Origin of the sequence: Nostoc sp. (assembly GCF_036917315.1) — a bacterium.
GTDB lineage: Bacteria > Cyanobacteriota > Cyanobacteriia > Cyanobacteriales > Nostocaceae > Nostoc.
Genome location: NZ_JBALDR010000071.1, coordinates 288357 through 333166 on the forward strand (window position 1 = coordinate 288357; position 44810 = coordinate 333166).

The following is a 44810-nucleotide window of genomic DNA, read 5'->3' on the forward strand; positions in this document are numbered from 1 at the left end:
CACTAAATCGCGAGTCCATTTTGGCTTTAAAGGATTATTGGCATAAAAATTCCAAGGTTTGGGGCGAATTTCACCAGGGAAAGAAGGAACTATTTTGTGAAAATCTGCTGAGTCAGCCGCCGAGCATCGTGTTAATATCACGTCGTAACTGCCATCTGCGATCGCACTCGTCCAGCTAATATCGATGGTATAGGGCAATTCCTGGTTCAAAGCCCACAGGTCTTCGGGATTTACTTGAGATCCAGTAACGACTCGTACAGCTTGCCGTATGTCTTCTACTGTCTCAGTTACAGAATCACTGGCGAGCAATTCTAAGGTTTTGATTTCTGGTGACAGACGTGCATTCGGTACACGCCGTAGTCCGAGCATATCGGGTTTAGTTGACTGTAGCAACTGGCGGACAGAGGTTAGTGTTAACTCTTGTTCCTGCCAATCCAGCCACGGAAACTCTTTCGGGGAAACTACTTCAGCTTGGACATGGAGAATCACATCATAGCGGAACTTAGTCAGCTCGTTGTGATGATGACCGCGCTTAGGAGAAATCCGAACGTGACTGATTTGTGGAAGGTGTTGCTTCAAAGCAATGAAAAATGCCGGATCGATTACTAGTTCTTGCTCTTTTTCCAGACTTTGTTTTACACGCTGGCGCAACTGGGTTTTGGAGAGTAAGGCAGGAGCCTGATACAGCTGAACCGAGGCATGGAAAGCCTCTAAAAGTGGCAAACTACGTACATCTCCAACAAAAATAAATCCTCCAGGTTCCACGGAAGCGACAGCGCCTTCCAATACCCGAAGCAGGTAGTTGATGCTAGGAAAGTACTGTATTACAGAGTTGAGGATAACTGCGTTGAACGCTTTTGCCTCCAACCCCTGAAAGTTGTCTGCCTCTCTCTGGCAAAGAGTAACTTGTGTAAGCGGCTGTGCCTGTAACCTTAATTGCTGCTGAATATAGTCTATAACTGACTGTGAGAAGTCTGTGCCCCAGTATTGGGTACAGTGGGAAGCGATTCGGAACAGCAATAAACCAGTACCACATCCAATCTCCAGTACACGGGTGGGTTTAAAATTCAGGATGCGCTTTACTGTATGCTCCACCCACTCCTGCATTTGTTGAGTGGGAATGGGCTGACCTGTATAGCTACTATTCCAACCAAGCAAATTTAATGTTGGCTCTTCATGGGGAGAGCTTTGGCTGTAACTTTCATCCCAAACGCTTTTCCACTGGGAAATCTGCTCGTCATAACTCGGTGTTCCCGATCCCAACTCATCTAGATTCTGGGATTGTAAATTTGGAACGATATATGCAATCAAACGCTTGTTGTCTGGTTGACTTTCTTGCACCAAAACTACAGCTTGTTGCACTTCTGGGTTTTGGCTCAACAACGTTTCAATCTCTCCGAGTTCAATGCGGAAACCCCGAACCTTGACTTGATGATCGATCCGCCCTAAATATTCAATAGTCCCGTCTAGTCGATAGCGAACTAAGTCCCCAGTTTTGTATAACCGAGAAATTGAAGTGTTGTTAAAGGGGTTAGGGATAAATTTCTGTACTGTGAGTTCTGGTTGATTGAGATAACCAAGAGCCAGTCCTACACCACCGATGTGTAGTTCACCCGGAACTCCTACGGGAACTGGTTGCAGGTTTTCGTCTAAAATATAAAATTCTGTGTTAGCAATCGGACGACCAATGGAAATGATACCATCTCGACCCTCTACGTTATTTGTAGCCTCTACCTGATGGGCAGCTGACCAGATAGTAGTTTCTGTTGGCCCGTATAAATTCCAGAGTTCAGTACTTCGTTCGAGCAACTGATTGGCTAGTTCGCGATCGAGAGCTTCACCGCCACAGAGGATTTTTAGTGACCAACGACCCTGCCACCCAGCTGCTAGAAGCAGTCGCCAAGTAGCTGGCGTGGCTTGTATGACAGTAGTACCAGAAGATATCAGCCTTTCTAATAATTGAGTTCCGTCAACCGCAACTTCACGGCTGACCACTATCAAACGAGCGCCTACAATCAGTGGCAGGTAGATTTCTAGTGCTGCAATATCAAACGATAATGTTGTGACTGATAGGAGAATATCTTCCTGAGTCAGCCTGATGTTAAGGCGCATGGCACTTAAGAAGTTAACCAACGCTCGGTGTGGAATTTGCACTCCTTTGGGCTTACCAGTTGAGCCAGAGGTGTAAATCACATAGGCTAAATCTTTAGTAGTTACCTGGCTAATGGGATGACAATTGTGTTGGCTAATCTTCTGCCAGTCTGTATCAAGGTATACGAATTTTCCTTGATATTTCGGTAAAGTCGCCATCAATTTCTGTTGAGTGAGCAGCACCGAGACTTGAGCATCTTCTAGCATGAATGCTAAACGTTCGTGCGGATAGGCTGGATCGAGAGGGACATAAGCACCACCTGCTTTCAGGATGCCTAACAATCCGACCACCATATCGAGCGATCGCTCCACGCAAATACCTACCAACATTTTTGGTATCACACCCAACTCTTGTAAATACTGTGCTAGCTGGTTGGCACGAATATTCAATTCCTCATAGGTAAGTTGTCGATCTTCAAAAACCACTGCGATGGAATTTGGTGTTTGTTCTACTTGAGCCTCAAATAACTCATGAATACAACTAGAGGGATAATCAGCCGATGTTTGATTCCAATCTCCTAGCAGTTGCTGTTGTTCTGTTGCAGTCAAGATTGGCAAGTCAGATAGATGGCGATCGGGATTAGCCACAATCCCTTCTAGTAATACCTGGAAATGTCCCTGCATCCGGCTAATTGTGGGAGCATCAAACAAATCGCTGTTGTACTCGAACACGCCCGTCAACCCTTGTTCAGTTTCCGTTAAAAACAGGGTTATATCAAACATGGCTGTTTCGGTTTCTACTTCCATCGGACTCAGGATCGCTCCTGGAAGCTTCAAAACCTCCATTGGGGCATTTTGCAAAATTAACATCACCTGAAATAGTGGTGTGTGGCTTAAATTCCGCTCTGGCTGTAGCTCTTCTACAAGCTGCTCGAAAGGTAAATCTTGATGAGCATAAGCATCTAATGTCACCTCCCGAACCCGCCGCAGTAATTCTTTGAAGCTTGGATTTGCCGACAGATCGGTACGCAGTACAAGAGTATTGACAAAAAAGCCGATTAATGGTTCTATTTCACTGCGATTGCGGTTAGCAATGGGAGAGCCAATCAAAATATCTGCTTGATTTGTGTAGCGATACAGCAATGTTTTGAACGCCGCTAGCAGAGTCATAAACAGAGTAACTGCTTCCCGCCGTGAAAGAGACTTGAGTGCCTCAGTCATAACTTTGGAAATTTGCCACGATTGTTTTCTGCCCTTAAAGGTTTGAATGGCTGGTCGGGGTCGGTCGGTAGGAAGTTGCAGCACGGGCAATTTTCCGCCTAACTGCTGTTTCCAGTAAGCCATTTGAGATAACTGTACTTCTGTTTGTAGCCACTGCCGTTGCCAAATAGCAAAGTCTGCATATTGAATAGTCAAATCGGGGAGTGACGAGGGCTTGCCGCTAGAGAATGATTCGTAAAGTGCAGCTACTTCCCGAACAATCACACCTGCCGACCAACCATCGGCGACAATATGATGTATTGTGAACACCAACACATATTCTTCCTCGTCCAACCGTAATAGAGAAGTTCGTAGCAATGCATCTTCAGTCAAGTTAAAAGCCTGTCGTGCTTGTGAGCTAGCCAGTTGCCGAACTTCAACTTCTTGTTCTTCTGGTGATAATTTTCCTAAATCTATAATCGGCAGTTTTATATTTAGCGCCGAAGCAATCTGTTGGACGGCTCGCCCATCTACATCTGTAAAGCTCGTCCGCAAGACCTCATGGCGTCGCACAATTTCATTGATGCTTTGCTCCAGTGCTGCTACGTTGAGCAAACCTTTTAATAGTACAGCTCGGGAAATGTTGTAAAAAGGGTTATCTGGTTCCATCTGATTGAGGAACCACAGCCGCTGTTGAGCAAACGACAGTGGCAACTCACCTTCCCGCTTCACCTGATTGATAAGCATAGTTGCTGAGTTCTGTCCGCTCCTCATTGCCGTTTCAATCAGTTCTGCAAGCCCAGCTATTGTAGGTGTTTCAAACAAACTACGTAACCGCAACTCTACTTGGAAGGCTTCGCGTACTTGGGAAACAACTTGCGTGGCTAGCAAAGAGTGTCCTCCCAAATCAAAAAAGTTATCGTGAATACCTACCTGCTTAATACCTAGAATCTCGCTCCAAATTCCTGCTAGTACTTCCTCAACTGGTGTGCGAGGAGCCACAAAACTTTTTGCTGTCTCTGGTCGTACTTGGTCAGGTGCTGGCAGAGCTTGACGGTCTATCTTCCCACTAGGAGTTAGCGGTAGTGCCGTTAGCATAACAAAGGTGGAAGGCACCATATAATCAGGCAAGTTTGCTTGCAGATAACTACGCAGTTCATCAACTTGGTAGGAGGATTCTTGGGATGGTACTACATAGGCTGCCAAATACTTCTGACCTAGCTCTAAATCTGGTGCTACGATTACAGCCTCTTTTACACTTGGATGCTGGCTCAACACAGCTTCAATTTCTGTCAGTTCAATGCGAAAACCTCGAATCTTTACTTGGTAATCGCTACGTCCAATAAACTCGATTGTGCCATCTGGTAAATAACGTGCTAAATCACCTGTTTTATACAGTCTTGCTCCTGGTTGGCGGCTAAAATAATTAGGAATGAATTTATCAGCAGTTAGTTCAGGATGCTGCATATAGCATCGGGCTAACCCTGCGCCACCAATATATATTTCACCTTTGATTCCAATAGGAGTCAAGTGTAAGTTATTGTCCAGAATATAAACTTGTGTATTAGCAATTGATTTGCCAAGAGGAACTGTTTTAGTTGTTAAATTGACTTCTGTAATTAAATGAGTGAGTACGCCAACAGTGCTTTCTGTGGGGCCATAATGGTTAAATATCTGGCAATTGGGTGCTAACTGGCGAATTTGCTCAACTAACTGCCAATTAGTAGCTTCACCACCTAAAATTAGTCGTTGACGAGGCAGGATAGATTGGGGTGTAGGAGATAGCAGCAGGGAACTAAGGTGAGAAGGAACAATTTTGAGACAATCTATAGGATGTTTGTGGCAATATTCTGTTAAGGCAACTGGATCGGTAGCGCGATCGTAGGAGATAATATGTAGACATCCTCCTGTGCAAAGTGCAGGGAAGAGAACGGTGTTACCTAAGTCTGCGGCTAGAGTGGAAACTAATGCAAAGTTGCAGGTGGAATTGGTAGGTAGTTTTAAACTATCAATGATGGCATAGACATAATTAAGAATTTGCTGATGTTCAATGGCAACTCCTTTGGGTTTGCCTGTGGAACCAGAGGTAAATAATATATAAGCTAGATGATTATTGTTTGCCTGACAGTGAGGATTAATATCAGTTTCATGAGAAAATTTCTGCCATTGTGCAGCCAAATTCATGACTTGCAGTTGTTCGATATTAGCTACTTCTGATAATCTCTTTGCTACGCAAGTATTAGTAATCAAAAAGGAGGCTTGGATATCTTTTAAACGTGATGCTAAACTCTTGGGTGGAATCCCTGGATCTAAGGCGATGTATGCTCCACCAGCCTTGAGAATGCCTAAAATACTCACAATCATATCAGTCGAACGTTCTAGGCAAATTCCCACTAATATCTCTGCTCCTACTCCTTGTTTTTGTAAGTAGTGAGCTAATTGATTTGCCTTTTGATTGAGTTGTTGATATGTGAGTTTTTCCTCTTCAAAAACTACAGCAATCTGATTAGGAGTTTTTTGTACTTGTGCCTCAAATATTTGGTGGATTAACAGATTTTTGGGATAATTTTTGTTGCGATCGTATAGTAGCTGTGTTCTTTCAATATCGCTGATAATTTCTAACTGACTGATTGGTAAATCTGGATGAGCGATCGCACTACCCACTATACTTTTAAATTGCCCAGCTAAAACTTCAATGTAGTCGGAATTAAATAAGTTTGAATTATAGTGAAGCTCTGCAATTAATTGGTGATTACCAATACATTTCAGCTTAATATTAAATTTTTCAATACACGAGTATTGCTGATAAATCGAAAAGACAGTATCAGCATTTGTGTACTTAGGCGATTGTTCTAAAAATTCAAAGCATAAAGGTGAAAAACGTGAATTGTTTGGCGCTAAATCTGCTATATTTCCCCAATTAAAATAAGGATGATATTTGAAGCTATCAGTCAGATTATTTTTATAGATAATCTCGACAAATGTACTTTCTTTGTCTAACTCAATATTAATAGGTAAATATTTAGCAAATAAACCTATAGCATCTTCCAGTTCTTGGTAATTACGCCCATCACAACCAATTCCAATAATTACATTTGATTGTTGGGTAATCCGCCAGATCAAAATCTGCCAGCAAGTTAATAAAAAATTAGAAACTGAAGTATTATATTGCCGAACTAATATTTCTATCTGTGCCGTTAATTCAGGAGTAATGTTGATAGATTGTATTTGCGGCTGAAATGTTGATTTTAAAGCGGTTTGTTGTTCCCAAGGTAACTTTAAGGTTGTCAACGCAGCAATATTTTGTTTACGCCAATACTCTCTCCCCGCTTCTGTATCTTCTCCCTCTAACAATTCATTTTGCCATTCAGCTAAATCTGCATATTGTAGCGGTTCATTATCTAACTCTTTTCCCTGAACGCAAGCTGCATAAGATTGACTGATTTCTCGCACCAAAATATTTAGTGATGCTGCGTCTGCACAAAGGGCAGGTAAGCAGATCAATAGAATATACTTTTCTAAAGATAAAGTAACTAAAGATAAGCGCAACAGAGAACCATGTTGTAGATCGAATACTTCTTGGTTAAATTGCTCAAATAAGCTTGATAATAATTCTTCTTGTTGTTGATGGCTGCAACTACTGAAGTCGTAGTTTTCACCCCAAGTAATATTTTTATTTGTAATTACTTGCAATGGGATAGACATCCCTGGCAAACAATGAAAGTTAGTGCGAAGTATTTCATGGCGATTGACAAGCTGTTCTAAGGCTTGCTTCAAGATGTTGATATCGATAACGCCTTCAATTAAAACAGCACATTGAGAACGATAGGGAAGGCTATTAACTTCTTGCAATTGCCACAAATGTTTTTGCTGAGGCGAGAGGCGAAAACCTTGCATTTCTTCTAACATTACTAATTCTCCGTACTTGGCACTAAATCTCTTGACTACTGAATACTTCTGACATCCCAACTACCACTTTTCTTTCCCCGACAAATGGCTGTCTTCCATGTGCTGTCAGCATATTATCCAGCATTAAAATATCTCCAGCCTGCCAGGGAAAAATCACAGTTTCTTGTTGATAGATGGTACGAATTGCATCCAAAACTTCTGCTTCAATTGGTGAACCATCACCGTAATAGGTATTATGTGGCAAATCCTCTTCTGAAAATTCTGCTAACAATGCAGTGCGAATCTTTGCATTCAAAGTGCTGACATGAAAAAAAGCGGCATGATTAAACCAAACAGTTTCACTTGTTTTAGGATGTGTAGCGATCGCTTGTCTATGAGTACGGGTTCGTAAGCGATTTCCTGGCTTCCACTCGAATTCAATATGATTGCTACGGCAAAATTCTTCTACTTCGGCTGGGTTTGTGGTTTGAAATACTGTTTGCCAAGGTAAGCCAAAACCATCACCGAAGTTACGCACATACATCACGCCTGTTTCGATGAAGCGATCGCGAATTTTTGGGTTAATCTGTTGTAATAATCTCCGCGTATCAGCGATAGGAGTTTCCCCACCTTGCTGTGCTGGTGTGACGCAGTGAAAGAAAATTTTTAAAGGCCAGCTAGCGGCATAAGAATTCTCGCTATGCGGAAAGATACTTTGGTCAGCAGGATAGTCAGTAGATGTGTAGATTTTACCTTGAATTGCGCTCCGAGGTGAAGAGCGATCGCGGTATTCTAATAAATCTCCCGAAACAGCCTGGATAAAATTTTCAAACTCGGCAATATCTTTTACTTGGAAATTACGAAATAGTATACCTCCATGCTTAAGTAAATTTGTAGTAATTAACTCTTGATTATTAACTGCCCATGTTAATAAATTGACCCCTTCTACAGTGGTTTGGCATAACACAGGTAAAGCACTATCAGTTAGAAGAGGCGTTAATTTGACCAATTCTGTTTGCAAGAGATTGATAGCTTGCTGTCTTTTAACCTTTAGAAAAGATTGACTTTTTTCTTTTGTATCTGTCCTTTCCATTAATTAAACCTTATTACTTGCACTAGTGGCTGTTGTAAAATCTATAGCTAGCTCTTCCAAAGAATTTACACCTAATTCTTGCAAAATGTGTGGTTGTAATGTGTTGTTCTCTATAATATTACTGCCTTCGTTATTTTCGCCTTTGTAGACAATTACTAAGTTATGGTAAAAATGTACTTCTACAATATGTTTATCAAAATAAGATGGTGAGTAACCAGGATTTAAAAACTCCTGATAATTTAAGCCATCAGCTAATCTTTTGTACATTGCCATTATGGTATGAGAAGCATTTAAATCAATGCTACCACCCACGTTTATACAGTTTGCCAAATACACACTTTTTTCACCCTTTTCCGACCAATTACTGCCTAAGCTTGGCCAATAAGAAATGTGGGTATTTTCTTCTGCATAAATACCTCCATCTTTCAAAAATGGAAAAAGAATATTAAAAGTCTTAATTCGATGTTCATTTATGGAACAACCGTCATCAATGATAATATCTAATTCTCCAGTTTCATTAATAACTTCTTTTAAAAAAGCTTCATCAGTTTGAGAACCCTTAAATATTTTGATCCGTTCTTCTTCTAAACCTTGTTTCTCTACAATATCGATTCCATAAATATTACTGTTGGGAAAATATGTTTTCCACATCCTTAAAGAATCACCTCCTGATGTCGAGTCGTCATAACCTCCTACACCAATCTCTAGGATATTGAGCTTTTTCCGACTTAAAGGAGCAAAGTGCTTTTGATAATGTTGAGCAAATCGATGAGTATCACCCCACTTAGCATGATTATAAAGAGGTGCTAATTTGATTAAGTTTTTACGATAAAGAGTTTTTTGGACATGATGAGATAAATTATCTACCAAATTTCTTGATGCTGTTAGCAAGCTCATTGATGTTTTCCTATATATAAAATAACAATTTTAGGCTTCACGAATTGCCTTACGTTTGGTCAGCTTGAGCTTTTCTAAGGATGTATATTCTAGTCTTTGCTCTCTAATTAGTCTCTGTTCTCTATCAACATTTTTTAGGATCTCGCCTAGTTCGTTCACTTTAGTATCAGGCTTTTCTATGACATGCCATAGCAGCATTTCAAAATGATTGTTTATGCTAGCAATCGTTACAGCATTAAACAAATCTATCTTATACTCCATTGAACCCTGAAACCCTTCTTCACTTTCCCAAATGCTAAATTTTAAATCAAATTTAGAAGTACCAATATCTACTTCTTGAGGATGCATATTCAAGTTGTTAATTTCGATAGCTGGTATCGGTGCATTTTGCAAAATAAACATTACCTGAAACAAAGGGTTATAACTCAGGTTACGTTCTGGTTGTAACTCCTCTACTAGCTTCTCAAAAGGTAAGTCTTGATGGGCGTAAGCATCTAATGCACAAGCACGTAAACGTTGTAGAACTTCTCGAAAACTGGGATTTCCACTAAAATCTGTGCGAAAAACTAAGGTATTGATAAAGAAGCCAATTAAGTTTTCCGTTTCTTGCCAGTTACGACCTAATACGGGTGAACCAACTAAAATATCATCTTGTTTATTATAACAGTAAAGCAATGTTTTAAACACTGCTAAAAGTGTCATAAATAAAGTTACACCTTCTTGTTTATTTAAGTTTTTTACTGCTTCCTTGATTTCTCCTGTAATCGTGAAAAACTCTTTTTTACCTTTAAATGTCTGAATTGCTGGTCTAGGTCTATTGGTGGGAAGTTGAAGTAAAGGTGCGCTGCCATTTAGCTGCTGTTTCCAATAATCTAATTGAGGTTGGAGAACATCTGTTTGTAACCATTGTCTTTGCCAATAAGCATAATCTGCATATTGGATACTTAGTTCAGGTAAAGGTGAAGGTTTACCAAGAGAGAACGCAGCATAAATTGTTGCTAGTTCTTGAATAAGCACACCAATTGACCAACCATCAGAGATAATATGATGGATAGTAATTAGCAACAGATGCTCATCTTCTTTGAGATGTAGAAGTGTTGCTCTTAATAGCGGTAATTGGGAAAGATTAAATGGTTTTTGGCTTTCTTGCAAAATTAAACTTTGAATATCAAAGTCGAAATTTTGCAGAATTGATAATTTGACTTCTAGATTCTCATGAATAACCTGAATAGGTCTTCCGTCTATAGGAGTAAAGGTTGTGCGTAAGCTCTCGTGACGCTTGATGATTTCATTCAGACTTTGTTCAAGGATCGCTGGATTAAGTTTACCAGTTAATCGAATAGCGATCGCAACATTATAAAAAGGATTTCCCGGCTCTAACTGGTCAAGAAACCATAAACGCTCTTGTGCTAAACACAGAGGTAATTCACCATTGCGGGGAACAGGTTGAAGTTTGTGATTCGTGGTGGTTGTTTCTGTAGCCAATACCAGTTTAACTACCTGAGCAATACTCGCTTCAAACAAATCAATAGCCGAAATAGATACTCCTACATCTTGCTGAATCCGATTTTTCAAATCAAACGCCTGTAAGGAATCTATACCCAAATTGCTCAAGGGTTGTTGAATATTTACCTGCTCTAAAGGTACTGATAATACTTGAGCTACCAACTGTTGTAAGTAAGTTTCTAGATTTGTCGGTTGCTCTTTGGGTAGACTCACATCAAAACTATCCAAAATACTACTTTGGACAACATTGAGAGTCCCTGCTAAAAACTCTGCTTTGGTAGCGCGACGTTGTATTTTCCCACTAGAGGTTTTAGGAATAGTACCAGGCTTAATTAACACCACTGTATAAACTTGCATCTCAAATTCTTGAGAAACCGCCTGACGAATAGCAGCAGTCACTTCCTCTAGATTTGGTTTAGCGCGGAATTCTAACTCCTGTACCACTACCAACTTCTCTTCGTTCTCTACCTCAACTGCAAATGCAGCACTACTACCCAAACGTAATGCTGGGTGAGAGCGTTCTGTGGTGAGTTCGATATCTTGTGGGTAAAGGTTGCGGCCGCGAATAATAATTAAATCCTTGGCTCTACCCGTAATAAAGACTTCTCCACTATCCAAAAAGCCTAAGTCACCTGTGCGGAGAAAAGGTCCTGACGCTTCGCTAACTCCTGTATCTTGCAAAAAGGCATGAAAAGTCTGTTCTGTCTCTGTTTGACGATTCCAATAGCCTTTCCCAACACTGGGGCCAGATACCCAGATTTCCCCTACTTCTCCATCCTGACAGCGAGTTAAAGTTTCTGGATTGGCAATTACAATCTGTTGTTGTGGCACACTGCGGCCACAGCTGACTAATGCTATTGAATTATCGTCCTCAGCAACCACATCAATTACATCATTGCGTTCTAAAGCGCTCTTATTTACGTTTTTGCATCTAACTAACGCAGACTTGACGCTACCAGATACCATTAAAGTGGCCTCTGCCATGCCGTAACAAGGGTAAAAAGCTTCTGGACGAAAACCGCAATCAGCAAAGGTAGCTGCAAAACGCTCTAAAGTTTCCTGGCGAATTGGTTCCGCGCCGTTAAAAGCTACATTCCAACTGCTTAAATCGAGGGTTGAGCGTTGTTCAGGAGTAATTTTTTCAATACAAAGTTCATAGGCAAAGTTGGGAGCGCCACTGGTGGTTCCTTTGTAACGGGAAATTGCTTGTAACCAACGGTACGGACGCTGGAGAAAAGCTGCTGGCGGCATCATGATACAAGGAAAAGCTGCATATAAAGGTTGTAGTACGCCGCCAATCAGTCCCATATCATGATAAACAGGCAGCCAAGTGACAAACTTACTACTGGCGGAATGTTCCATATACTGGCGCGTCACCACAGCATTGTGTAGTAGGTTGCCATGATTGAGCATCACACCTTTGGGTGTACCAGTAGAACCGGAAGTGTATTGCAAAAAGGCCAGAGTTTCTCTATCAATCAAAGGCTCTTGCCAAGCCTCTTCTATAACCGGTGCGAGGTTATCGGTAGTCAGCCAGCGAATACTATCTAGATCAAATTTATCGGCAAGCAAAGATTTCAATTGAGACAAGATGGCCGTTGTTGTCAGAATTACTGCCGTTTGTGCATCTTTTAAAATCGCCAAGATTCTGGGGGTGTTGCGCTGATTGCGTGGTGGATAAGCTGGGACTGCTACCACACCAGCATATAGACACCCAAAGAAGGCCGGTAAGTAATCTATGCCAGGTGGGTAAAGTAGTAACGCCCGCTCTCCAGCTAATTCTAAAATTTGAAGTTGAGATGCGATCGCTCTACTATATCGATCTAACTCTCCATAAGTTAGAGTCGCTCCTTGTGCTTCTCCATCGTGCAGAAAGGTAAAAGCCTCAGTGTTTCCTTGCTCTACCGACCTGTAACGCAGTAGCTCCACAACTGTAGAAAACTTACAGACCATTTCTTCTAAATCATTGAGACATTCAGTCATTGCTCTTTCAAAATCCTGATGCACAAAAAATTCTGGGATATCAAGCCGTTGCAGCCTTTGCCAAAAGAATGACAAATTTTAACCGCGTTCTATTTGCGTACAGCTTATTTTCCGGTGTTTCTGAATCGAGGTATGAATCTGGATGTAGAGACGTGTCTCTACAAGGATTTTGAAATTACGCAAAATTATTTTTCGTACCGCAATCAGCAACGCCATTTTTTAATCCAGCAATATTATTGCTACTTATTTGCAATTACTCTTAAAACTTTAAAGCAACTTAGGTAAGATAGCAAGCAAATTTTAATTAAAAACTATTATTATCTTTTGCTCACAAATAATTTCTAATAACTCTATCTAAAGATAGATGACAAAGCTTAAGTTAGGTAAATCTTACTTGACTACTGCTATAGCAATACCTTGAAAAGACTGATTTATAAGGATTTTTCGCACAACGCTAGTCAGATTTAGAAAATTCAGAAGTTTTGATAAATGCTTGCTCAGGCGTAACCTTTATGATAATGTCTCCTAATAGCACTAGAGTTAGCTGCAAATTAGTCGCAGATAGCTTTTGAGGATTTCTAGGGCTAGTGTCAAGCATTATTGATAATATATCGCGTCATTAATATCAGACGTGAAATTTTCATGGGCTGTGAGAATGAGTATCAATATGCAACTAGAGCCTTTATTTAAAAGCCTGTTAATTACAGGTTCAGTTCAAGGAGAAACCAGAATGAAGGGTGGGTTAATGAGTGAGATACGTTCGGTGGCATTAGCATTAGCGGTAATTAGCAGCTTAGTACAACCAGCCCATGCAGGAACACAGACAGCCGAACTATCTAGTCAGAAATCTCACTCTACCAGAGCGGCACAATTGCTTGTGCAAAGCAGCGATAACGTTAATAAAGTTACAGGCGTTAAAATAAATTCTACTGATAAAGGCATTGAAATTATTTTAGAAAGTGCTAACGCCGAAGCACTCAAACCAGTCAATAACAATCAAGGCAACAGTTATATAGCAGATATACCCAATGCAGTGCTAGCACTAGACAAAGGTGGAAACTTTACCCAAAATAATCCTGCACCAGGCATTGTATCTGTCAGCGTCACTCAAGCTAACACCAATACCTTGAGAGTAACGGTAATCGGTGAGGGAAGTTTACCTAATACAGAGTTATTTGATAGTGACCAAGGTTTGATATTTGCAGTTACACCAATTGCATCAGCTACTAAACCACAGCAGCCAACACAAGCCGTGGCAGAAGTCACTGGAGTCAAACTTAATCCCACCAATAACGGTTTGGAAATCATCTTGACAACTCCAGATGGTGAAAAATTACCAGTATTGCCTAAGACTGAAGGCAACACATATATTATCGAAATTAATTCGGCTCAACTGCGCTTACCCAGTGGTGGCACATTCCGCCAAGAAAAACCCATTGCCGGAGTTAGTGAAATCACCGTGACTAATTCTGATGCCAACACTATCAGAATGGCTGTAATTGGAGTAGATAGTATTCCGAAAGTAGAGTTATTTGATAGTGACCAAGGTTTGATTTTCGGTGTCGCCTCAGCTGCATCCTCTACTCAGGCACAAACGCAACCCCAAACACCAACAGAACCAACCCAGCCATCGGCCTCTGACGAACCAATTGAATTAACAGTCACAGGTGAGCAAGACGGGTATCGCGTACAAGATTCATCAACTGCAACAAAAATAGATGTTCCCCTACGCGACATCCCTGCATCTGTACAGGTAATACCCAAAGAAATCATTCAAGACCGACAAGTAGTCAGGCTCAACGAGCTCGCAGACAACGTTAGTGGTGTACGTCGTCAAGAGACTTATGGTGGACTTGCATCTCAAGGCTACTTTATTCGTGGTTTTGAGACAGGATTTGAGAATCTGCGTAATGGCTTCAAAGATTTTGGCTTCATTAGTCCGCGTGATGTTTCTAGTATCGAACGTGTAGAATTTCTCAAAGGGCCAGCATCAATTTTGTATGGTAGCATCAGCAGTCCTGGGGGTGTCGTCAACACAATTACTAAACAGCCCCTATCAGACCCGTTCTATCAAATCAATGGCACTATTGGCAGCGACGACTTTTACCGCACATCAATTGATTTAACTGGGCCGCTTGTAGAAAATCGTTCTGCTCTTTACCGCCTGAATTTAGCTTACGAAAATGCTGATAGCTTCCGGGACTTTGTTAATAATGAAAGTACTTATATTGGGCCAATCATTACCGTAAAAGCGGGAGAGAATACAGATATTACCTTTGGTTATGAATACCAAAAGTACGACTACACTTTTGACCGAGGTTTTCCGAATAATAACAGAGTAGTTTTTGACCTCCCCATCAACCGCTTTTTAGATGAACCTAGTCTTAATAGAGGTGAATTTACATCTAATAACTTTACTTATGTTCTAGAAAGCAAATTTGGCTACAACAATAATTGGAAATTCCGCCAAGGCTTCAACGTCATTAACGTTAATGGTAGTGCAGGAGGCACTCAAGCTAATTCTATAAACGAAGATGGTCTAACTGTAGCGCGGGAATATCGAGTTAGCAATGATAAATCAAACAACATTTCATTTCAAAATGAAATTAGCGGCAAATTTAATACTGGCTCAATTCGTCATAATATCCTTGTGGGGCTAGAGTTATCCAATTACAGTTTCCAGTACGACTTTTATCGTGGAACTATTGCAGATTTAAATATTTTTAATCCTGTTTATGGCGCACAGCCAGAATCCGTGGAACGGGCGTTTTTTGAGAAATATGGTGGAAGTAATATTGCACTATATTTACAAAATTTAGTTGAAATAACACCAAATCTTAAATTGCTAGCTGGTGGGCGTTTTGACTGGGTTGATTCCTTTTATAGAAACTTGGAAACTGGCGCAACTAACAACGAAACTTCAGATTCTAAATTTTCGCCACGAGTTGGCATAGTCTATCAACCTACTGATTCCACTTCAATTTATGGAAGTTGGACAAATTCCTTTAATCCGCAAATATTCGGGAGAAGTATTAATAACGAAGCATTTAAACCAGAAACAGCAAAACAATTTGAAGTTGGCATTAAACAAGAATTTCTTGACAATCGGCTCTCAGCAACTTTAGCTTATTTTAACATCACAAAGAAAAACGTTTTGACTACAGACCCAGATCCTGCGAATTCTGACTTCCAAATCCAAACAGGTGAACAAAAAAGTAGCGGTGTTGAACTCGATGTAGTTGGAGAAATTCTTCCTGGCTGGAAAATAATTGGCACATATACTTATACAGATGCTTTTGTCAGCGAAGACCCAATATTAGTTAATAATAGATTAGCTGGTGTACCTTACAATAGTGCTAGTTTGTGGACTACATATCAATTACAAAAAGGTAATTTACAAGGTTTGGGACTAGGATTTGGTCTAGTTTATGTAGGCCAACGGGAATCTGACATATCCAATAATAATGTCAAAATTCCTTCTTATTTGAGAACAGATGCCAGTATTTTCTATAAACGGGATCGTTGGCGAGTTGGTGTCAACATTAAAAACCTATTTGATACTAAATATTATGAGTCTCAAGGATTTTACATTGTTCCGGCTGCACCATTCACTGTTCTGGGAACCGTTTCTTTGGAGTTTTAATTTGGGAGTAGTTGTAAAATTTGATACATACTTTGATTGACGGAAAATTGACTAAACGGGCGGGGTTTACCTGCCCAAGATTTGCTTTATTGTTCATACATAATATTGGTGCATCAATAACTGAATTGTTTTGGTTACGCAAACAATATGATTGAGTTTCACAGATATCTACCCTAAAAAAATAGGGTGGCAGTGAAAAGTTTAATCCTTTATTACCTAGTTATTTTATTATGGCTAATTCTTTTTGTGCGCTAGAGTCTCTTGATGTTGGAGAAGATCCAATTGCCAATGCTTACAATTTTGACTTTTTTGTAATGATTGAATGTCCAACTCCTTGGACAAATGAGGCATTTAATTCTAAACTAGTTCCTGAGAACCTGCGAAATATAGTCAAAGAATTTGCAGAATCTGAGATAACTGTAGAGTTTTTATTAATTTCTAACAAGGAATTGAAGCAGCCAGATGCGACAAGGGTTTTGATATATCAGAAACCTACTGGTTTGGCTCAAGGATATAGCAAATATGAATTGTTATTATCTGATATTGCTGAGGTAGCGCCTATTATTAAAAAATGCTTATTTGAGAAAAATTTAGATAATTATATTAGCGAACCTCACACAAGAGATATTTTTATATGTACTCATGGTAGTCGTGATAAATGCTGTGCTAAATTTGGTAATCCTTTTTATCGTCAGGCAAAAAATATCGTTAAAGGTTTAGGGATGAATAATGTCAGAATCTGGCAATCTAGTCACTTTGGTGGTCATCGTTTTGCACCTACTGCTATCGATTTTCCAGAGGCTAGATACTATGCTAGGTTAGATTCTGAATCATTCTCTTCCATTTTGACCCGCACTGGAAATCTTGAATTTATTAAGCATATTTATCGTGGGTGGGCAATATTACCAGAAGCTGCACAGGTTTTAGAAAGAGAAATGATTCTTATCTCTGGTTGGCAATGGTTGACTTACAAAGTTGATTATCAGATTATCCAACAAAGTGAGAATGGGGAATTTAATCGCATAAAACTAAATTTTCTTAAGCCAGATGGGAGCTTGGGTAGCGTAAAAGCTGATGTGTTAGTTGATAAAGTTAAGACTCTATATCTAAGCGATTGCCAGCGTGAGATTGTCGAAACAGTTCCCCAGTTTTATGTACAAAATTTGTTGGCAGAGGTGCATGAATAAAAATTATATCATTAGGAAAAAAAGATACGTAGATTATTGTAAAATATGTATTTTGATGGTTATTTCGTTATTCTTTTTTGCCGCTTGTCACAGTGGTTTTGATCAAAATACAGGTGAATCTAAATCACAATTATCAATGCCAAAATGTCGCTTATTTAAGCATGATTTAGGTGAAACTTGTGTACCTCTAAACCCGCAGCGCATTGTTGTTGCAGAGCAAATTACATTAGAACCTTTGATAGCATTAGGATTGAAACCAATAGGTATACCTGAACATACTTTTGTAGCTAGTAAAACTAGTTTTCTCAAGAGGCAAATGGCTGGTATAAATTATATAGGCAAAGAGGGACAGTTGAATTTAGAAAAAATATTGAAATTGCATCCAGATTTAATTATTAGCTTATATGATATTAACTCAGAAACCTATCGATTGTTTTCACAAATAGCTCCTACAGTTAAATTTAAATATGTCCATACTCAATGGCAAGAATCTTTTCGGCGTATTGCTGAAGTATTAAACAAGACTGAACAAGCTGAAAAATTATTGAATCAATACGAACAGCGATTAACAAAATTGCGAGATGCTTTAAATAATCACCTAAATAAACTAGAAGTTTCTGTCGGCCGGTTTCATGGAGGAGTACAACTACCTGAGTTTCGTTCTCAATTTTCATTTCCTGTCAGTATTTTGCAAGAAGCCGGAATTGCTATGCCAGATGCTCAACGTCAGTTAGCTAAAAATCCTGACGAAAATTTGGTAATACTGAACTTAGAACGTATAGACTTACTTGATGCTGATGTTTTATTTGTAGCGGTAGATCCTGGGGCTAGAGAATTATTCCAAAAATATCAAAAGACTCGTCTTTGGCAAACCCTTAATGTAGTTCAAAATCAACGAGTTTATAGTGTTGATTCTAGTTACTGGATTTTTGGAAGTATTCTATCAGCAAATGCAATACTTGATGATTTATTTAAGTATTTGCTCAAGGCAGCGTGACAGTGAATTAATTAGTCAATTATAAGGAACGCTGCTCATGAAAACAGAAATGAAATTTAGTAGTTTTCGTAATTTTATTATTGTCTGGATTGGTCAGTTTGTTTCGGCTATGGGCAGTAGTATGACCAGCTTTGCCCTAAGTATTTGGGTCTGGGAATTTACAGATCAGGTAACAACACTAACGCTTGTAGGTTTCTATACGTTACTTCCCAGTATTCTGATTACTCCAATTAGTGGAGTGATTGTGGATCGGTGGAATCGCAAGTTACTGATGATTGTAGGAGATAGCGTAGCTGTAGGAGTAACAATAGCGATCGCACTCCTATATCTAACCAATCATTTGCAAGTTTGGCACTTATATATTACAGGCGCGATTACAGGAGTTTTTAATGAATTACAGTCTCTAGCCTATTCTGCATCTGTGGGATTAATGATACCTCCAAAGCATTATTCCCGCGCTAGTAGTATGGAATTTTTATCAGGTTATGGTGCAAAAATTATGGCACCAGCTTTTGCTGGCTATTTATACTATGTAATCGGCTTGGTAGGAATTTCGCTGATTGATATCTTAACTTTTACTTTTGCAATTATTAGTGTGCTTTTAATACACATTCCACAACCACCATCTAGAGAAGTTCACAGTCAATATCCAGAAAATATTTGGCATGAATTGGGATTTGGTTGGCGCTATATCCAAACACATAAGAGCCTGCTAGCTTTGTTAATGACCGGAATGCTGTTTTGGTTTTTTCACGATGTTGGTGGTGCTGTTTACACACCGATGATTTTGGCACGTTCGGGCAATAATACTCTTTTGTTGGGCAGTTTAGCCTCAGCAGCAGGTATAGGTGGTGTGATGGGAGCATTAATCATGAGTGCTTGGGGTGGATCTAAGCATCGAGTTAAGGGCTTTTTATGGGGAATGGTCGGTGCTGGGTTGAGTAAAACCATTTTTGGATTGGGAAATACAGCCTTCGTTTGGATTGGCGCTCAATTTTGTTCTTCGGTTAATTTCCCCTTAAATGGCAGTTCAGAGAATGCCATTTGGCTAGCAAAGGTTACTCCTGAAGTGCAAGGTCGAGTTTTTGCGGTGCGATCGCTACTTTTTCAGATATTCTCAGCTATAGCCTATTTAATTGCCGGACCTCTGGCGGATAAAGTTTTTGAACCAGCAATGAAACCAAATGGTCAGCTAGCATGGCTGTTTGGCAATATATTTGGCATCAACAAAGGTGCTGGGATGGCACTGTTATACGTTCTATGTTCTTTATGTATGTTGCTGGTGGGTGTGTTTGGATTTAATGTCCGTTTGCTACGGAATATAGACGAAAGGCACTAAATTTTTCCAGTCAAATTAATTTAATCAAACCATTATGTTGAATATTAGGGTGTATTTGTGGCTATTTGACCAGCCAATACTGAAAAGAAAATTATCTCGATTTTTAGCTTTTATCCTCAGTGCCATTTTAGTTGTCGTTTTGGCAAATAACAGTTTTGCGACTGCACCCAAAACTACAGAGATATTATGGGATACTTACGGCATACCGCATATATATGGTAAAGATGCTCCAAGCGCTTTCCAGGCATTTGGTTGGGCACAGATGCAAAGTCACGCTAACTTGCTGTTGCGCCTCTACGGTCAGGCTAGGGGAAAAGCAGCCGAATACTGGGGAGAAGAGTATTTAGAATCTGATAAATGGGTACTGACGATGGGAGTGCCCAATCGTGCTAGTTCTTGGTATCGGGCACAAAGTCCAGCTTTTCGTAGTTATATAAATGCCTTTGCCACTGGGATAAATACTTATGCCAAAGACCATCCCGATCTAATTGATGAGCAAGTAAAAATAGTATTACCTGTAAAACCAGAGGATGTATTGGCACATTTGCAAAGAGTGCTGTATTTTACTTTTATCGTCAATCAAGAACAAGTAGCAGATATTACCCATACTCAATCGAAAGCTGGTTCTAACGGTTGGGCGATCGCACCTAAACATTCTGCCAGTGGCAAGGCAATGTTGCTGGCAAACCCCCACTTGTTATGGTCGGATTTATTTCTCTGGTACGAAGCCCAAATTACTACGCCAGGGATGAATGCTTCTGGAGCAGCCTTAGTGGGAATTCCGGTTTTAGCGATCGCCTTTAACGATCGTTTGGGTTGGACTCATACCGTCAATACTCATGATGGTTGGGATGTATACAAATTGAAATTGGCTGATAATGGTTATCTTCTAGATGGCAAAGTCCGTCCTTTTACAACATCAAAGTTTTTATTAAAAGTCAAGCAAAAAAATGGCTCGTTAGTCGAACAACCATTATTAGTCAAAAGTTCCGTCCACGGTGCAGTCGTTCAAGAAAAAGATGGGTTTGCTGTGGCGCTGCGGGTTGTCGGTGCAGACCGTCCGGGTGTGTTGGAGCAGTGGTGGGATATGGCGCGTTCCCAAAACTTAACCCAATTTCAAAAGGTATTGAAACGCTTGCAACTACCGATGTTTACCGTCATGTATGCCGACAGAGAAGGGCACATCATGCACCTATTCAACGGTCTGGTGCCGATTCGTCAACAAGGAGACTTTCAATACTGGGAAGGTTTAATTCCTGGCGACACATCTAAAACTTTATGGACAAAAATGCACCCATACAAAGATTTACCGCGTGTAATTGACCCGCCTAGCGGTTGGTTGCAAAATGCTAATGATGCACCTTGGACAACTACTTTCCCCCCTGCGATCAAAGCAGATGATTACCCTGCTTATATGGCTCCACGAGGAGAGATGTCTTTCCGGGCCCAAAGTTCTGCAAAAATGCTGGCTGAAGATCCAAAAATCTCTTTTGAGAAAATGATTGAGTACAAACATTCCACCAAAATGGAACTTGCAGAACGCATCCTCGATGGCCTAATTCCTGCTGCTCAAAAATATGGCGATGAATTAGCCCGTCGTGCTGCTGATATTTTAGCTGCTTGGGATCGGAATGCTAATGCTGATAGTCGAGGCGCGGTGTTGTTTTCATTTTGGTGGGAAGAAATGGATGAAAAGCAAACCTTTAGTATTCCTTGGAGTGAGAACTCGCCGCGCACCACACCCGATGGTTTAAAAGACCCAGAAAGTGCGGCGAAAGCGCTACAAATAGCAGCAACAAAAGTCGAAAAAGCTTATGGAAAGCTAGATGTTGCTTGGGGTGAAGTCTTCCGAGTGCATAGCGGAAACTTGGATTTACCTGCCAACGGTGGCCCTGGGGATCTAGGAATATTCCGCGTCCTCCATTTTGCTCCAGCTAAAGATGAACGCTTTCAAGCTGTCGCTGGTGATAGTTATGTTGCAGCCGTTGAGTTTTCGCAACCCGTAAAGGCAATGGCTCTCATCAGCTACGGTAACGCGACTCAACCCGGTTCGCCCCACATTACCGACCAACTACCACTGTTTACTCGCAAGCAATTGCGTCCTGTTTGGCGAACTCGTGCAGAAGTATTAGCAAACTTGGAGGAACGCAAAACTTTTTGACAGTTATGAGTTATGAATCAATTGCCTGTCTGTACAGTTGGAAAATTATTCTGGCGATCGCACTTATTAGTCTACCTTTACCAGCGTTGTCAGAAAACAAACAGCTGAATAATTATCAACCACAAATTCTTCAGACAGAGATTAGCGATCGCTTGGCATTAGAAGAACTAGCAGCTTGTGTTGGCTTATCTTCACAAGCAACAATTACACTGCTTGAAGCCAGTAATTTGAACAATGAGTAGATCGATTCCCTCATCAGCCAGAGGATTTTTATCATCCCTAACATTTCCCGTTGCGGGTTTAATTGTGGGATTGCTAATTCTTTTGATTTGTCTAATTTTCAGCGTTTCATTTGGCGCAGCAGATATTCCTCTGCATCAAGTACTCACTGCCTTTATTCAGTTTGACGGTTCCAGAGAACATTTAATTATTCAAACTGTTCGCTTACCGCGATCGCTTTTGGCAATGTTGGTGGGTGCAGCAATGGCTACTGCTGGTGCAATTATGCAGGGTGTGACTCGTAACCCATTAGCCGATCCTGGTATTTTGGGCGTGAATGCAGGTGCAGCTTTTGCTGTAGTCATTAGTATTTTTCTATTTGGAACATCCGCACCAAGTGTTTATATTTGGTGTGCGTTTATTGGTGCAGGTGTCGCGGTTGTCAGTGTCTATATTTTTGCTTCTCTGGGACGTAACGGTATAACTCCCCTAAATCTGACAATTGCGGGTGCCGCTATTAGTAGCTTACTTTCTTCACTAACAACGGGAATTTTAATAGTCAGTCAGCGAACTTTGGAAGAAATTCGCTTTTGGTTGGCTGGTTCATTGGCAGGTATGGATGAAGGTATTATTTTTCAAGTCTTGCCTTACATTTGTATTGGCACGATCTTGGCATTTGGTTTAGCAAGACAAATTACAATTTTAAGCCTCGGAGAAGATATTGCTAAAGGTTTGGGTCAACAAACTTTATGGATAAAAATTGCCGCTGCGGTCAGTGTTTTACTTTTAGAAGGTAGTTCTGTTGCTGCTGCGGGTTCAATTGGATTTATTGGATTAGTTATACCCCATATCGTTAGGTTTGTAGTTGGGGTAGATTACCGTTGGATATTACCTTATAGTGCAATTTTTGGCGGAATATTGCTGTTGGTGTCCGATATATTGGCGCGGTTATTAATTCGACCACAAGAAGTACCTGTGGGAATTATGACAGCTTTAGTTGGTGCGCCATTCTTCGTTTACTTAGCCAAATATCAAGTAAAAAAATGAAGAAAAACTCACTGATTTTTCGTTCTACAAAACTAGGATTTTCCTTTCGGATTCAAAACAAAGTTCCCAGCATTTTATTTATCTTGATAATTATCACCTTAGTAGCAATGGTAATTAACACTTCAGTGGGAGAATACCCAACACCGCTGCTAGCTGTAATTCAAACCGTACTGGGAATAGATACAGGAAATCCCGATTATGCTTTTGTAATTAATACTCTACGTTTGCCCAGAATCTTAACCGCTTGTTTGGTCGGGATCGCTTTAGCAATTTCTGGCACAATCATGCAAAGTTTAACTCGAAATTCTTTAGCTGACCCCGGAATTATTGGCATTAATTCCGGTGCAAGCCTTGCAGCGGTAAGTGTAATTGTATTATTACCAAATTTTCCAGCAGGAATTTTACCTTTATCAGCTTTTGTGGGTGCGTTAGTTGCATCTTTATTAATTTACTTTTTAGCATGGGATCGGGGACTTCATCCCGTTCGCTTAATTTTAATTGGTGTGGGAATTTCGGCTGTAGCTAGTGCTTTTACTAGTTTAATTGTGACATTTGGTCAAATTTACGATGTAAGTCAGGCTTTAGTTTGGTTAGCTGGTAGCGTTTACGGTAGAACTTGGGAACAGGTTTTTGCTTTTTTACCTTGGATAGTTATATTTGTGCCTTTGGCTTTAATCAAAGCACCAGAATTAAATATTTTAAATTTAGGAGATGATATTGCTAAAGGTTTAGGTAATAAAGTTGAATGGCAGCGCAGTTTATTATTATTAATTAGTGCAGCACTTTCTGGTGCCGCAGTAGCAACTGCGGGAACAATTGGATTTGTGGGATTAATTGCTCCCCATATAGCCCGTCAATTAGTAGGTGGAAATCATCAAGGTTTGATTCCAGTAGCGGGAATGACAGGAGCAATGATTGTGGTTTTATCTGATTTTATCGGCAGAATGATTTTTGCTCCTATCGAAATTCCTTGTGGAATTGTTACTGCTGTTATTGGTGCCCCATATTTTATTTATTTATTAATTAATAATCGAAAAAGCAAGACTTAATTTAGTATAATTAATACTCGGTAAGTAGAGAAAAATTCTTTTTTAGGTGTAGCATTAATAAAAGCGAATAGTGTGATACTTCATGTCCAGGTAATTAGTTATGATTCTCATAGTAATTGCACCCTACGCGCCAGTTGCTCATGCCATGACCGCGCTGGCTCCCCTTAATCCCCTATCTACCTGCGGGGAGGAGAAACGTGCTGATTTCGTGGGGTGGGGTTCTTTGGGTTTTATTAAGTAATCAAGCAGATATGATATTACATACTTACAAAATCATCAAAGATTCTCTTAAATTTAATTATGTCAATGTCATTATTGAGCGATAATCCACATTACCAAATGTCAGCAAATAATTTGACTTTGGGTTATGATAATATAACTATTATTAAGCATTTACATTTAGATATACCACCAGGAAAAATAACTGCTTTAGTTGGTGCAAATGGCTCTGGAAAATCCACTTTATTACGGGGTTTAGCCAGATTATTAAAACCTCGTGTTGGCACAATTTATTTAGATACAACAGATATCTTTAAGCTATCAACAAAAGATGTTGCTAAAAAGTTAGGAATTCTTACCCAAGGTCCCGTTCCACCAGAAGGATTAACCGTTCGAGATTTGGTAGCTTGTGGAAGATTTCCTTATCAAAATTGGTTGCAGCAGTGGACAAAAGAAGATGAAAAATTAGTAGAACTAGCTTTAGAAATTACTGGGATTAAACACCTGTCAGAACGCGAGTTAGATACTCTTTCTGGTGGACAGAGGCAACGTGCTTGGATTGCAATGGCATTAGCTCAAGATACGGATATTTTATTGTTAGATGAACCAACTACTTTTTTAGATTTGGCGCACCAAATAGAAGTTTTAGATTTATTGTATGATTTGAACCAAAACCAGCAACGAACGATTGTCATGGTGTTACATGATTTGAATCATGCCTGTCGTTATGCTGATTATTTGGTAGCGCTGAAAGAAGGTGAAATTTTTGCAGTTGGCGAACCTGATTTGGCGATCACTGAAAAGATGGTAAGGGAGGTATTTGGATTAGAATGTCGGATTATCCCAGACCCGGTTTCAGGGACACCGATGTGTATACCAGTGGGAAGAAAGGGGAAAAAATAGAAGCAAATCAAAACCTTATACAGCAGAATACAGTTCAGTTAAGCATTTCTTCTTTCTTGTCTTGCAGAGTAGGGAATAAGTTTTCTGACTAGCAGCGATCGCAAAACATCTCGCAGATATGCAATGCTCTCTTCTGAAATTAAATTGCTGTATTTATTGCAGATATCTAATACAGTGGAGAGCGATCGCTCTTTTGTAGATTGTAAATCTCTCCAAGAGATTACAGCGGTTTTCAAGTAATTGAACTACACCACTCCCTACTCCCCGTCTCAGTTGTGGTCTAAAATCATTTTCTTGTAATCAACCCTCTAGATTGCTCCACTAGGCGAATAAACTCACCCCGATAGCCCTCTTGGTCTTCCCCCTTCCCTTGGCTTGCCAATTTCATCACCAAATCATAACTAGCATCTCCCTTATACTCAGAGTCACGCAACACCATCCCAAAGGTAGCTACCGCAGCAGCAAATCTCAGGTTTGTGGAGGGTATCTGGTCGGTTCTCAAATCATCATCTTGGATGGTTTGGGTAATTAGTTGACTGGTGCTGTCCTGGGGCGACTTATAGCGCAGTTTCACCTGCATCAACTCATTACCAGCAGCATCCGAGGCAGTTTCACCAGAACGCTGATACCGCAAAGGGTCTATCTTTGGGAGTTTCACATCGCTTTTTGTACCAGTAGGAATTATTTCATAAAGCGCTGTCACAGAATGACCAGCCCCAATATCCCCTGCATCTTTCTTATCGTCATTGAAATCCTGGTTTTGCAGCAGGCGGTTTTCGTAACCAATCAATCGATATGCCTGAACTTTCGCCGGATTAAATTCCACCTGAATTTTCACATCCTTGGCAATGGTAAACAGAGTTCCCCTGAGATCGTTAACTAAAACCTTTTTGGCTTCCAAGAGGGTATCGATGTAAGCGTAGTTGCCGTTACCCTTATCAGCCAGTTGCTCCATTTTTCCATCCTTATAATTGCCTGTGCCAAATCCCAACACCGTCAGGAAAATTCCCTGCTCTCGCTTTTGTTCAATTAATCGCGTCAGGTCGCCATCACTGGAAACCCCGACGTTAAAATCTCCATCGGTAGCTAAAATGACTCTGTTATTACCAGATTTGAGGAAGCTTTCTTTGGCTATTTTGTAAGCTAGTTCTATGCCCTGACCGCCAGCAGTCGAGCCTCCAGCCTTTAAGCGGTCAATCGCCGCCAGAATTGTTGATTTTTGACTACCAGGAGTAGCTGGTAACACCAATCCAGCATTCCCCGCATAAACTACTAAACTTACCCGGTCTTCAGGACGCAGTTGATTCACCAACAATTTGAGCGACTGTTGCACTAAGGGTAATTTATCCGGGTCATCCATAGAACCGGAGACATCAATCAGAAATACTAAGTTGCTCGGTGGTAAGGTTTTACTTTCAAGGCGTTTACCTTGCAAACCCACCTGTACCAGCTTGTGTTGAGGATTCCAAGGAGCAGCAGCAACTTCGGTGGTGACGGAAAAAGGGCGATCGCCTTTTGGTTGGGGATAATTGTAGGTAAAATAATTGATTAATTCCTCAATTCGCACTGCATCTTTGGGTGGTAATTCTCCTTGAGTAATAAACCGTCGCACGTTGCTGTAAGATGCTGTATCTACATCAATAGAAAAGGTGGAAAGGGGATCGTTACCAACGCGATGAAAGGGATTATCTTCAATCCGGTTGTAGTTTTCTGTATTGAATCCGCTACTTATTTGTGGTTCCGGGGCAACCCTTCCAATACTGCCACTTTGGAGTTTAGGCATATTCGCACGGTTAGCAACTCGATCCTGCACAGATGAGCCAGACGGAAGACTAAGGGGTGGGGCTGTGGGTACGGCTTGAGTCTTTCGGGTAGACTCAGTTTGAATACGTTCTCTGGTAGGCTGATTCGGAGTGATAGGATTACGAGCTTCCAATTCCTCTATCGGACTTTTTAGGGTTGCTAACTCCGGTGCAAATTCTGACTGCAAGCGTTGCAGAATTTTCATATCTGCTGGGGTAACGATCTTGGGATCGGTCGCTATTAGCTCGTTACTGCGATTCACACAGGCATTCAAGACTGTAGCAAACTCAGTTCGGGTTACAGGAAGAGTGCCAAAATTTTGGACGGGAACGACACAACTATACTGTTTTACCAATGCCTGGAGTGCTTGGTAGTCAGGGTGATTGGGTAGAATGGAAGTTTTTGGAGTAGAACTGGCAGGAGTCTGATTTGCTGGAACTGCAACCGTTATAGACTGGCGTAAAATCGCAATTCCGACTGACGGTATCAATAAAAACAATATTATAATACTGACTCGCTGCCACATTTTGGACGGAATCGGGTAAGACATAGCTAAATCCTCACACTAAATTTTTTCTGTCACATTTGGGTATTTACCCAGAATAGTCCTAAGCAGCTTGGGATTTGAGAACCGTTTCAGTTTTGGTAACTGTAACTTATACAACACGAACCATTCCCGTCTAGGATTAGGGAATATCACAGTGTTTGTTGGTATCGGCTCAATAATCTGAGTTAAGTAAATTACTCATTTATGACAAAGTTGGCATAAAGTTTGGTGAAGCTGTATTAGTTGTAGTTAGGAAACATCAGAAATCGGGAAACCTGGAAATAAAGTTTTACCCGATAAATAAAAACTAATGGATAAACAGCAAATTCTAAAACTACTAATTGGTGATTTGACTTGGCAACGGCTGGTTAAATCTTTAATCTTTATCTATCTATTTTTTGCCGCATTTGTATATTTTCGGGCAGATAGCATGATTTTTCTGTCTCAACCTTCTAGCTATCAGGACGATCCAACAATTCTGAAGTTAAGCAGCGGGAAAGATACAAATATCTCAGCTACATACTTATTGAACACTCAAGCTAAATATACTATTCTTTATTCTCATGGGAATTCTGAAGATTTAGGAGATATCAAACAGATTTTAGAAAAATTACACGCATGGGGTTTTAGTGTCTTTGCTTTTGATTATCGCGGTTATGGTACGAGTCAAGGAAAATCGACAGAAATTCATGCATACGAAGATATCAATAGCGCTTACAATTATTTGACCCAAAATTTAAAAATTCCGCCTGAAAGAATTATAGTTTTAGGGCGTTCGGTTGGCGGTGGTTCTGCGGTAAATTTAGCAATGCAGAAACCAGTAGCTGGTTTAATTATTGAAAGTTCGTTTATTTCGGCTTTTAAAGTAATAGTACCTTTTAGGATTTTACCTTTTGATAAATTTCCCAATCTGGACAAGATCAAAAAAGTAAAATGTCCGATATTGGTGATTCATGGAAAAGCAGATAACATAATTCCTTTTGCTCATGGAGAAAAGTTGTTTAAGGCTGCAATATCTCCAAAACTTTCTTTGTGGGTTGAAGAGGCAAATCATAACGATTTATTCTCGATAGCTGAAGAAAAGTATCATCGAACTTTGCAGGAGTTCACTAACCTTGTCAAAGCAAATCAGCAATTATCCCGTCCCAGTAATTCGTAATTGCTCTTTGTGAAGTCTTTATTGAAACCTAAATAAATTCCGATGAAGTTATGATGTGTGACAAAAGTAACATATCCTAGCATCAGAGATTTCTGACAGAAATCTGTAAAATCAAAAATTCTACAAAGGCGATCGCATGAACAACGGTGTAATAATGCAGTATTACCATTGGTACATCTCCAATGATGGTACATTATGGGACAAGCTGGATAAAACAGCCAATGACCTAGCTAATGCAGGCTTCACTGCCTTATGGCTGCCGCCAGCTTATAAGGGCAGTGGTGGAGCATCGGATGTTGGATACGCAGTCTACGATTTGTTTGATTTGGGTGAGTTCAATCAAAAAAATACTGTTCGGACAAAATATGGAACACGCGAGCAATACTTAAAGGCTATTAAAACGGCACAGGATGCAGGTATTCAAATCTATGCCGATGTAGTTTTCAACCACAAAGATGGTGGGGATGAAATAGAACGCATCTTTGCCCAAGAAATGGATTGGAATGACCGCAACCGTCCAGTCAGCGATTGGTACGAAATTGCAGCTTATACAAAGTTCAATTTTTCTGGTCGTGAAGATAAATACTCCAGTATGAAATGGTATTGGTGGTGCTTTGATTCATTATCATATAACGCAGATACCAAAAGGGCAGACAAGCTCTACCGCCTTAAAGATAAACATTTTGAGACGGAAGTTAGCCAGGAACACGGCAACTACGATTATTTAATGGCGAATGACCTGGATACAGGTAACGACCTCGTGCGCGGTGAGTTGATGTATTGGGGGCGTTGGTTTGTTGATACCACAGGTGTAAATGGCTTTCGCATTGATGCTGTTAAACATATCCGCTCTACTTTTTTCCGTGATTGGTTAAATCACCTGCGAGTTCATTTTGGTGGGCGGGAAATATTTAGTGTTGGGGAGTACTGGTCTCAAGATACCGATGCCTTACACGGTTATATTGCCTCTAGTGATGGGCGTTTGTCGTTATTTGATGTGCCCCTACATTTCAAGTTTCACCAAGCTAGTCGCCAGGGTAGTAGTTTCGATCTGCGATCGATTTTTGATAGAACCCTAGTTAAAGAACAACCTGCCCTAGCTGTTACCTTTGTCGAAAACCATGATACTCAACCTTGTCAATCCCTAGAGTCGCCTGTTGAGCCTTGGTTTAAGCCCTTAGCCTATGCGTTAATCTTACTGCGTCGCGAAGGCTATCCTTGCGTTTTCTATGCAGATTATTACGGGGCACAATATCAAGATAAAGGACGTGATAATACCCTTTACTCTCACAGTTTTTTGATTGACAAGTTCTTGAAGGCGCGTAGAGAATACGGTTTTGGCGACCAGCATGATTACTTTGACCATCCCAATACTATCGGTTGGACGCGCTTGGGTAATGGGGCACATCCGGGTGCAATGGCTGTAGTGCTTACCAATAGCGCACCAGGAAACAAGTGGATGAATGTGTTCCGACCCAATCAGGAATTTTATGATGCCACGGGACATATAAACAATATCATTCACACCAATAACGACGGATGGGGAAATTTCCCATGTCCTGGTGGTTCAATATCGGTCTGGCTGCAAAAATAGTTTGAATAGAAAACTAAGGTTAAAGAGGTAGATAGTAAGCCCGGATTTCTCACGCATAGTGTAGGCGGAGGGGGGAAGAGGAGTGTGGGGAGTGTGGGGAGTGTGGGGGGTAAGACTTCTTCCCCATCCTCTCACACCTCCCACACCTCCCACACCTCCCCACCCCTTGGATTTCTCACAAGTGAGAAATCCAGATAAGGAATTTTCTCCCCTATCTACCTCTTTGACAATAGTATTCAACGTAGAAGGAAGCAAAATTTTCAACAGGATTACGGAATGGCGATGACATCGCTTGAAGTCATAATCATCAAAACACAAACTGAGTGCGATCGCTGATTTTTTTACTTGACCAACTCCAAGCAAGAAATCTGAAAACAGCCAAATAATTAAAGCTATTAAGGAGATAAATTAAGATGAACGAGAATAATAACCCACAACCCAAAACAAAAAAACAACCTCCTAATACAATAGGAAAACCACCTAAGACTGAGTTCATTAACTCCGAACAACAGCCCAAAACAGTAAAATTATCAGATATTAATTGACTAGGATTAATCCAATACTACTCGGTTAATAAAATTTGTAGCTTGGGTTGAACGGAGTAAAACCCAACAAAGCCTTGAAAATATTGGGTTTGGTTCCTCAATCCAACCTACACCGAGATTTTTGTTATTTTCTTTTGATTGGGTAGCACTTAATCCCCAACCCTTACCTCCAAAAACCTCTTCTACCCCAATATTTTCTTTATAACTACAAAACGAATTCTAGTGTAAGAGCCAATAATAAACTAGAAGTCTGACGAAAATATTCATTTGCTGCTAGATTTTGGGAACCAATGGTTCCTATTTTTTTATCTCTAATCCCATTGCTTATTGATTCATTTATTAGATAAGGGCAAGCAAATGGTGAAACAAGTTCTGCCTGACTGCGACTCAAATGAAAGCGTACCGTGATGGCGATTTTCTACAATCCGGCGAACGGTTTCTAAACCAAGTCCTGAACCATGCCCTACTGATTTGGTGGTGAAGAAAGGTTCAAAAATGCGGGTTTTAATTTCAGGTGGAATTCCACTGCCAGAATCGATGATGTCAATATGGGCATAGCGATCGCAATGGTGTGTTGTAATTTCTAGCAGTCCTTTACTATCCATTGCATCAATGGCGTTGTCAATTAAGTTCGTCCACACCTGATTCAGTTCGCTGCCATAGGCAAGGATTTTTGGAAGACTTCGATCGTAATTGCGTTGCACTTGGACACCGCACTTGAGTTTATGAACAAACAATCGCAAGGTATCTTCCAAGCCTTGATGTATATCTACTTCTTGCTGAGTGCCTTGATCGAGGTAAGAATAAGATTTCATCGCTTGCACAAGTTCGGAAATCCTCTCAGATCCTCGCAAACCATGTTTAATCATCGACATAACTTCAAAGGAAAGCGCTAGCCAGTGCAATCCCATTTCTCGCAATTCCGTGTTGTCGTTGCGCCAACGTTCCATGAGTTGCTCTAGGGTTTCAACCTCAACACCACCTTCCGCTAAAGGTTCTGCTAATTTCCATGCTTGGTTTACACCATAATCTTCTAGCCATTCCAGCAATATCTCTTCGCGATCGCTTAGTGTCACCGGATCTAGGCGATTATTCAAAATCGCTTCATGGCCTAGATCGCGTACTCTGAACCAGTGTTGAGTATGGGCTTCGTCAACATTGCGTTGCCCATAAACTAAGTTCATCCGTTGTAACTCTAGGATGGCGGCTGGCATTTCTTTTAATGTCCGAACCAAGGCTGCGGCTGGGTTGTTGAGTTCATGAGCTAGACCGGCAGCAAGTGTCCCTAAAGCTGCCATCTTTTCCCGCCCACGAATGAAAGACTCTAGCCCCCGGACACGACTTTGCATAATGCGGAAGACCATCCGCTCAAAATCACGACATTCATGCAGCAGTTTGCGGAAGTCTTCTCCCTTCATTTCATAGATGTGGCAATTTGAAAATGCCCGCATTGTCACAGGTGCAGGTTCATCTGTGAGTACTGGAATTTCACCAAAAAAGGATGGGGCTTCGTGTTGCCCAATGGGAATGTCCACTCCTTCACTGCGGCGGGTGATGTTGATTTTACCTTTGACTAAGATAAATAAGCGACATACAGGGTCTCCCTCATGGGATAACACTTCTCCGGCAGAAAGCTCAACTGTTTGAGCGCGATCGCAAACCCACTGCAATCGCTCTTTGGGAAGTTGTTGAAATGGGTCTAAGTTGATTAATTCCTCAACACATAACATCGATTAACCTCCTTGAGGGGGCAGGGGCAGGGGAGCAGGGGAGCAGGGGAGCAGAGGAGCAGGGGGGATAAGAAAGTAGGGTTATATAGGTGTGTTTCTCTATGGAGAATTTTGGTTTAAATAGTTGAAGAAGGCTTTGTCTCAGTTTATCAGAATGCGCAAAAAACCCGATCTGTATATCCCGGATCTCTCACGCATAGTGTAGGCTTCAGGGGAAGAGGAGTGTGGGGAGTGTGGGGAGTATGGGGGGTAAGACTTCTTCTCCATCCTCCCACACCTCCCACACCTCCCACACCTCCCACACCCTTTGGATTTCTCTCTTGTGAGAAATCCAGGTATATGCGGTGGGGATGGATAGCAGTTCGATCGCTCAAAATTTATTAAACCCAGCAGAACGACGATAAAGTAACCAGATAAACAGGGGTGAACCCAGCAAGGCAGTGACGGAACCTACTGGTAGTTCTACTGCTCCTAGTCTAGAGAGTAAATCTGCAAAAGTGAGCAACCATGCACCGGCAAGGGCAGAAAGTGGTAAAACAAAGCGATGATCTGTACCAACAATCAGGCGGACACCGTGAGGGACAACAAGACCAACAAATCCAACCAAGCCACTGATGCTGACTGCACCTGCGGCTAATAGAGTGGCGACACCACCAATTAATAGGCGCGATCGCGTCAACGAAAGCCCTAAACTCACAGCTAAATCATCTCCCAAAGCCAGTATGTTTAGCGATCGCGCCAGCAAGCATCCCCCGATCAATGCAACGATGATATAAGGCCCAGTTGTAGCAATTTCTTGCCAACCCCGTCCATTGAGGCTACCAACCAGAAAACTGAGCGCAATTTGAATTTGCCCATCTTCAGCTAAAAGCAGCAATGTACTTTGTACAGCACCAAATAAAGAACTCACCGCCACTCCGCCTAAAATCAACCGTTCAACAGAAATTCCCGACCCCGAACGACCGAGTAAAATAACGATCGCGGCAGTTAAAATTGCTCCTATCCATGCTGCTAAAGGAATTGCGATCGGGAATATGTGGCACACAATCATCAGAATTACAAGTAGTCCCGCACCCGCTGAAATGCCCAAAATAAATGGATCGGCAAGACTATTACGTAACATTCCTTGCAGCAACGCCCCTGACATTCCCAAAGCTGCGCCGACAACGATCGCAGCTGTAATGCGTGGCAGACGTAAATCCCAGAGAATTGTCTGTTTAACCGGATCGCCTTTGTGGAGTATGGCTTGCCAAAATTCCGACATATTTAAAGGTACTGCTCCTTGAGAAAGCGACAGTGCTAGCGTTACCACCAGTGCTGTACCAAACAGTAAAACAGCCCAAAATACGCGGTGTTCAGTAAAAATTGTCTGAAATGGTCTAGTCAAATTTCGCGATCCTTTCTCCAAGACAGTCCGCCTGAGCTTCCAAAATTTCTTCGTCACTCAGTTAATTTTATCTACCTATATAACATCAGCCCTTATCCCTACCTTCTTGTGGCTGAAAGTGTAATTTGGTCTACTATGGGTTTCCGACTCTTGGATTTCCCATCGTTTTTCCCCTTGATGCACCTGTTGACAAGCTTACCTTACATTACATTTTGAGTGGGTTAAAGCATGGAGTAAAACGATTCTCGGCACTACTATTAACCATATACGAACTAGTAACAGAGCCATCGAGAATGGCTCTGTTAGAGTAGGATTGTTAGAAGCACCTGGGTCTTTTTCAGCCAAGATGCTCCCCAGACAAATTGAGCGGGGAGCAATACTAGAAAGCACTATTAGACTAATTTCCGGTTTGGGTTCCACCGAAAAGACCCGTATTGTACAAATTCTTCAGAGCAATATTTATTTTTTATCTCTAGAAGCTTCTATTCAATTATCTGTTCGTTAGTGCAATCCTTTCTCAATCAAGAATAACTTTTAACTGATTACTCCTGAAAGCGGATGCAGTATTGTTAAATGAAAACTATGTCTGGTTTCAGTTTTCAGATACCGTTCTTGCAAAGGTTGCCATTGCTGCCACGACTGGTAACGACTTTCAGTTAACAAATTAGCAAAGGTGGGTAACTCTGTCTGAATTTCTGACTTGTATACATCTGCAAGCCAGTCAGTTAAAACGGCACTATCTTGCATCGTACCCAAAATTTCTTGGATGTTTTTCACTTCTGTAATATAAGCCTCGTAAGACTCGCTATATAAGTCAGTAAATAACTCCATCTGGTAGCGTATACGTTTAGCTTCTTTTCGCAAACTATGAAGACTTTCACCTTCCGTTGTCAATTGTTTTTCGATCTTTTTCGGTTTCCAGTTTTTCTGGATCTTCACTTCTGATTCTACAATTTCAGTACCAATGAGCCAACCCGGATGCAATAGGAAATTACTCACTTCGGGTAAAAGTAAGTCTGGTAGCACTTGCTGAATAGAAACAGATGCCAAAGGTTGATAACTAGGTTTCTCTAACCACTTATCCAATGAATCTTTTAAAGACTTGTAAGATTCATCGTTTAATGTTTTCTGTACACTTGATTGTACATCTTCACGTTGTTTCGCCAAAGCTGTAAAAGCTGTTTGCAGAGATTCCTGCTCTTTGCGAGGTAAGTTTGGTTTGTAATTATTTTCCAAACTTTCTTTGAGTACGTCTAAATCTCGCAGATTACCAAGACGACGGGCTATTTTACCAATATTTTTATCGCTGACTGCTTTCGGCACATCCACCGCTAGTCCAAACCGAGTTACCGCTGTGCGTAGACGGCGCATTCCCACTCGCATTTGGTGCAGCGCTTCTGGATCTTCATCTTTCTTCACTGATTTTTCCCACTTCAAGGTTTTCTTAAAGTGTTTTTCAATCGCTTGGTAGGCGTAGTCACCAAGAGTTTTTACTGTAGGTTGTGTGGCTAATTTCATAATGGGTCTGAATGATAACCTCATGAGGTTATTGCATAATAACAATATTATTTATAAATTTACATCTACTTTTGATATTTTTTTAGCTCAGATAATTGTCAGGTATGCTTATGACTATTGATAGTTGCACCCTATTTTATAAACACGCAATCTCTGTCAAAGGTTTATAAGCATCTCATCCCTCAAGTTGATATGAGCTATAGATAGTTTTGAGATAAATATTTTACGATAAGCAAATCATATATTATGATAGGATAGCTAGGATATTTATAAATACAAATATAATTTAAAATGCCGAATTTACATTTTAGAAATCAAGTTTTATTGACTTTTATAGATTCTTTTAAGGAACATAGAGAAGACTTATCAGCAGTCCTGCTAACACATCAGAAGTATTTATGGTTAGGGTCAGATGAAACCTCTACTATTGAACGTCTCTCTTTGGTCGATCCTGATAATTTTACAGAGCATCAACAATTTAGAGTAGCAGAATTTATCGATTTACCTGCACCAGAAGACAAAGAAATCGATATAGAAGGGCTGGCTTACAGTGAAAATTACTTATGGTTTGTTGGTTCTCACAGCTACAAACGCAAAAAATTTAAACCTGAAAATACAGATGCCAAAAACTTTAAAAGGCTCGGAAAAATTGAATCAGAACCTAACCGTTACGTCTTAGGACGGATTCCTCTAATAGACGGGAAGCTGTTCTCATCTTGTCCGCACCCCCAGAAGCCAGATGTGCAATTAAATGCCGCTAAATTAGAGGTGACTAATCAGGGAAATTTGCTGATGACAGCTTTAGCCAATGACAACCATTTAGGCTTATTTATTCAAGCAGCAATTCCCGGAAAGGATAATGGTTTTGATATTGAAGGAATAGGCATTTATCAAAACCGCGTCTTTCTGGGTTTGCGCGGGCCTGTATTGCGGGGTTGGGCTGTGGTGCTGGAAATAGAGTTAGAAGATTCTACCCCTGGACTGATGAAACTAAAGCAAATTGGAGAATTGCAGGAGTTATATAAAAAGCATTTTATTTGGTTGAATGGTTTAGGAATTCGGGATTTGTATGTAGATGATAAAGATTTGTTGATTTTAGCCGGGCCTACGATGGATTTAGATGGCCCCGTGCAAGTTTATCGCTGGGTAAATGGTGTAAATTTGCGAGAAAATGTCTTCAGCAATCCCGATTTTGTGCAAGATATTCCCTATGGAAATCGGGAAGAACACGCTGAGGGAATGACGCTGTTTCAGGATGTAGCTGGTATACCTTCGCTATTGGTAGTTTATGACTCTCCAGCAAAAAGTAGGCTGGTGGATGATGGTGGTGTACTTGCCGATGTGTTTAAGTTGGGCTAACTTCAATTTTGGATTTGGGATTTTAGATTGTTAAATGTTAGTAGAAATTGCTTGTACGGGACAGGTGGGGATACACTGTTCGCAGACGATACAGCGCGATCGCGTGAATGTCAACTTGTATGTCTCTGGCTGGAGGGTGAGGGCTTCGGTAGGACAAACCCCAGTACACAAGCCACAGTGGACACATACATCCTCGTCGATCGCAATTTCGCCTAATGTCGAAGAAACATTAACATTACGCGATCGCATCCACTCAATCGCCGCATCTAATTGATCGATGTCGCCCGATAATTCCACTACCAGTTTGCCAATTTGATTTGGGGCAACTTGGGCGCGGATAATATTGGCGGCGACGTTGAACTCTTTGGCCAGTACGTAAGTGACTGGCATTTGCACGGCGCGTTTCGGGAAGGTGAGTGTTACTCGTTTTTTCACAGATTTAGCAGAGGGTTTTTTCTGTTGTAGCGTATTGAGAGTTTTATCAGTCCTTTCCTACAGTAAGTTGCACGAACCAGCAAGGTAAGAGAAGGACACTGCTCCTACCTCAACATACATAGCACTATTTGCAAAAATCTTTACAACACATAAATCGACTGTAGGAGCGTACATCTACCTATATCATTGGTGTCAACTTCACGTTAAAGCCAGTTTCTAAAAAGCTTTTAGCAGATTATCTCGTTCCCAGTCTCCGACAATCCACAGCAAATTGATTTATAAAAAGTAGACGTAGGGAAAAGTCAATACAGTTCAGATAAGACCAAAACACTTGTAGAGACGGCGATTTATCGCGTCTCCAAAACCCAAAATTTTTGCCATTAGCCCTTAAATGAACCATATTGAGGGAAAAGTGATTTAAAAGTTTTTTAGGTGTTAAAGAACACAATCGGTCAAAATAAATTCAATTGTTGTTGAAATATATAATATAAACAAACAACTTAAATAAATTACAACTTGGTTCCCAAATTTAGTTATTTACTATAATTTAAATTGACCAATAACCTTTTTTTATAAAAAGTAATAATTTATATTTATATCTATGCAATAAAATTAATTTAACATATCTTAACAAAATTTAATATATATTATCTGAACTACTTGATGCTGTAAAATAAGCAGTGGATTTTGTCGATTAACAAATTAAATCTTAATTTGGTTATTTTTGGTAATTAAGACCAAAAAATTGGACATAATCAGCATTTTCATTTCACCAAATTAATATTACGGATGGGTCTAATTGACGAACTACTCATTTTGGTATTATTGCTTTTTCTTCTTCGGTATCACTCTTGCCCGATACTTTTTGATTGCTGGGGGAGCATACTTGCTCTTTTATTTAGTTCTAGGGAAGTCTCTCGCCAACAAGAGTTTGCGTTTGAAACCGTTGATGAATTCTTCCATTAAAAAGGATATTGAATTATCAGTAATCTCCACAGTAGTTTTTGCTATTTCTGGAGCATTTATGATCTCAGAGTATAATTTGGGGGCAAACCTGCTATACGCTGACATCTGGAAATATGGACTGTGGTATTTAATTGTTAGCTTTATTGCAGTGCTAATTCTTCAGGATACTTACTTTTATTTTATCCATCGGATCTTTCACCACCCGCGAATTTTTAGATGGATGCATTATGGACACCATCGTTCAGGAGAGCCAACGCCCTGGAGTTCCTCTGCCTTCGACTTACCAGAAGCGATCGTACAAGCACTTTTTTTTGTAGGTGTAAGCTTTATAGTTCCGCTGCATTTCGTCACCTTAGTTGCCGCACTGATAACTATGACAGTATGGGCAGTGTTTACTCATCTCGGATTTGAGCTATTTCCCTCCTCATCTAAAAGTTACTGGATTGGAAAGTGGCTTATTGGTTCTATGCATCATTCCATACATCATCGCAAGTATAAAGTACACTACGGTTTGTATTTTACGTTCTGGGACAAACTGCTTGGTACTGAAGATCCTAATTATGAAAACGAAACCCACATAAGGGAGTTTTAACTATAGCAGTCCTAAATCATTTTTTTCTGTTGCCTGTCATTAGTCATTTGTCCTTTGTAATCACAAATGACTCTTGACAAATGACTAATGACTATTTAATTTTTGTCGAATTCTCAAGCTTGTTTGGATTCACCCAACGGCTGACAAATTCGTTGTTATGTTTGTACACCTTGATTTGCACTTGCTTGGAACTTAACTTGACTATTTCGGCAGGAATTCTTTGGATATCGCTAGAATCTGTGCGCGGCTTGTAAAGCCAAATGACTTTTTGCCCAACTTGAAAGTTGTTAGGATGATTAGTTAAAGAAGGCGTACTGTCAGCCCAAGAGGGGAAAGCAACTGCTAAGTTGATCAAAAGTACTAAGACCACTAGAGTGATTTGAAAAAGTTTCATAATCATCGCACTTGTCTTAGGCTTGATGGGGCAATCAATCTGCTGCTCTAGCATTTAGTTATTATCCTTCTTTAGATTCTCAAAGTTGAAAGACCGGTATACTAAAACTTCTTTGGGCGATTTAGTAAAAGTTAAAATATCTACTGATTTCAGGATAAAACGACTTATAGAATAAAATCAAATAGTCTTATTTGTTAAAACGATAACTTAGATTTATATATAGAAGATTGTGTTACAAAAATACGTTTGAGAACAAATGCAATAGCTGAAGTAACAAGTTTATTTTACGAAAGCGATCGCTGTTTGCCATCAACCCAAAATAAATCTTTTGGTTGAGACATTTAAGCGATCGCCCGCCTTGTGTGAAATTTAAGCCGCACAAAAAATCGGGGCAGGTTCCAAACCCGCCCCGACATCTGATATACTGCGCCCAACAGCTGTTGCTACAGGCTTTAAACTATCAACTAAATGCACCATATCTTCTAAAGAAAGCGCTTGACGGGCATCAGAAACAGATTTTTCTGGTTCTGGGTGACATTCAATAATTAATCCATCTGCACCGCAAGCGATCGCAGCCCTAGCTACAGGTGCGACCAACTCCCGTTTCCCGACGGCATGGGAAGGATCTACAATTACAGGCAAGTGAGTTATTTGCTTGAGTGCTGCCACTGCCCCTAAATCTAGGACGTTACGGGTGTAATCGTCGAAACTGCGAATACCTCTTTCGCACAACACCACATGAGGATTCCCGTGACTGAGGATATATTCAGCAGCCATGACGAATTCTTCAATAGTCGCTGCTAAACCACGTTTGAGCAGTATTGGTTTACCAGCTTGTCCCAAAGCTTTGAGCAAATCAAAGTTTTGCATATTGCGGCTACCAACTTGCAGCATATCAGCGTGGGCGGCGACTACTTCAATTTGGGAAATTGACATCACTTCCGTGACAACTGGCATATTGTAGTGCGATCGCACCCTGGCTAAAATCTCTAATCCTGACTCTCCCATACCTTGGAAAGCGTAGGGAGATGTGCGGGGTTTGTAGACACCGCCACGCAATCCCTGTACTGATGCAGTAGATAGCCTTTGGGCGACTATCTCCATTTGTTCTAAGCTTTCAACAGTGCAAGGACCGCCTATAATTACCAGTTCTTTACCGCCGAAAGCGACTTCTTTCGAGATTTTAACGATTGTCTGGTGGTTGAGATGGGCTTGTGCAGCAAGTTTGGCATTAATCATGGTTATATTCTCCTGAAAAATTAAGTATTGGGAAAGAGGAGGCAGGGGATAGGGGATAGGGGGCAGAAGTTATTTGATTTTGAATTTTGAATTGATTTCTCCGTTGTGCCTCTATTTTGCATTCTCAAATAACAACAAAAAAGCCCGAAACCAAGAGTTCCGGGCGCGTTCTGATTCATTGGCATGACGCTATTTACCCGGAATTTATTCTGGGCCAAAAGTAAAAGCCATAAAACCAGCTACTGAAATAAGTCATGACAATGAAATTCTCCTTAAAACAACAAAAACCGCAGAGTTTGCTCTGCGGTTCACCGGGCGGTTTCCATTAGGAAACTTAATTCACCCCCGGTGAACCACCCTAAACCAAAAATAAAAGTAGGAATTTGTGTTAAGCATTTGCGGGCTTTTTGCTGGAAAAATTAAGAAATATACCTATCTAATGTAAACCTAGCAGGAAGAGTGAGCTTTGTCAAGACCTGCACAAACTATAAAAAAGCGATAGACTCAGTACAACTCTGGGGATTAAGACTAATAACGCTTTGCACAATTCAAAGTCACGCCCTGTTCTGATTATACTAGTTGCTTATTTGCGTAGACGAAAAAAGCGGTTTGTCATTAAACATCACAATAGTTGTATAACCTTAGAAGAAAAAGCCAGGATTGAGAAGTTAAAATATATAATTCTCCTGACTTCATCTTATGAAAGCTTATTGTAGGGAATTGACACCGCCATTACATTACTGCCCAAGTTCTCATTGACCAGATCAATTTTTTAGGATCATCTGTCTCATTATGCCCAGTTCCAAAATCTTAACCCAATCTTTCGACTATTATGGAGCTTACCCCTGCCCAGTCTGTCGAATAGGTAAGATTTCTCACATGCCATTGATGGAAGCTATGGCTTGTGACTTTTGCCAAGAGATTTTTACAGTCAACTTAGAGCAACAGCAAATCAAGATGCCTTCTAGGCAACCACCTTTAACTTGGCGTTGGAATGGGTTTAGTTGGACAGAAGGCCAGTTGGAAGGTATGGAATTAGGTTGGGGTTATGGATTAGCAGCAGCAGTTTTTATAATTCTTCCCACTACTCTAATTGGCATAGTAGCTTACTATTTTCCTGCTAATCTGAAGGAACCCATTACCTGGATGCCATATATTTGGACAATATTAACCTTCTTATCACATTTATCAATTATTGTTTGGATTTATATTGAAGTCTATCAAATTCCAGTTGCAGCATATTTTCGAGCGATCGCTCGATGGAGAAATGGAGAGATGGGGAGATGATAAAGTTGAAAAGCAGGGGAGCAGGGGAGCGGAGGAGAATAATTAGTACCAATGCCCAATGCCCCATGCCCCATGCCCCATGCCCCATAATCCATAACAAATGATGCAGCGGATAAATGACTCCATCACTCATAATTAAGTTGATTGTCCACCAAAATATCGTATGAGCGATCTGGAGCGGTACTATAGAGTTTTGGAATTAGAGCCTGGGGCTACACTTGAAGAAGTGAACCAGGCTTACAAAGATTTAGTCTTTGTTTGGCATCCCGATCGCATTCCTAAAGACAATCTCCGTTTACAGCAGAAAGCACAAGACAAGCTGAAAGCCATAAATGAAGCTCGTGAAAAGTTGCGTTCTCTAAAAACCAAACATCAAACTACACATCACTCACCGCCACCTCAACAGGAAAAACCATCTCAAACAATCCAGAAACCACCAAAGCAAAACTCAGACTTGAGTGGCAAAGACTACAGTCGGGCAAATTTGAGCAATAAAGACTTATCTGGCAGAAATCTAAGTTATGCCAATTTGAGCGGTGCTAATCTCAGCGATACTTTTATGCACAAAGTCAACCTTAGAGGTGCAAATTTATCTGAAGCAAATTTATTTCGGGCAAATCTACTTTTAGCCGATCTCAGGGAAGCGAATTTACGCGCTGCTAATTTGATTGGAGCGGATCTCAGTGGAGCCGACTTGCGAGGAGCCGACTTGACGGGAGCGCGGATTCGCTCTGGTGAGCGGCTTCTGGTTAAATTAGTTGGGACTAACTTAGCAGGGGCAATTATGCCTGATGGTTCAATTTATCAATAACTGAGGTTGTGCCATAACACCAAAACCCTCATGTAGAGACGCGATTTATCGCGTCTTAAAAGACAAATGTATCCACACCAATAACCTTTAACTGAAACGTATTGGTGCATAAATAACTACAAGTCGGCAATTTGACCTAGCTTTATCCATCCCTACAACCTACGTGTAAAATTGAATATATACATCAAGGCTTTTAGGCATTGTGAACTTTTTTATCGGTTGTGCTGTTTGGGCATATAAAGGTTGGGTAGGCGAACTCTATCCCCAAGGCACTCGCACTGCCGATTTTCTGAATCTCTACAGTCGTCGCTTCACCACTGTAGAAGGTAACACTACCTTTTATGCCGTGCCTAACCAAGAAACTGTAACTCGTTGGGCTGCCGAAACACCAGCAGGTTTTGAATTTTGTCTAAAATTACCGCGAGATATTACCCATCAAGGGTTGCTAAAACCTTATATTCCAGCTGCTTTAAATTTTCTGGAGGGGATGCGCCCATTGGGTAAGCATCTTGGTCCAATTTTTGCCCAGTTACCACCTAGTTATGCACCTGCATTAGTTGATGATTTGACCAACTTTCTAGAAGCTTGGCCGCGTACAGAAGCACCCCTAGCAGTGGAAGTTCGGCATCCCGACTGGTTCAAAGAACCCCATGCTAGTAATTTGACGGCACTTTTAGAAAATTTAGGTGTCGGAAGGGTACTGTTAGACTCGCGCCCCATTTACACTGGAGATGATGACCCCCAGTTGCAATCGGAACGGCGAAAACCTAAATTACCGTTGCAATTGAGTGTGACAGCACCTTTTACTCTGATTCGGTTTATTTCTCATCCGAATTTATCAGTGAATCAGCCATTTATGGAAGAGTGGGTGAGGCAGATTCAGCAATGGTTACAGATGGGAGTGCGAATTTATTTCTTTGTCCATTGTCCAATAGAAGCGCGATCGCCCAGCACAGCCCGTCATTTCCAACAGCTATTAGAACAGAATGGCGCACCAGTTCCACCCCTACCTTGGAATAACCTTGAGCATCCCCCCAATCAACTCAGTTTATGGTGAGCGTATTTAGTAGATAATTGGGGTTGTAATACTTTTCTGTTAAAGAAAAATTTTTTAGAGCAGTTCTACCAAAGGAGGTTGAGATGAGTCGTCTTCTTTATGAAAACTCAGTTTCATATAAAGGATATCTCATAATTCCATTTGTTTTTGGCAAGGCGGATAATTACGAAATTTATTCGTATAAATTGTTATCTGAGATTGGACACAAAAGCAGATTTCACAAAGCAGAAAATCCAGCAGAAATCTATGGAAGTGACGTTAGTAACATCATTGATATTGCTAAAGAGCATATCGATAAAAATTCCGAGTTTGTTCATCGCGGGGATAGTTTTAAGTCTCGCTATGTTTATCGGAACAATTTGATTATTATCTTCCAAGAAGGAGACAAATATTTTTATGACCATTACCCACCAGAGTTATTGAATAATATTGCAGCTCCAAAGTTATTCAAATCTGAATATGAATGTCTGAATTGGATTAAGCAAGGGTTTGATGGACGACATGTGCGGCAAAGGGCGATTTGAAGAAGGTAGGAGTATTTGGATTTGTGTATTACAGCTATTTTCAAGTAAATAGCTGTAATTTAGAATTTTGCCTTGCAGTATTATTTAGATGTCTGCAATTAACCTTGATTTATTGCGCTTGGCTCCATGTAGATAATTTCCCAAATGTGGCCATCTAAGTCAGCAAATCCATGTCCATACATAAAACCGTGATCTTGCGGTTCATTGTAGGTTGTTCCACCAGCAGCGACAGCCTTGCGAATCATTTCATCAACTTGTTCTCGGCTCTCAGAAGATAAACACACAAGCACTTCTGTGCTTTTTGTGGCATCACAAATTTCTTTGGGAGTAAACGTCTTAAACTTCTCATAAGCTGTTGTGCTTTTAATTTGCACAAACAGCATTTCCCTTGTTTTTTATTTTTCTTCCCCATTTAATAATAAGCTCTCCATCATTTAAGAG

At 40.6% G+C, this 44810-nt stretch carries 30 protein-coding genes and 2 pseudogenes (1 of these 32 only partly in view); 19 read left to right on the top strand and 13 right to left on the bottom strand.

From position 1 onward, the window contains the following. The 4 genes and pseudogenes from V7K84_RS33875 to V7K84_RS33890 all read right to left on the bottom strand — a co-directional run. A protein-coding gene (locus V7K84_RS33875; RefSeq protein ID WP_334844833.1) for an amino acid adenylation domain-containing protein crosses the window boundary here: on the bottom strand, positions 1-7200 show its 5' portion. It extends 2823 nt beyond the left edge of the window; the window shows 7200 of its 10023 coding nt (coding positions 1-7200); the start codon lies at positions 7198-7200; its stop codon lies off the left edge, out of view. 22 nt (positions 7201-7222) lie between these two features. Beyond that, positions 7223-8272, bottom strand: a complete 1050-nt coding sequence (locus tag V7K84_RS33880) for a TauD/TfdA family dioxygenase (protein ID WP_334844835.1) — start codon at positions 8270-8272, stop codon at positions 7223-7225. A 3-nt stretch (positions 8273-8275) separates the two neighbouring features. Continuing rightward, positions 8276-9169: a hypothetical protein gene (locus V7K84_RS33885; RefSeq protein ID WP_334844836.1), complete on the bottom strand. Its 894-nt coding sequence runs from the start codon at positions 9167-9169 to the stop codon at positions 8276-8278. A 147-nt stretch (positions 9170-9316) separates the two neighbouring features. Beyond that, positions 9317-12658, bottom strand: a pseudogene (locus tag V7K84_RS33890) (condensation domain-containing protein); the annotation flags it as partial. A 655-nt stretch (positions 12659-13313) separates the two neighbouring features. Between V7K84_RS33890 and V7K84_RS33895 the strand changes: the two are divergent. The 10 genes from V7K84_RS33895 (at position 13314) to V7K84_RS33940 (ending at position 25422) form a co-directional block, all read left to right on the top strand. After that, complete coding sequence (locus tag V7K84_RS33895) at positions 13314-16301, top strand: TonB-dependent siderophore receptor (RefSeq protein ID WP_334844837.1); 2988 nt, start codon at positions 13314-13316, stop codon at positions 16299-16301. A 230-nt stretch (positions 16302-16531) separates the two neighbouring features. Further along, complete coding sequence (locus V7K84_RS33900) at positions 16532-17488, top strand: sucrase ferredoxin (RefSeq protein ID WP_334844839.1); 957 nt, start codon at positions 16532-16534, stop codon at positions 17486-17488. Continuing rightward, entirely contained in the window at positions 17481-18485 is a 1005-nt protein-coding gene (locus V7K84_RS33905; protein ID WP_334844841.1) for an iron-siderophore ABC transporter substrate-binding protein, read from the top strand. The genes V7K84_RS33900 and V7K84_RS33905 overlap by 8 nt, the downstream gene beginning before the upstream one ends. Positions 18486-18522: 37 nt before the next feature. Further along, positions 18523-19824, top strand: coding sequence for an MFS transporter (locus tag V7K84_RS33910; protein WP_334844842.1), 1302 nt, complete (start codon positions 18523-18525; stop codon positions 19822-19824). 34 nt (positions 19825-19858) lie between these two features. Next, the gene (locus tag V7K84_RS33915; RefSeq protein ID WP_334844844.1) at positions 19859-21985 is read left to right on the top strand and encodes an acylase; all 2127 of its coding nucleotides are present in this window, start codon (positions 19859-19861) and stop codon (positions 21983-21985) included. Between the two features lie 5 nt (positions 21986-21990). Further along, positions 21991-22227 (top strand): hypothetical protein, encoded by a 237-nt coding sequence (locus V7K84_RS33920; protein WP_334844846.1) that lies wholly within the window; start codon positions 21991-21993, stop codon positions 22225-22227. Further along, a complete protein-coding gene (locus tag V7K84_RS33925; protein ID WP_334844847.1) occupies positions 22220-23251 on the top strand; it encodes a FecCD family ABC transporter permease in 1032 nt (343 codons plus the stop codon). The genes V7K84_RS33920 and V7K84_RS33925 overlap by 8 nt, the downstream gene beginning before the upstream one ends. Then, positions 23248-24300, top strand: a complete 1053-nt coding sequence (locus V7K84_RS33930) for a FecCD family ABC transporter permease (RefSeq protein ID WP_334844848.1) — start codon at positions 23248-23250, stop codon at positions 24298-24300. Before V7K84_RS33925 ends, V7K84_RS33930 begins: the two co-directional genes overlap by 4 nt. A 100-nt stretch (positions 24301-24400) precedes the next feature. Beyond that, positions 24401-24541 carry a hypothetical protein gene (locus tag V7K84_RS33935; protein WP_334844850.1) on the top strand — a complete coding sequence of 47 codons (141 nt, stop codon included), beginning with the start codon at positions 24401-24403 and terminating at the stop codon, positions 24539-24541. A gap of 59 nt (positions 24542-24600) precedes the next feature. Continuing rightward, a complete protein-coding gene (locus tag V7K84_RS33940) occupies positions 24601-25422 on the top strand; it encodes an ABC transporter ATP-binding protein (protein WP_334844852.1) in 822 nt (273 codons plus the stop codon). 38 nt (positions 25423-25460) lie between these two features. On the opposite strand, the gene V7K84_RS33945 is transcribed toward V7K84_RS33940, so the two are convergent. Further along, positions 25461-25658: a hypothetical protein gene (locus V7K84_RS33945; RefSeq protein ID WP_334844853.1), complete on the bottom strand. Its 198-nt coding sequence runs from the start codon at positions 25656-25658 to the stop codon at positions 25461-25463. A 50-nt stretch (positions 25659-25708) separates the two neighbouring features. Continuing rightward, positions 25709-27775, bottom strand: a complete 2067-nt coding sequence (locus V7K84_RS33950) for a vWA domain-containing protein (protein ID WP_334844855.1) — start codon at positions 27773-27775, stop codon at positions 25709-25711. 307 nt (positions 27776-28082) lie between these two features. Between V7K84_RS33950 and V7K84_RS33955 the strand changes: the two genes are divergently transcribed. Then, the gene (locus V7K84_RS33955; protein WP_334844857.1) at positions 28083-28931 is read left to right on the top strand and encodes an alpha/beta hydrolase; all 849 of its coding nucleotides are present in this window, start codon (positions 28083-28085) and stop codon (positions 28929-28931) included. A 136-nt stretch (positions 28932-29067) separates the two neighbouring features. Continuing rightward, a complete protein-coding gene (locus V7K84_RS33960; protein WP_334844859.1) occupies positions 29068-30525 on the top strand; it encodes an alpha-amylase in 1458 nt (485 codons plus the stop codon). A gap of 877 nt (positions 30526-31402) precedes the next feature. On the opposite strand, the gene V7K84_RS33965 is transcribed toward V7K84_RS33960, so the two are convergent. After that, a complete protein-coding gene (locus tag V7K84_RS33965) occupies positions 31403-32800 on the bottom strand; it encodes an ATP-binding protein (RefSeq protein ID WP_334844860.1) in 1398 nt (465 codons plus the stop codon). A gap of 370 nt (positions 32801-33170) precedes the next feature. Next, positions 33171-34187, bottom strand: a complete 1017-nt coding sequence (locus tag V7K84_RS33970) for a FecCD family ABC transporter permease (RefSeq protein WP_094347720.1) — start codon at positions 34185-34187, stop codon at positions 33171-33173. Here V7K84_RS33970 and V7K84_RS33975 point away from each other — a divergent pair. Then, positions 34186-34308: pseudogene (locus V7K84_RS33975) on the top strand (AI-2E family transporter); the annotation flags it as partial. The gene V7K84_RS33970 and the pseudogene V7K84_RS33975 sit on opposite strands and share 2 nt — an antisense overlap. A 413-nt stretch (positions 34309-34721) precedes the next feature. Here V7K84_RS33975 and V7K84_RS33980 read toward each other — a convergent pair. Then, a complete protein-coding gene (locus V7K84_RS33980) occupies positions 34722-35705 on the bottom strand; it encodes a CHAD domain-containing protein (protein ID WP_334844862.1) in 984 nt (327 codons plus the stop codon). A 291-nt stretch (positions 35706-35996) separates the two neighbouring features. On the opposite strand from V7K84_RS33980, the gene V7K84_RS33985 reads away from it, so the two are divergent. After that, on the top strand, positions 35997-37064 hold the full coding sequence (locus V7K84_RS33985; protein ID WP_334844864.1) for a DUF3616 domain-containing protein: 1068 nt from the start codon (positions 35997-35999) through the stop codon (positions 37062-37064). Between the two features lie 30 nt (positions 37065-37094). On the opposite strand, the gene V7K84_RS33990 is transcribed toward V7K84_RS33985, so the two are convergent. Beyond that, a complete protein-coding gene (locus V7K84_RS33990; protein ID WP_094347724.1) occupies positions 37095-37499 on the bottom strand; it encodes an NIL domain-containing protein in 405 nt (134 codons plus the stop codon). 949 nt (positions 37500-38448) lie between these two features. Here V7K84_RS33990 and V7K84_RS33995 point away from each other — a divergent pair. Further along, entirely contained in the window at positions 38449-39057 is a 609-nt protein-coding gene (locus tag V7K84_RS33995) for a sterol desaturase family protein (RefSeq protein WP_334844866.1), read from the top strand. Between the two features lie 91 nt (positions 39058-39148). On the opposite strand, the gene V7K84_RS34000 is transcribed toward V7K84_RS33995, so the two are convergent. Both V7K84_RS34000 and aroF read right to left on the bottom strand, forming a co-directional pair. After that, a complete protein-coding gene (locus V7K84_RS34000) occupies positions 39149-39505 on the bottom strand; it encodes a hypothetical protein (RefSeq protein ID WP_334844867.1) in 357 nt (118 codons plus the stop codon). 315 nt (positions 39506-39820) lie between these two features. Beyond that, positions 39821-40690 (bottom strand): 3-deoxy-7-phosphoheptulonate synthase, encoded by an 870-nt coding sequence (aroF, locus tag V7K84_RS34005; RefSeq protein ID WP_334844868.1) that lies wholly within the window; start codon positions 40688-40690, stop codon positions 39821-39823. A gap of 792 nt (positions 40691-41482) precedes the next feature. On the opposite strand from aroF, the gene V7K84_RS34010 reads away from it, so the two are divergent. From V7K84_RS34010 to V7K84_RS34025, 4 genes are all read left to right on the top strand, one after another. Then, a complete protein-coding gene (locus tag V7K84_RS34010) occupies positions 41483-41977 on the top strand; it encodes a hypothetical protein (RefSeq protein WP_292783906.1) in 495 nt (164 codons plus the stop codon). Positions 41978-42140: 163 nt separating this feature from the next. Next, the gene (locus tag V7K84_RS34015; protein ID WP_094347732.1) at positions 42141-42788 is read left to right on the top strand and encodes a pentapeptide repeat-containing protein; all 648 of its coding nucleotides are present in this window, start codon (positions 42141-42143) and stop codon (positions 42786-42788) included. A 202-nt stretch (positions 42789-42990) separates the two neighbouring features. Further along, positions 42991-43845 (top strand): DUF72 domain-containing protein, encoded by an 855-nt coding sequence (locus V7K84_RS34020; protein WP_334844870.1) that lies wholly within the window; start codon positions 42991-42993, stop codon positions 43843-43845. An 83-nt stretch (positions 43846-43928) separates the two neighbouring features. Then, on the top strand, positions 43929-44369 hold the full coding sequence (locus V7K84_RS34025) for a hypothetical protein (protein WP_334844871.1): 441 nt from the start codon (positions 43929-43931) through the stop codon (positions 44367-44369). 98 nt (positions 44370-44467) lie between these two features. Here V7K84_RS34025 and V7K84_RS34030 read toward each other — a convergent pair whose 3' ends face one another. Then, on the bottom strand, positions 44468-44752 hold the full coding sequence (locus V7K84_RS34030) for a VOC family protein (protein ID WP_334844872.1): 285 nt from the start codon (positions 44750-44752) through the stop codon (positions 44468-44470). Positions 44753-44810: the final 58 nt, after the last annotated feature.

Bases quoted from the DNA above. Each gene is read 5' to 3' on its own strand.
- V7K84_RS33940 (WP_334844852.1), top strand. From the start codon at position 24,601: ATGTCAATGTCATTATTGAGCGATAATCCACATTACCAAATGTCAGCA.
- V7K84_RS33930 (WP_334844848.1), top strand. From the start codon at position 23,248: ATGAAGAAAAACTCACTGATTTTTCGTTCTACAAAACTAGGATTTTCC.
- V7K84_RS34015 (WP_094347732.1), top strand. From the start codon at position 42,141: ATGAGCGATCTGGAGCGGTACTATAGAGTTTTGGAATTAGAGCCTGGG.
- V7K84_RS33880 (WP_334844835.1), bottom strand. From the start codon at position 8,272: ATGGAAAGGACAGATACAAAAGAAAAAAGTCAATCTTTTCTAAAGGTT.
- V7K84_RS33985 (WP_334844864.1), top strand. From the start codon at position 35,997: ATGCCGAATTTACATTTTAGAAATCAAGTTTTATTGACTTTTATAGAT.
- V7K84_RS33885 (WP_334844836.1), bottom strand. From the start codon at position 9,169: ATGAGCTTGCTAACAGCATCAAGAAATTTGGTAGATAATTTATCTCAT.
- V7K84_RS33950 (WP_334844855.1), bottom strand. From the start codon at position 27,775: ATGTCTTACCCGATTCCGTCCAAAATGTGGCAGCGAGTCAGTATTATA.
- V7K84_RS33955 (WP_334844857.1), top strand. From the start codon at position 28,083: ATGGATAAACAGCAAATTCTAAAACTACTAATTGGTGATTTGACTTGG.
- V7K84_RS33965 (WP_334844860.1), bottom strand. From the start codon at position 32,800: ATGTTATGTGTTGAGGAATTAATCAACTTAGACCCATTTCAACAACTT.
- V7K84_RS33915 (WP_334844844.1), top strand. From the start codon at position 19,859: ATGTTGAATATTAGGGTGTATTTGTGGCTATTTGACCAGCCAATACTG.
- V7K84_RS34030 (WP_334844872.1), bottom strand. From the start codon at position 44,752: ATGCTGTTTGTGCAAATTAAAAGCACAACAGCTTATGAGAAGTTTAAG.
- V7K84_RS34025 (WP_334844871.1), top strand. From the start codon at position 43,929: ATGAGTCGTCTTCTTTATGAAAACTCAGTTTCATATAAAGGATATCTC.
- V7K84_RS33935 (WP_334844850.1), top strand. From the start codon at position 24,401: ATGATTCTCATAGTAATTGCACCCTACGCGCCAGTTGCTCATGCCATG.
- V7K84_RS33895 (WP_334844837.1), top strand. From the start codon at position 13,314: ATGAGTATCAATATGCAACTAGAGCCTTTATTTAAAAGCCTGTTAATT.
- V7K84_RS33925 (WP_334844847.1), top strand. From the start codon at position 22,220: ATGAGTAGATCGATTCCCTCATCAGCCAGAGGATTTTTATCATCCCTA.
- V7K84_RS34000 (WP_334844867.1), bottom strand. From the start codon at position 39,505: ATGCTAGAGCAGCAGATTGATTGCCCCATCAAGCCTAAGACAAGTGCG.
- V7K84_RS33995 (WP_334844866.1), top strand. From the start codon at position 38,449: ATGAATTCTTCCATTAAAAAGGATATTGAATTATCAGTAATCTCCACA.
- V7K84_RS33920 (WP_334844846.1), top strand. From the start codon at position 21,991: ATGAGTTATGAATCAATTGCCTGTCTGTACAGTTGGAAAATTATTCTG.
- V7K84_RS34010 (WP_292783906.1), top strand. From the start codon at position 41,483: ATGCCCAGTTCCAAAATCTTAACCCAATCTTTCGACTATTATGGAGCT.
- aroF (WP_334844868.1), bottom strand. From the start codon at position 40,690: ATGATTAATGCCAAACTTGCTGCACAAGCCCATCTCAACCACCAGACA.
- V7K84_RS33900 (WP_334844839.1), top strand. From the start codon at position 16,532: ATGGCTAATTCTTTTTGTGCGCTAGAGTCTCTTGATGTTGGAGAAGAT.
- V7K84_RS33960 (WP_334844859.1), top strand. From the start codon at position 29,068: ATGAACAACGGTGTAATAATGCAGTATTACCATTGGTACATCTCCAAT.
- V7K84_RS33905 (WP_334844841.1), top strand. From the start codon at position 17,481: ATGAATAAAAATTATATCATTAGGAAAAAAAGATACGTAGATTATTGT.
- V7K84_RS33980 (WP_334844862.1), bottom strand. From the start codon at position 35,705: ATGAAATTAGCCACACAACCTACAGTAAAAACTCTTGGTGACTACGCC.
- V7K84_RS33910 (WP_334844842.1), top strand. From the start codon at position 18,523: ATGAAAACAGAAATGAAATTTAGTAGTTTTCGTAATTTTATTATTGTC.